Source organism: Bartonella tribocorum (genome assembly GCF_002777915.1).
GTDB classification, from domain to species: Bacteria; Pseudomonadota; Alphaproteobacteria; order Rhizobiales; family Rhizobiaceae; genus Bartonella; species Bartonella tribocorum_A.
On the sequence record NZ_NJGE01000005.1, the window covers coordinates 1 to 57,671 of the forward strand.

Consider the following 57,671-nt stretch of genomic DNA (forward strand, 5'->3'; position numbering starts at 1 on the left):
TTTTTTATATTGACTAAAAATACATAATGAAATATATCAAATCTTGATAAAGTAAGTTATATGTACATACTGTATATTTACTTGCATATATAATTAAAAATATTTGAGGTAAAGTTATGGTGAAAATATTTAAAAATTATGTCTTGAGCGTTTTTATAGCGAGCACTTTTTTTCTTTCACAAACCATAAATGTTAATGCAAACTATTTGAAAAATGATGCTCCAAAAGATGAATTTTCTGTTCCCCTAATGGAACAAGTAAAAAATGCGAAATCTGATGTAGTTTCTACAACTGCTTTCTATATTCCATCTGTAAATTATAAAACAGAAAATGGAACAAACTTTGAAGGAAAAGTTGAAAAAGTTCTTGCACCCATGACTATAGGAATGGGATTATTATTCGCTGGATATGCATTAAATTTTATAGGGTCGATCATAAGTTGGATAAGAGACATCGTGTCGATGTTCAAATAACTAAATATAGTACAAAATTCTAGAACAATGGCTTCATTATGTATCAATTACACTGTAAAACATTACATAATGAAGCTAATCCTACTACAAAATATAAATGATGTAGTTTAAATCCAAATGTCCAAACTATAAATTTACACATATATATTGAATAGTATAAAGTATTTGAGGTAAATTATGATTAAATCGTTTAAAAATTATATGTTAAGTATTGTGATTATGTCTGCCTTTTCTCTTTCTCAGGTTATAAGTGTACATGCAAACTATTTGCAAAATAGTGCTCATCGTGAAAGTATTTTTGTTTCTGTAATAAAACAGAAACAACAGGGCGCTGCTCATCTCGTTTCTCTCTATATACAAAATCTAAATTGTGATGTAGAAAATGAAACAACCATTGAGGGAAAATTTGAAAAGGTTGCTGAATTCGTTAGAATAGGAAATTTTGGTATTGGGACGGTAATTGGATATACATCAAGTGTGGTAGGCATGTTTTTAGGATGGATAATAAGCAAAATAATATCGCATATTAAATCTCATTAAAATTAAAATTTCATCAGAATAAGATCTTCTCGTATGAAACATCATACTATGAATATATTCTGTGCTTATCCATAGTTGATGATAAAAAACGTATGAATTATCACATTAAAAATGAAAAAAAGCTTTAAATGCTTCTGTTTTTCTCAATGTGTACTAATTCTACCAATGCATCTATTCAATTCAGATTAAAATAAAAGTAAAATTATGGATGATAAACTATGATTAAAGGATTGAAAACCTATGTATTAAATATTTTTATAGCGGTTGCTTTTTTACTTTCGCAAGTTATAAATGTTCATGCTAATCAATCCCCCAATAATGTTCAATGGGAAACTATTTCTTTCATGGAACAAGGAAAGAAAAAAGCTGTCAATATGGCTGCTCTTTATATATCAAATTTAACTTATGGAGCAAAAAGTGAATCTGCTATTGAAGGAAAAGTTGAGAAAGTGTTTGAACCGATTACTCTAGGCGTTTTTTCTGCAGCAGGAGCTTTGGGTTTTGGATTCTTAACCGGCTCTATTATGGCTATATTTAGTGGGATAATCGGATGGGCAATCGGAAAAATTAAAGGCAAATAATTCAAAAACACGCAGTATTTTTTCTATTTAAAATAGGAATAGTTTACAGCCTGCTACTTCATCATTTGGCAGGCTGTTTTGTGCTTGCTATGGATAAGCTTTAGGTTAGCATACTGTACAGCACAAATGTAATACTTAATTCGTATACAAAATGATAAGTTAAGCTAAACAAAGATTATCGAAAATATAGATCTGCGCACGAAATGCCATAAAATTACCTTGTAAATTTTCCAGTGTAAATATTAAGATGTATCGTTTCAACATTCATTTTAGCAAATTTAATTGTTACAAAGTATAAGCGTATAAAATAACTCTAAACAATTGCACTTTACAGAAAAGTTTTTCAATAAATACCATTCTATCTATTTGATTTCATTTTCAGGAAGATGCATAAGTGCAAATATGCTGTAAGTTTAGGTAAATGAATTAAGAGAGAGAAATTTTTTAACCGTAACAGATTTTCTGCGAACATTGTTTATATCTTAAAAATAAAAATTCTTAAGACCATTTCTTTTATTATTGAGTCATAAAGAAGAAAATAAGCTTCTGTCCATTTAATAATTTAAATATTATGAAAAACATGAAATAAATAACCTCATCAATTTGCCAGAAATAAAAAAAGGATAAAACTTATGGAATACATCAGCACGAGAGGGCAATCTCCTGCTTTAAGCTTTACAGAAACGATCATGACAGGACTGGCAAGTGATGGTGGACTTTATCTTCCAGATAAATTTCCACAATTATCATTTGATGCGTTACGCGCACTTCGTGGTCAATCCTATACAAAAATTGCTAAAACACTTCTTTGGCCCTTTGTGAATAACGAGATCGAGTATACAGCTTTTGAAAATATGATTGCTAAATCTTATGCAACCTTCCACCATCCCGCAGTCTGTCCGTTACGACAAACTGGAACAAATGAATTTATCCTTGAACTCTTTCATGGGCCTACTTTAGCTTTTAAAGATGTCGCAATGCAGTTTCTTTCTCGACTGATGGATTGTGTTTTGACTAAAAAAAATAGATGTGCAACGATTATTGCTGCAACATCGGGTGATACAGGAGGAGCTGCGATACAAGCTTTTGCAGGAAAAGAGCACTCAGATATTTTTATTTTATTTCCTAAAGGACGTGTATCACCTGTTCAACAACGGCAAATGACAACCAATCAAAGTACAAATGTTCATGCCATTGCCATTGAAGGAAATTTTGATGATTGCCAAGCTCTTGTCAAAGCAATGTTTAATGATCATCATTTTCGTCAAAAAAGATCCCTTTCAGGTGTTAATTCTATAAATTGGGCGCGTATTATGGCGCAAATTGTTTACTATTTTTCATCTGCACTTTCTTTGGGTGCTCCTGATAGAGCTGTTTCATTTACTGTTCCTACTGGAAATTTCGGTGATATTTTTGCAGGTTATGTCGCTGCTCGTATGGGATTACCCATTGCTCAACTGGTTATTGCAACAAACGATAACGACATCCTTGCACGTACATTGACCAGCGGTACTTACGAAACACAACCAATTGTCCATACAACATCACCTTCTATGGATATTCAAGTCTCTTCTAATTTTGAACGTTTACTCTTTGAAAGTGGTAATCGTGATCCAGTGTGGATTCGTAATGCAATGGAAAACTTGAAAAAAACGGGATCTTTCACTCTTGATAAAAAGCAACTTAAAAATATTCGTTCCCTCTTTTCCGCTGGAAAAAGTAATATGACTGAAACAGCACAAACAATTGATCATGTCTATAAAGAAAGTGGCCATCTTATTGATCCACATACAGCCGTCGCCCTTAAAGTAGCGCGCGAAAATAAAAAACCGCATATTCCAATGGTCATCCTTGCCACGGCTCATCCTGCTAAATTTCCTGATACAATTAAAAATGCTTGTGGACTTCACGCCCCATGGCCGTCTCATCTCAATGATATCATGGAAGGTGAAGAACACTTCATAAGTCTTGCTAATGATGAAAAAATAGTAAAAGATTATATTTCTTTAAAATCGCGTGCATCTTATTAAAGTTAGCTGCATTAATTTAAATCAAGGATATTTTAATACCCTTAAAATGAGGTATTTAGCTTGTTTAATGGAGTCGTAAATACATGGATGTAGATGTCTGTCGCCTTAGTAACGGTTTGACTATCGCCACACATACAATGCAACAGATTGATAGTGTCGCACTTGGAATATGGGTTAAAGTGGGCTCACGCAATGAAACCTTCTCACAACATGGTATTGCCCATCTGCTTGAACATATGGCTTTTAAAGGAACCGAAAACCGTACCGCTTTTCAAATTGCAACCGATATTGAAGATGCTGGCGGTGAAATTAATGCCACAACCAGTATTGAAACAACAGCTTACTTTGCACGTGTCCTTAAAAGCGATATCCCACTTGCTATCGACATTCTAGCCGATATTTTAATGCATTCAAAATTTGATGAAGCTGAACTAGAACGAGAAAAACAAGTCATTTTTCAAGAAATTGGCGCCGCCCATGACACGCCTGATGATATTGTTTTTGATCACTTTACAGAAACAGCCTTTCGTCATCAATCCCTTGGTCGTTCTATTTTAGGAACAGCTAAAACTATTCAATCATTTACATCTGCTGATCTTCATGATTTCATCAATAAACAATATAGTGCAGATCGTATGATTGTTGTTGCAGCAGGAGCTGTAAAACACGAAAGCTTTCTAAAAGAAGTTGAAAGTCGTCTTGGTACTTTTCGCTCCCATTCAACTGCCTCTCTTGCTAATCTTGCAAATTATGTCGGCGGCGATTTTCGTGAATATCGCGATTTAATGGATACACAAGTTGTTCTAGGGTTTGAAGGGCGTGCTTATCACGCGCGTGATTTTTATGCGACCCAAATTCTTTCAATCATTTTGGGTGGGGGAATGTCTTCACGTCTTTTTCAAGAAATAAGAGAAAAACGTGGATTATGCTATTCTATTTATGCTTTTCATTGGGGGTTTTCAGATACTGGGCTTTTTGGTGTTCATGCCGCTACTGGTCAAGAAGGGCTCAAAGAACTTCTGCCTGTGATTCTTGATGAACTTTCCAAGGCAAGTAAAAACATTCATGCCAATGAACTCCAGCGCGCACAAACGCAATATCGTGCTAATCTCATAATGTCACAGGAAAATCCTTCTAGCCAAGCACATCTCATTGCACGCCAAATACTTCTTTACGGTCGCCCCATTCCAATATCAGAAACAATTGAACGCCTCAATCTCATCACACCTACAAGATTAACTGATTTAGCTCATCGTCTTTTTAAAAGTTCCACGCCAACACTTACTGCTGTCGGACCTGTAGGACCCCTCATGAATTTTGATGATTTAACGTCAACTCTTTCATATAAGCTAAAGTAAAAAATTGCTTTTTAAAAGGAATATTACAATGGGCTTTGCATATAGTTTATCATAAAATTTACCACGCAAACTCTTCTCATTAAATAAGTTTTGGAAATATTGGGCAAAGAAGTCTACAAAACTATCCAATTCCTCCTTCATGTGATAGAGACTCTAATGAGTAAAGTTATATCCATGAAATTTAGAAATTTATGATATAATTTTTCTGTTTTAAAATATAAAATCCCATCCGCTTCAAGTTTCATTGAAGCAAATGGGTATATGGTCTATTTATATATAAAGTCACATAACTTAAGAGGAAGTGATCACAATTTATTCTGTAAATAAGTTATAAAAGGTGAACGTTTTTTCTCAAAAATCTAAATGGAAATTAAGCATCCTAAAATATTGAGAGTGGGACATTGTGAAGAGTTTGCGTAAAATAATTAACATCATTTTCATTATCATCGTTAGTTCTTTTGTCCATCTTACATCAGCACATGCTATTGAGCCTGTTAAAATTTCTTCTCAAGATGCTGCACTTGACCTCTCAAAAGCAATTGAAATTCACCATACAAACAATTCTATTTTTCAAACAAGTACAGCGCCGGGACCAGATGGTATTGTGTGGCGTATTGAAGTACAGGCAAAAAGTGAAAGATTTTCCGGAAACTGGGCAGTTTTTTCTCTTGCAAATCCAACAGATGAACAAGTCGATCGTCTTATCGTTGCCCCCCATTACCGCATGGCGCGTTCTGGATTTTTTTGGCCAGACCTTGGATCAGGACGAATTCAATCTATAACACCAAGTGAAGGTTTTTCTCTTGATCGTCAACCTAGTACGAACTCTGATATCTTTCATATTACCCTCAATCCCGGTGCTGTTGTTACATTTGTGGCCGAACTTAACTCAAAAAATCTACCGCAAATCTATTTATGGAAACCTGAAGCTTATAAGGACGCTATTAATTCTTATACGCTTTATCATGGTATTCTTCTCGGGATATCAGGCCTCTTAGCACTTTTGTTAACCGTTCTCTTCGTTGTCCGTGGGACAGGGCTGTTTCCTGCAACAGCCGCTGTCGCTTGGGCTGTACTTTTTTATATTGGTATTGACTTCAACTTTTTAAATAAATTTTTTGCAGTTACACTCACAACACAACCAATCTGGCGCGCTGGTACAGAAGTAGCACTTGCCGCAACACTTTTTATTTTTCTTTTTACCTACCTCAATCTTAATCGCTGGCATTATCATTTTAGTTATGGTGCTATCGTTTGGATTATTGCCTTTTGCAGTTTAGGAGCTTTTGCTATTTATGATCCAATCAGGGCAGCAGGAATTGCCCGTCTATCATTTGGTCTTACTGCTGTTCTAGGTATACTGTTTATCATCTATTTTTCAATCCGAAGTTATGACCGCGCCATTATGCTTATCCCAACATGGTTGCTTATTAGCTTTTGGTGTGTAGGAGCGTATGCCTGCATAGAAGGACATTTAAATAATGATATTATCCAGCCAGCATTAGCGGGAGGATTAGTGCTCATTGTTCTTCTTATTAGCTTTACAGTTCTGCAACAAACTTTTTCTCATGACGCTTTCCATGAAGGAATATTTTCTGACCTTGAACAACAAGTCCTCGCAGCAAAAGGAGCTGGAAATATTATTTGGGATTGGAATATTGAGCGTGATCGTATTGTCGTTCATCCAAATATGAAAACCCTTTTTGGTACTGAAATCCATAACCTCAATGGGACTATGCGCAACTGGATTTCAGCTTTGCACTATGATGATCGTGAACGCTTTCAAGCCGTATTGGATATCATTCTTAAAAATAAAAAAGGGCGTATTGATCAAATTTTTCGTCTTTCTTCTGGAGGAGGCTATTATCATTGGTTTTCTCTTCGTGCACGTCCAGCTATGCAAAAAGATGGGAAAATCACACGTGTCATTGGAACCATTGTCAATATTACTAACCATAAAAAATCTGAAGAACGCTTATTGCATGATGCAATCCACGACAGCTTAACGGGCCTTCCTAACCAACAAATTTTCTTTGATAGGCTACAAAATTATACCTCTTTGGCAAAAGCAAATATCAAAATTAGACCGACCGTCTTTATGATTGATTTTGACAATTTTCGCCAAATTAATCGCAAATTAGGCATAGCCGTTGGGGATACTGTATTGCTTATAATCGCCCGACGTTTAAATCGCCTTATTAATTTTCAAGATACCTTATCGCGCCTTTCAGCAGACCGTTTTGCAATCATTTTACTCAGTGAGACTGAACCACAAAAAATTGCAGCATTTGCGGATCATTTGCATAAAACAATTTCAGCACCTATTTCACTTTCGGAAAACAAAATAATCCTTTCAACGTCTATCGGATTGGTTACATGGAGTGAAAACCGGTCAACAGCTAAAGATATTTTTAATGATAGTGAATTGGCGATGATTCGTGCAAAACAAATGGGGGGAAACCATATTGAACCTTTTCGTCCTAATTTTCGCACTTTGGGTCTCGAACAGAATACTCTGGAAAAAGACATCCATTATGCCATCAAACGTCATGAGATGAAAATCCTCTACCATCCTATTCTTAATTTATCAGACGGGCATATTATTGGTTTTGAAACAATTGTAGAATGGCATCATCCAACTTATGGAAAATTAAATGTCTCTGATTTCATAAAGATCGCAGAAAACGAACAAATCGTTATGGATTTGTCACAATTTATCATCGATAATGCTATTGTCGATCTTATAAATGTAGAAGAAAAATTTTTCCAACAGTCTTTCTTTATTTCAATTAATTTACCAAGCGTAGAGATGATTCACCCTCGTTTTATTAGTCAATTGCGTGCTGTTCTACTTCGCCATCCACTCAACAAAGGGCGCTTGATGATTGAGATATCTGAATTTGTTCTAAGAAACAATCCTGAACAATCAGCCCACTTTCTCGAACAAATTAAAACACTTGGAATGAGCCTCGCACTCGATAATTTTGGAACAGGTTATTCGTCACTGACTTATCTCGTGCGTTATCCATTTGATATGGTTAAACTTGATCGTTCACTTATCTCAATCGACTCTCCTAAGAAAAAGCTCGTTCTCAAGTCTATCATTAATATGGCAACAGATCTTAACTTGCAAATTATCGCAGAAGGTGTTGAAAATGAAAAAGAAGCAATCTTCCTCCGTCAAGAAGGCTGTAAATATGTTCAAAGCACACTTGTGACAAAACCAATTGCCATAGAAGAATTAATCACTCTCGTTCAAAGCCATTTCCCTTACAAGCCAAGATATTGATTTAATAATGATAATTTAGCGTTATCCAACGTGAATTAAAATTCTAAATACCATTTGCTTGTACATCACAGTAGAGAAAGCCCTGATGGAGAAAAAACGATTTTAAAAGGAGGGAAATGCCTTTTCACGAATCGTCTTAAGTGCTAAGAGCTGTCGCAATATTGGGGGTTGGAAAGCATAACAATGGTGCTAAGCTTGTTATTTTACAAGCATAAAGATCGCAACTTACTGAATTTACCATGATACCACCCACAAGCGCTTTTGCAAAATAGGCTTGGACGCACTGAGGAATATTTCTTTAAAATAAAAACATAAAGGATATAATAACGTGTAAAGTTAAAAAGCTCAGAAAAAACTCTATGCATGTCCCATTTCAGAAGCAAGATAGGTTGGATCAATCCCCATACGTGTTAAACTTTTATCATATTTGCAACTTAAATCACTTTCAAAAAGAAAACTAGGTGATGTCGGACTGATTAACCAACCATTTGTAGAAATTTCTGCCTCTAGTTGACCCGCTTTCCACCCAGCATAACCTAACGCTACCAGTGCATGTTGCGGGCCTTGTTCACAACTAATCGCTTTTAATATATCAATTGTCGCAGTAAAGCAGACCTTATCTGCAATAAAAACAGTTTCTTCACAAGCATAATCATCTGAATGAAGAACAAACCCACGCGAAGGATCAACAGGACCACCATAGCGAACTGGAAACTGTTTTATTGGTTCAGAAAGACATTTTTTTTGTCCACTGTCTATTACTCCAAGGTGAAGCAAAAGTTCTGGAAAGTCAATATGATGCAATTGATTGAGAATAATGCCCATCGCACCAGCATCAGAATGCGCGCAAATATAAATAACAGAACGAATAAAGCGTCTGTCATTCATCCCAGGCATCGCTATGATTAACTGTCCACCCAAAAAGCCATTACACTGCGTCATTAATCTGTTATTCTCCATAATTTACATGATAAAAGTTTGTCCATTTAGTACACTAGGAAAATAAAACTCCAATGAAAAAAAGTTACATATCTACAAATTTACAAAATATCGCAACTTTCTTTTATAAAAGGCTTTTCGTTACTTTAAGCTTAACACTCATAGTTTTAGAATTACTTGACATTTCTGTAAATGCTCAAACAAAACAAAAACTCCGGCTTTTCTCAACCTCTTGGTATGAATCAGAGGGTGGCCGTATCCGATTAGCAATCACTGAACCTTCTTTTTCTGGAGTAAGAGAAGGCTTTATTGAAATTATGCTTAAACCAGGATGGAAAACGTACTGGCGTAATCCAGGTAATTCAGGGATGGCACCCTTTTTTAATTTCAACCAACAGATCTCTTATGAAATATTTTATCCTACTCCACAGCTTTTTGAAATAGAAAATGATTGGTCATTAGGCTATAAAGATAAAGTGATATTGCCCTTTAATCTATCTTCTTCAAGACAAAATTTAAGCGGTACTTTCACTCTTGGATTATGCCATAAAATCTGCCTTCCATTGACTGTTAACTTTGATTTTTCACCATCTTCTCTTAAAAACAAATCTCTTCCTGCTTCCTTGTTAAAAAACGCCCAAGATTCTTTGCCGCGTATGACGCAAAATGACCTAAAAATAAGCGCTGAAAATAATAAGAACACCCTCCTTATAAAAATACAAAATAACAACAAAACCACGCCTTACGCTCTCTTTTTAGATGGAGGAGAAATGCAAATTGGAGCAGCAAAAAAAATCAGTGATAATGTAGAATATACACTCTTTAGCGCTCCACTCTATTTCGTACCAGAGGAAACCAACCAAAAAATTTTTTATACAATTTCTTTTAAAGATCACGCCTTAAGTGGAACATTTATATTCCATACACAGTCATCCCCTCTTGCTATCCCATGATAAAAGAGTAAAGTTTCTCAAACAGCAATTATGTTGGAAAACACCCATTTTCGCGATATTCAGCAATTGCTTTGCGTGCAAGAGCATCAGCGCGCTCATTCTCTGGATGGCCCGCATGGCCTTTTACCCAATGCCATCTGACTGTATGACAAGAACAAGCATTCTCAAGAGCTTGCCATAGCTCCATATTTTTCACAGGACTTTTTGAGGCAGTGCGCCAATTATTTTTTTTCCAACCTTCAATCCACTTAGATATACCATTACGCACATAAACTGAATCTGTATAAAGATCGACCAAACAAGGCTCTTTAAGCGCCTTTAATGCACAAATTGCCGCCATGAGTTCCATTTGATTGTTTGTTGTATGCGCATTACCGCCATAAAGCTCACGTTCATGACCATTCCAGCGTAAAAGCGCTCCCCAGCCTCCAACTCCAGGATTTCCTGAGCAAGCACCATCTGTATAAATTTCAACGACTTTCTGTTGAATTGCCATAAAATTTAAAAACCTAATTCACTAAGCGAATTTACCTTACTGAAAAAACAAAGCTTGTGCCAATATTCCCATGGATCTTTCTTAATAACAAAGCTATTAGGCGGTGTATTAAACCAATCATAAAGACGTGTGAGTAAAAAACGCAAAGATGCACCACGAGTCAATAAAACAATCTTGTCCAATTCTAAAGGAATCAATGGTCTTATTTTTTGATAATTTTCCAGTAACTTACGTGCTTTGATAAGATTATAGGAATGATCAAGCTCAAAGCACCAAGCATTTAAACAAATCGCTAAATCATAAGAAAAAAAGTCATTACAAGCAAAGTAGAAATCTATCATACCAGAGAGACGATGATTCACAAAAAAGACGTTATCATTAAATAAATCCGCATGAATAATACCTGTTGGCAAATTGAACGGCCAATTTTCCTGTAAAAAAGCCAATTCCGACTCAATTTTTTGTCCAAATTCTTTTAACAAAGCGTCTTCTGTGATTTGGCAACGTTGCCACAATACCTGCCAGTCCATAATAGAAAGGGTATTTTTACGACTGAGTGTAAAATCCTGTCCTGCTAAATGCAATTGTGCTAACCCCATCCCTACTTCGCCACAATGACCTATATCGGGCCGCCGGATCCACTCTCCTTCCAAAAAGGTAATAATAGCAGCAGGGCGTCCTGCTAGTTCACCGATCATCAGTCCATCATTTTGAATAACGGGTTGAGGACAAGGAATTCCACGCTGTCCTAAATGCTGCATCAAGCGACAAAAAAAAGGTAAATCATCTTTTGAAATACGCTTTTCATAAAGTGTTAAAATAAACCGTCCTTGTGTTGTCTCCAACATAAAATTAGAATTTTCAATCCCCTCCTCTATCCCTTGATAAGACAAAAGAGACCCTATTGCATAACGTGTTAAAAACGCTTTTAAATCATTTGGATGAATATCTGTATAAACGGCCATTACTCTGCTTTCGTTGTAAACATATCTGTATTCTGATTTTCATTTTTTGCATTATTTGCTTGACCATTCACAAATGCCATATCTTGAGATGTTAAAATGACGTCACGTAATTCGCGACTCACTAAAAATCTTTCCGTTTCCACCACTGTTTCAGCCAACTCTATAGTCACATTATAACGCGCACGAAACGCTGAAATAATTTCATCAATAATAATTTCAGGCGCCGAAGCCCCTGCTGAAAGACTAACAACAGAAAGAGCTTTTAGGTTTTCAAAATTAATTTCATCAGCGCGCTGAACCAAAATAGCTCGCCCCGCACCAGACTTTTCTGCAACCTCTACCAAACGTCGAGAATTAGAAGAATTTGGCGCTCCAACAATCAAAAACAAATCACTCCCCTTTGCTGCTGCCTTAACGGCTTCTTGTCGATTCGTTGTAGCATAGCAAATTGATTCAGCCGCTGGAGCTGCTAATGTAGGAAAACGTTGTTGTAATACATCGATAATTCCTGCAGTATCTTCAACAGAAAGCGTTGTTTGTGTAACAAATCCTAATTTATCTGGATCACTTGGTTGATAATGCAAAGCATCTTCTATCGTTTCAATAAGTGTTACAGCCCCATCTTCAAGCTGTCCCATAGTCCCTATAACCTCAGGATGACCAGCATGACCGATTAATATAACATGGCGACCGTGACGTTGATGCCGTATCGCTTGTTTATGAACTTTCGAAACCAAAGGACATGTTGCATCGAGATAAAATAAATTATAACGCTGTGCCTTTTCTGAAACAGATTTTGGAACACCATGGGCAGAAAAAATAACCGGCTGATTGCGATGCTCTTCTGGAATCTCATCAAGTTCTTCAACAAACACAGCGCCCCTTTGCTGTAATCCCTCAACCACGTAGCGGTTGTGTACAATTTCATGACGAACATATATGGGCGCACTATATTTTTTTAATGCAAGCAGAACAATCTGGATAGCACGATCAACCCCTGCACAAAATCCACGTGGACCACAAAGACGTATCGTTAAAGGGGGAAGTCCCAACATAAATCATCCTTAATTTCTATCGCTTTAGTCTCATATTCAAAAAAATGATCACTACGTATGAATAAGCAATGTAAAAAAAACGCGCAATATCATCTTTTGCCTAAGAACACACTCTATAGCGTCTTCTTACAGCATTTTCTTTTTGTTTTTTCATTTTATCTGCCTAAAGGTCGATAAAATGCCAAACAAGAGCTTCAATCAAAAGAGCTCCAAAGACAGCTGCCAAATAAAGTAACGAAAAGAAAAATGTTTTTTTGGCCATCAAAATAGTTTCATCATGTGTATTAGCTTTCCACAAACGATAGGCAAAATAAATAAAAATAATGCCTAAAATTGTCGAAAAGATACCATAAAAAACTCCACCAAGACCAGTAAAGCAAGGAGCGGTAGCGCATAGTACCATCAAAATAGTATAAAATAAGATCTGTTTTTTTGTTGAGTATTCACCTCGCACATTAGGCATCATAGGGATGCCTGCAGCCTCATAATCAAGAGATGAAAAGAGAGAAAGAGCCCAAAAATGAGGGGGCGTCCACATAAAAATGATTAAAAATAATAAAAAACTATCAAAACTTACCGTCCCAGTTGTGACAGCCCATCCAATCATTGGTGGAAAAGCCCCAGAAGCACCACCAATAACAATATTTTGTGGTGTGATACGCTTTAACCAAATTGTATAGATAACGACATAAAAGAAAATTGTAAATGCAAGAAAAAATGCCGCAAACCAATTAATGAAGCACCCCATAACCAAAACTGAAAGTATAGAAAGAGCCATGCCAAAAACAAATGCCTTTTGGGTGCTAATTTTACCCATAGGAATGGGGCGCTTTTTGGTCCGTTCCATCACAGCATCAATGTCAGCATCATACCACATATTCAATGCTCCCGCACCGCCACCACCAACAGCAATACATATAATTGCTAAAAAACCATACCACGGATTGATGGGAACAGGAGACACCATTAAACCAACCAGTGCCGTAAAAACCACAAGTGACATAACACGCGGCTTCAATAATGTGATATAATCACCGATACTGGATTTTGGTGGCGTTGATTTACCATTCGCAACCGATAACTCTTCTGAAACAGACATTCCACTCAAAACCCTTTTCCATTTCTGTTATTCAAAAACAAATATTTTTTGGCAAATATTGCAAATATTATTGGGCAAATATTATCTAGCGTATGAGAATGCCCCATTAAGACCACTCATATTTTTGAGAAAATATGGCTTTACCTTTCTTGTACGCATTCCGTAAAAATAGGTATAAATATTTGCAACAAAAATACATTTTTTCAATCAACATTTTCTCTTACAGTACAAATTTATCATAAAAATGTATCCTACCAAACATCATAAAGCCATGCTGAAAATTTATCTCCTATAAAATGCTCTTTCTTCTCATTTTCCTTTATTTCTTGCACAGGGGCGAATATATTTGGTAATTATTGGTTTTGTGTTATAGTTTTTATATGGGGGAATTCGTTTTTTATGCAAATCTATGCAAGGTTGTGTGTGTATTGAATCGGATAGGATTTTCTGTGGTACTTTATAAATTACTCAAAAAAGCTTTTTTTATTGGTGCTGTTCTTCACACACTTCATAGTAGCTTTATCAGTTGCGCTTTTGCACAAACACCCTATGCGCAAAATGTTCCTGCTCCACAAGCCTATGGCGCATGGACAAAAGTTTGTGCTCTACCACCAGGAACACCTAATATGCAGTGTGAAGTTGTACAAAACGTTCATACACAAGGGCGTCATGATATTACCTTGCGCGTTACATTTTATAAACTTCCTCAAAAGCAAGGTGCTTTAATGCGTGTTTTTGTTCCGATTCGCGTTGAATTACGTCCTGGCGTTGGAATTAAAATTGACGGTAAAAATATGGGCAGAATGGAATATCGTCGTTGTCTTGGGGATAATTGTGTTGCTGAAGCTTTTCTTAAAGAAGATATATTACAACTTTTTTTAAAGGGAAAAATAGCAACATATTTTATCTTTACAACCCCTGAGCAAGGAATTGGAGGTCTCGTTGACCTGCATGGCCTTAGCGATGCCTATGCAACTTTACCCACATGAATGAAATCAACATACATTGGACGATTAAAATCTCATCGTATATTTTAAGAGCTCCTTAAGTTAGATCGATAAAAATATTCTAAGCCCCCAATAAAAATAGGATAATTCTTATGAAATCGCTGATTGATCATTTTGATATTGCTTCCTCTCAAGTGCAATCACTTGTACAGGAAACGTTGCATCATGCTGATGATGGAGAGCTTTACCTCGAGTATACAGAAAGCGAAACGCTTTTATTTGATAATGGACAACTTAAAAACGGCTCTTTCCATCAAGATATGGGGTTTGGTCTGCGTGTTGTTGCTGGAGAAGCGACTGGATATGCACATTCTAGTGAATTATCAGCGGCTGCACTCAAACGTGCTTGTGAAGCAGCTAAAGCTGTTACCTATAACAACAATCATGCCGGACCTTATAGCATAGCCCCTCAACAAACAAATAAGAGACTTTATCAACCGCATAACCCCCTTTATGCTCCGTCATTTGAAGAGAAAAGTGCTCTTTTGCAAAAAATTGATGCTTATTTACGGGAAAAAAATGATAAATTACATCAAGTGACCGTTTCTCTTTCTGGCTCACTACAGCATGTCGAAATTTTACGTGCAGATGGATATTTGGTTCGTGATATTCGCCCCCTTGTACGGCTTTCTATATCTGTGGTTGCAGCTGAAGGAAATCGACGTGAAAATGGTTTTTATGGATGTGGGGGGCGGCAAGTATTTGACCAATTTATTTGTGAAGACAATTGGAAACAAGCTGCGGATGAAGCCTTACGTATGGCTTTAACAAATTTAGAAGCAGAAGCAGCACCTGCAGGGACATTTGATGTTGTCTTAGCCAATGGATGGCCTGGCGTTATGCTCCATGAAGCCGTAGGTCATGGTTTAGAAGGTGACTTCAACCGCAAAAAGACATCTGCTTTTTCTGGACTTTTAGGACAACAAGTTGCGGCAAAAGGTGTTACAGTTGTTGATGATGGAACAATTCCTCATTGCCGCGGCTCTCTGACTATCGATGATGAGGGAACCCCTTCAGGATATAACGTTCTCATTGAAGATGGAAAACTCGTTGGTTTTATGCAAGATAGGCTTAATGGACGGCTTATGGGGAGTAAATCAACTGGAAATGGACGACGTGAGTCTTATGCTTGTGCCCCAATGCCAAGAATGACCAATACCATCATGCTAGGAGGAGATAAAACACCTGAAGAAATCCTTTCTTCCCTTAAAAGTGGTATTTATGCTGTTTCATTTGGTGGAGGGCAAGTTGATATTACTTCTGGAAAATTTGTCTTTGAATGCACTGAAGCATACCGCGTAGAAAATGGTAAAATTGCGGCCCCAATAAAAGGTGCAACTCTTATTGGAAATGGGCCTGATGCTATGAAACGTATCACAATGATTGGAAATGATAGCAAACTGGATAATGGTATTGGTATGTGCGGAAAAGCAGGACAAAATGTTCCTGTTGGTGTTGGGCAACCTCATCTGCGAATCAATAATATGACAATCGGCGGAACTGCGCTTATAAAAGAGTAAGCTTGCTCATTTCTTCTCAATATTGCCCCTACCGTCTATTAAAACAATTTATGAGGAAGAATCTTTTGATGGAATGAATGCATTGGTTTACAAAGATAACCTAAGCGTTATTCAACTTGAATGAGAACTCTGAATACCGTAAGATTTCCTTATTTTAAATCTGTGTATGTTGAAGCAATAAAAAGCATTGGTTTATACACTACAAGCGGAGAAGAGCCATTGGAGTGAAACTGTACAAAAAAGGCATGCCTCTCATCAACCGTCTCAAATGCCAAAAGCTGTCACGACATTGGGAGATGGCAAATAACGGTAATGCCGGTTTGTTCAATTATGCCCTCAAACATACCGTTTTCGTAATACGTTAAGTCTTTTGTGTGGGGTAACGCTGTCTTTTTATGTTTCATAAAAAGTTTAAAATAAAAACACTGTCTACATTCAGTACTCTTAATTCAATGAGAAAAAGGTTATTATTGTCGATAAATTTTGGAAAGATTTTTATAATAATACTTAAGTAAATTTTTTTAAAAAATCTTCATGGCATTAAAAAATTTTCAGGCTAAAGCTTCCAGCCCTTCTTCTTTTTATTTTTGCTCAAAACAGCAACAACTTCAACATGGGGTGACCATAAAAATTGATCAATGGGTGTGATTTCTTCTATTGTATACCCCCCTGCAACAAGAAGAGATAAATCACGTGCAAATGTGACAGGATTACACGAAATTGCCACAACACGTGATACTGTTGCCTTCGCTAGTTCACGGACTTGTTCCTCTGCACCAGCACGAGGAGGATCAAAAACAATACTCTCAAAACACTCAAGTTCCTTTACAGAAAGTGGATGACGGAAAAGATCGCGTTTTTCACAAGTAACTGTTTTTAAACCAGTTGCAAAACGTGCTGCTGAATTTAGATTTCTTATTGCACCCTCATCATTTTCTACCGCATGAACATTCATCTTTTTTGCCATACGCAAGGTAAATGTCCCTACCCCTGAAAACAAGTCAAGAGCATTCTTTGCTTTTTTTAAATGAGTCAAAATAATATTGCCCATTATATTTTCAGCTTCGCAGGTTGCTTGAAGAAAACCACCAGAAAGGAATTCAACGCCGACATCACCAAAGTAAATCATTGGTTTTTCTCGTTCAATCAAAATTTCACCGTCAACCGATAAACGTGTAATCCCATATGAAAGAGCTGCACTGATCATTTTCTGACGAAGTGATTCATGGTGCACTGTACAACCACTTAAAGCAACATCTAAACCATTTTCAATGCGTGTTATCGTAACATGAAACCGTTTGACAGAGCCACTTAGAAAAGCACAGAGCTCTCTGATATTATGCAACTGAGAAATAAGTTCTGGATGGCTTACGGGACATTCCTCAAGAGCGACAATTTCATGCGAAAGATAACGGTTAAAACCAACTTTTTGACCTTGTGGAGTCATGGATGCTGTTAGTGTCACCCGCCGTCGGCTATAGGGTTGACATTCTATTAAAGGTGCAACAACACTATTCAGTCCATACTTTTTCAGTGCATCAATAACCAATTGTCGTTTCCATACGCGATAAGCATCAGCACGCCAATGTTGAAGCGTACAGCCTCCACATTCTCCAAAATGCTGACAAAGCGCATCAACGCGTTCTGATGATTTTTCTTTTAATGCTATATATGTTGCATATTTTCCATGAACAATAATTTCAACACATTCTCCTGGCAAAGTAAAAGGAACATAAACAAAGCCGTGCCTCGTCTTAGCCGTGCCATAACCATTTTCTCCAATATGCTCGATGATGACAGTATCACTCACTGTTGTTTTTCTCCGAATAGTAAATATTCCACATTGCCATCACCTCCTGTAATAGGGGAAGGAAGTAAACCTTTTGCACGCCATCCTGTTTGCGTATTGAGCCAGTCAAAAAGTCCTTCAGCGGTTTCTTTAGCTCTTGATAAATCTAATATTCCTCCCTTACCAAGGTGTTTACGGCCAACCTCAAACTGAGGCTTTACCAGTAAAACAGCTTGGGTGCCCTTTTTGGCTAAAGACAAAATCTGAGGCAATGCAAGTTTGAGAGAAATAAAGCTAACATCTGAAACAATAAGATCAATTTCCCGCCCGCCTAAATGTTCCTGTTGAAAGTCTCTAACATTCAAGCCTTCTAATAAGGTTATAGCACGGTTGCCCAATAAACGTTTATCAAATTGATGATGCCCAACATCAACAGCAATGACATGCGTTGCTCCGCGCTCTAAAAGAACTTGTGTGAAACCACCTGTTGATGCCCCCACATCAATAGCTGTCACTTTATCCGTTATAATCGGAAATGCATCAAGGGCAGCAATCAATTTTAATGCTGCCCGTGAAACATAATTCTGCGCTGGATCACAAACAACAATCTCTGCATTATCAGAAATGATTTGCCCCGCTTTACAAACGATTTCACCATTAACTTTGACAGTTTGGCGCATGACAGCATCACGTGCACGAGAACGTGTCGTAAAAAAGTTTTTTTCAACTAAAAGAATATCGAGCCTTTTTCTGGAAGCCATCTCATACTCGAATTTTCTATTCCATTCGAATCTTGCGTCCCAAAACCATTAACACCGTATTGACAATACCTATAGCATCAAGCCCAATCGTTGAGAGAACTTTTTCTGGCGGACCATGATTCAAATATTCATCAGGAAGTTTTAGTGTACGAACTTTCAAACCATGCTCTAAGAGCCCTTCTTGTGCTAAAAATTGTAATAAATGCGCTCCAAATCCACCGATTGCACCTTCTTCAATTGTTACCAATACTTCATGCTCACGTGCTAAACGACACATTAAATCCTTATCCAAAGGTTTTGCAAACCGTGCATCTGCAACCGTCGTCGATAATCCTTCAGCTCCCAACATATCAGCAGCTCGCAACACTTCTGACATCCGTGTTCCAAAACAAACCAGAGCGACCCTATTTCCTTCACGCAGAATACGTCCTTTTCCAATTTCTAATATCTCACCACGTTGCGGTAAATCTATACCAATACCTTCACCACGTGGATAACGAAAAGAAATGGGGCCCTGATCATAAGCTGCAGCGGTACGAACCATATGCATTAGCTCAAGTTCATCTGAAGGCGCCATAACAACAAACTCAGGAAGCGTGGCCAAAAAAACAATATCAAAACTACCAGCGTGCGTTGCACCATCTGCCCCCACAAAACCTGCGCGATCAATGGCAAAACGGACCGGTAATTTTTGAATTGATACATCATGAATAATTTGATCATAAGCACGCTGTAAAAAAGTAGAATAAATTGCAACAAAAGGCTTATACCCTTCACAAGCAAGTCCTGCCGCAAAAGTTACGGCATGTTGCTCAGCAATCCCAACATCAAACATCTTTTCAGGAAATTTTTCTGCAAAAGCATCAAGTCCTGTCCCTGTTGGCATCGCTGCCGTTATGCCAACAATCTTATCATCATGGCAGGCTTCTTCTATTAAAGATTTAGAAAATACCTTAGTATAGGGTAAAATATTACTTGATGCCTTAACCTGTCTTCCTGTCATGACATCAAAACGATTAACACCATGATATTTATCAGATGAGGCTTCTGCAGGTGGATATCCCTTTCCCTTATGGGTTACAACATGCACCAAAACAGGACCATTAGGGTATTCTCGAACATTTTTTAAAACAGGCAATAAATGCCCAAAATTGTGCCCATCTATGGGTCCAACGTAATAAAAGCCAAGCTCATCAAATAACGTTCCCCCAACCAAAAGGCCACGCGCAAATTCCTCTGAACGACGTGCCTTATCCAAAAAAAACTTTGGCAATTTTTCGCTCAACATCTTTACGCGTTCACGCAAATGACGATAAGAAGGACGAGACACTAATCGTGCAAGATGCGCACTCATAGCACCTGTAGGCGGTGCGATAGACATATCATTATCATTCAGAACAACAATCAAGCGTGCATCTAACGCACCAGCATTATTCATTGCTTCATAAGCCATGCCCGCAGACATTGCACCATCACCAATGACAGCAATAATATTGCGTCTTGTCTCTGCTTTCAAAGCACTTGCCACCGCCATGCCAAGCCCCGCAGAAATAGAAGTCGATGAATGACCCGCTCCAAATGGATCATACACACTTTCTAAACGTTTCGTAAAACCTGATAGCCCTCCCTCTTGACGTAATGTGCGAATTTTTTCTCTACGCCCCGTTAAAATTTTGTGCGGATAGGTTTGATGACCAACGTCCCAGATAATCCTATCCTCTGGTGTATTAAAAATATAATGTAATGCAACTGTAAGCTCTACAACACCAAGTCCCGCACCAAGGTGCCCCCCTGTTACAGAAACCGCATCAATTGTTTCGGTCCGCAACTCATCAGCCAACTGTACCAGATCAGACTCAGGTAATGCCCGCAAATCTTGCGGAAAACAAACACGGTCAAGCAATGGTGTTAAGACCTGAGACAAAAAATTTCCTTCCTATTATCTTAACTCAAGAGAAAACAACGATAAAAAATATATCTTCTCTCCTCGTTTATTGAGAGTTTTACACCTTTTTTACTGAAAAATGCTTTTCTCTCTTTGAGATGATTGATATCTTTCCCATTTCTAACTTATTTTATAAAAAAGAAATCAATAAAATTTGCTTTTTATAAACTAAGATTATTGCATTTCTTAGAGTCCTACAATAAATATCCCAAAATATTTAATATTATTGAGCATCAAGTGGTTCTACGCCTTCTGGAGAACCTTCCTGTGAGAGCTGAATTTTTTCAACTTTGGCTTCAGCAACCTTCAAGAGTTTTTCACAGTGTTTTTTAAGCGCTTCACCACGTTCATAAATATCAATGGATTGTTCCAAAGGCACATCGCCACGTTCCAAGTTTTCAACAATAACTTCAAGCTGCTTAAGTGCTTGCTCAAAGCTTAAAGTCGTAATATCCCCCTCTTGCATCTCTTTTTTCATATGAACCTCAAAAAATATCTGTTCTAGATATACGAATTCCAAAACTTTCTAAACCGACAGAATGATGCTCTTTAGAAGCATAAACAATAACAGAACCTATTCCTAAATATTTTAAAATTTGCGATCCTAAACCAATTTTTCGCCATTCTTCTTCACGCTCAATCGCCTGCACGTGGTTTTCTAAAACATCTTTTGCCATGTCTTGAATGTCCATAGTTGATTGTATAACAGATCCTTCACGCAAATAAACAAATACGCCCCGTTTTTCTTTTTCCATCATACGCTGCATCATCACCATGATATCTGAAGATTGACAAAAAACGTCATTTATAATGTTTTCATGATGGAAATACACAGGAATATCCTCACCCTCACGGATATCACCAAAAATAATCGCAATATGCTGAACAGCTTCCCAGGGGAGTTGATAACTTTGAATAATAGCCGGACCTACAGGTGTTTCAATCGGCATTTCTCCAACATGCTTGATCAATATTTCTTTACGCTGGCGGTAAGCAATTAAATCCGCAACCGTTATGATATGCAACCGATGTTCTTGTGCAAATTTTGTAATCTGATCGCCATGTTTAACGCTTCCATCATCATTGACTAACTCACCGATAACACCAACCGGTGGTAAACCAGCTAATTTACATAAATCAACAGCGGCTTCCGTGTGACCTGAACGCATGAGAACCCCCCCTTCATGCGCAATCAGAGGGAACACATGCCCTGGACGAACAAAATCATCCGCACTCGCATTTGAATTCGCAAGATTACGCACTGCTAATGTACGATCATGCGCTGAAATCCCTGTTGTTATGCCGTGTTTAAAATCAACAGTAATAGTAAATTGCGTCCCATGTGCAGAATTATTATCTCGTACCATAGGAGCAAGATTAAATCGTTGTGCTTCTTTTTTGGGCATAGGTGTACACACAATACCTGTTGTGTGACGAAGAATAAATGCCATCTTTTCTTCTGTACAATGCGCTGCAGCAACCGTTAAATCACCTTCATTTTCACGGTCATTATCATCTGTCACCACAACAATTTCACCGCATTCAAAAGCTTTAAGCGCAGAAACAATTTTTTCTTCATTATACGCCATTATTCACCTTCTCAATCACCCAACTTGACCGCGATGTCTTAAATAATGGTCAGCAATAGCACAAGCAACCATCGCTTCACCAACAGGAACGGCGCGAATCCCAACACATGGATCATGGCGTCCCTTCGTTATCACGTCTACATCATGACCATCAACATCAATGGAGCGACGAGGCGTTAAAATGGATGAAGTAGGCTTTACAGCAAAACGTGCAACAATTGGCTGTCCACTCGATATTCCCCCTAAAATACCACCCGCATGATTGGATAAAAAAGTTGGTTTTCCATCGTTTCCCATCCGCATTTCATCGGCATTTTCTTCTCCCCTCAGGCAGGCTGCCGCAAAACCATCACCAATTTCAACCCCTTTTACCGCATTAATTGACATAAGGAATGATGCAATATCTTGATCAAGTTTTGCGTAAATAGGGGCCCCTAAACCTGCCGGAACATTTTCTGCAACGATCTCAACAACCGCACCAACAGATGTACCATCTTTACGGATTTTACTGATATAATCACTAAAAATCTGCACCATCTCTGCATCAGCTGTAAAAAAAGGATTATTCTCAACCTCTGACCAATCCCAACGATCACGATTAATATGATGGGGCCCAATCGCTACCACGGCTCCTCGTACAATCAAATTAGGAACAACTTTACGCGCAAGAGCCCCTGCCGCAACACGCGCTGCTGTCTCGCGCGCTGAAGCACGCCCTCCCCCTCGAAAATCACGAATGCCATATTTAACATCATAAGTATAATCTGCATGACCAGGACGATATTGATGAGTAATTTCTCCATAATCTTGAGAGCGTTGATCTGTATTTCGAATCAACAGAGAAATTGGTGTGCCTGTTGTAACGAATGTTGTCCCATCTGCCTGAGCAATCGTTCCTGAAAGGATTTCTACTTGATCTTGTTCTCGGCGTTGTGTTGTATATTTAGATTGTCCGGGTCTACGCTTATCAAGATAAGCTTGAATTTCTGCAAGAGTAAAAATAATTCCAGGTGGACAACCATCAATGACACAACCAAGAGCAGCACCATGACTTTCACCCCATGTTGTTACACGAAACAAGTGACCAAATGTATTATGCGACATGAAAAAAGATCCATTTCTCTGTCAAATATATGCAATGACAACGCATGTTGAGCTCTACACAAAACAGCTCTTTATTCCAAAATATTCTTGACCGCTTTAAGTTTGGTCAAATCACCGCTGTCCAATACGATCTCTATAAACCAAACTTATTCTTTAACAACGGAAATATCTGGTGCATCAACGGCTTTCATACCGATGATATTATAACCTGAATCGACATGATGAACTTCACCGGTAACAGAACGAGACAAATCCGAAAGAAAATAAAGAGCAGAATCACCTACCTCTTCAATTGATACCGTACGACGTAAGGGAGCATTATATTCATTCCATTTTAGAATATAACGGAAATCACCAATACCTGAAGCCGCTAACGTTTTAATTGGTCCAGCCGATATCGCATTAACACGAATATTTTGGGGGCCTAAATCTACCGCTAAATATTTCACGCTCGCCTCAAGAGCTGCTTTGGCAACCCCCATTACATTATAGTTAGGAACAACCTTTTCCGCACCATAATAGGTTAGTGTTAAGATTGAACCACCGTCTAACATCAACTTTTCTGCGCGCTTTGTTAGCGCTGTTAGGGAATAAACCGAAATATTCATGGTCATCATAAAATTTGATTCGCTGATATCAATATAACGACCGCTTAATTCATCTTTATCAGAAAAACCAATAGCATGAACTAAAAAATCAAGTTTGCCCCATTTCTTCTCTATGGCTCGAAAAACTGAATCAATAGAGGAACTGTCAGAAACATCACAATGTCCACAAACAAAACCCTTTAATTCTTCAGCCAAAGGCTCAACACGCTTTTTCATTGCTTCACCCTGATAGGTAAAAGCAAGCTCTGCTCCTGCAGCACTTGCTGCTTTAGCAATTCCCCAAGCGATGGAGCGATTATTAGCCAACCCTAAAATTAAACCACGCTTACCATACAATAAACCATTACCCTTAGCCATCAGCACTGCCCCATTGTTACTTAAAATTAATATTATTCATCTGCCTATGACACAGGTCAACTTTTTCTTCAAGTAATTGGTTTAAAATCAAACAAAAACTACGCTTTGTATGTATAAAAAATTTTAAAAATTAATCTTTTTGCGTTTGCAAAAACTGTTCTAGCGCAGCGTTGTTTCCTTCCGGTAACATAACACGAACATGCACATAAAGATCATCTCTTGTACCATTTTTTAAACGAAGCCCTTTTCCTTTCAACCGCAAAACGCGATCAGAACTTGACCAAGCAGGAATCGTTAAAACCACATGTCCTTCCAACGTCTCAACCTCTTCTTTTGCACCCAAAACAGCATCTTTAAGAGAAACGGGCAAATCAAGATGAAGCGCCCTTCCTTCAACCCGAAAACGAGGATGTTTTTGAATCTGAATGGTGATCAACGCATCACCTGCTTGCCCATGAGAAACTTCTTCTCCCTGACCTTTTAAACGAATAGTTTGCCCATCTTCAATATAATCAGGAAGTTTAATTTTTAACTTTTTTCCATGAGGGAAAACAGCTTCCACCTTTTCTGCGCCAACCATCTGCTCTAACGTTATGGTAAGGTTAGCGCGAATATGGGCTCCTTGTTGAGGGCGATTATAATGCGTGGAATTTGAAAAGCTACTGCCTCGCCCAAATAGATCACGAAAAATATCACTCGCATCAAAACTTGGCCCCCCTGAAGAGGAAAAATCAAATCCTTTCGCTCTTCCTGAAAAGGGATTTTGTTTATTGCCAAAATTTTCACCAGCACCATAGGCTTGATAAAGCGGTTTGCCTTCCATATCAATTTCACCGCGGTCAAATTGTGCTTTTTTATCTTTATCACCTATAATCTCATAAGCTTGATTAATTTCAGCAAACTTTTCTTTAGCCTTTGCATCATCTTTATTGTGATCTGGATGATACTTCTTTGCTAATCTTCTAAATGCTGATTTAATCTCTTGCGATTTTGCGGTACGTGCCACACCCAAAATCGTGTAGGGATCACGCATATTACCCTCTTTTCAATTTTTGCGTTTTCAAAATATCAACGGATACGTTGTTCAATATTCCTCATAACTTTATCAGTCCATTCTAAATGAATAATTTCTTTTTATCTTTATATGTCTATCAAGAAATTAAAATACCAGATAAAATAAGATATTTATTTAATATAGCTCATTGTCGTCTATGCTAAAGACAAAAATAGTGAAACTACAGAATACTCATTTTAAAATATATGAAAGCATTGGCTTTTTGAAAATAAGAAAAAATGGTACTTTACCTCTTGATGAAAAAGTAAATGGAAAAATGTCCATACTCTCTGACATTTGGAAACACTATGAGCGATAAAATACCAACAGACGATCATTTTATGCAAATGCAAAAACCTTTTGAACTTTTTGCAAAGTGGCTTGAAGAGGCAACGATAAGTGAAATCAATGATCCGAATGCCATGGCACTTGCAACAGTTGACGAAACAGGCCTTCCTAATGTTCGTATGGTTCTCCTCAAAGACTATAGTCCTCAAGGCTTCGTCTTCTATACCAATTATGAAAGTTGTAAAGGGCAAGAAATTTTAAAATCAATGAAAGCATCCTTAGGGTTTCATTGGAAATCGCTCCGTCGTCAGGTCAGAATAAGAGGAATTGTTGAAAAAGTCAGTCCCCAAGAAGCCGATGCCTATTTCCAATCACGCCCCCGTGGGAGTCGAATTGGTGCATGGGCATCTAAACAATCTCAACCATTAGAAAATCGTTTTGTACTCGAAAAAGCAATTGCGCAATATACTGCGCGTTATGCTCTAGGCAATATTCCACGACCACCTTATTGGTCTGGTTTTCGTGTTAACCCCCTTTCTATCGAATTCTGGTGTGATCGCCCATTTCGTTTACATGATCGTCTGCTTTTTACACGCGATTGCGTTGAAAATAACAATTGGAAAAGACAAAAACTCTACCCCTAATTTTTCACATTTCATCGTTATAAAGTTTTTTCTAACGACCAAACGATTATTTTCTATTTGAAAAATTCTAAAAAGAGATGATTTATTTCACTTAAAGAAAGATTTTATTTTTACGATAAAAGTTGGTTGATAATATTCTCTATCGCTGGAAGATTGGTTCGCGACAAGCTTATTGAAGAAAAAATACTGTATTCAGCAAAAATTATGATTCTACTTTTCTGATAAAAGAAACAGGGATATTCAAATAAATTCTAGAATAATAAGATCGTCGTATATATTTTGATTCTGATGAATAAAGGTAAAGAGCACTTTCAATTAAAAAGTTGTTCATTTCTCTTAAAGTCTATTTTTATTTCAATAAAATTTGAAAAAATCGTTCTTTCCAATCAGAAAGATCTGGAACAAAACTAATCATGAAATACAAAAAAATTGAAAAGAATCATAAACTTTAAAATCAATGAAAATATCTTTGAGTTTTTATTCCTCTGCCCATCATCACAAAACATATAACTTTATCTAACGTGTTGTTAAACTGTAGGATAAAATATCATCCATAGACCACCACAAACTAAACCAGCAAAAATAACAAAACCAATAAACGAATTAGATTTGAAAAGCCTGAGGCATTGTGCACTGTCATCTATATCAATGACTTTAATTTGAATAAACATATGGATGCTTGCCACAAAAATTCCCAAAAAACTCAATGGAGGAACTTTAGCCAAATAAAATGCTAAACTAACAAATACGATAAAACCACCATACAGAAATACTAAAGCACGCTTAGTTCCTTTACCAAAGAGAAGCGCTGTAGAACCAATACCAACAGTAACATCATCCTCTTTATCTTGATGTGCGTAAATTGTATCGTATCCTATGGTCCACAAAATTGATCCTACATAAAGTAAAATTGGTGCCCAGCTTAAACTTCCAAACACAACAGCCCACCCCATTAAAGCTCCCCAATTAAATGCAATGCCTAAAAAAAACTGCGGCCAATAGGTTACACGTTTCATAAAAGGATAAAGCGCAACGGCTATCAATGACGAAATGCCTAGAAAAAAACTAAACCTATTAAATTGTGATAAAACGGCTAAACCAACCAAACATTGCACAAGTATAAAAATTTTTGCTTGAAACCGACTCACATGACCTGTTGGTAATGGGCGAGAACGTGTCCTCTCTACCTGAGAATCGATTTTATGGTCAATAAGATCATTCCAAGTACATCCTGCCCCTCGCATAGCGATAGATCCCAGAAAAAAAAGAAAAAGATACCAGCTCCAATGAAGAAGCATTGATAAAAGAGATTCATAATGCATGTCATAAGAGAGAAAAGCCATTGTTGTTGACCAAAAACAAGGCCACATCAACAATTGCCATCCGATAGGCCGATCCCAACGCGCTAATTGCGCATAAAACCATAAAGAACAGGGAAGGAAATTATAGACCCATTGTTTGGAAGATGCATCCATAACCCGTCCTTGGCTATCATGAGACTGAACATGAGGAATATTCTTATTTTTTTTCATCAAATGATTTACCTTTAGTCTTGCGATAGAGACGTTTCATTCTTATGAGAAGAAGATGAAATTAATCATCTTTTATGAGAGGAGCAAGCAATGAATATTCTTCTTATTGGCTCAGGTGGACGAGAACATGCTTTAGCGTGGAAAATAGCAGCATCACCACTGCTTAAAAAGTTATATTGCGCTCCTGGAAATCCTGCAACAACAGAATTTGGTGAAAATATTAATTTAGACATTAATGACCACCCCCTTGTTATTGCTTTTTGTAAAGCACATTCTATTGATCTTGTGATTGTAGGGCCAGAAGCACCATTGGTTGCTGGTATAACTGACTCTCTTAATAGCGCCAATATCTGTGTATTTGGTCCTACTCAAAAAGCTGCTCAACTAGAAGGTTCAAAAGCTTTTACAAAAGATCTATGTCGTAAGAATAACATTCCTACAGGAAGTTACCAATGCTTTAATGATGCGGCTAAAGCAAAAGCTTACATTCATCAACAAGGTGTTCCCATTGTCATTAAAGCAGATGGCTTAGCAGCTGGTAAAGGTGTCGTGGTTGCAACAACGATAGAAGAAGCATTTAACGCAGTCGATGCCTGCTTCAAAAGTGCCTTTGGAGATGCAGGAAACAAAATTGTTGTAGAATCTTTTCTTGAAGGTGAAGAAGCAAGCTTCTTCTGTCTTTGTGATGGTAAAATTGCCCTTCCCTTTGGATCTGCTCAAGATCATAAGCGTGTGGGGGATGGGGATACGGGAGCAAACACCGGTGGTATGGGGGCTTATTCACCAGCGCCCATCATGACCGAAGAAATGGTGAATCGTACCCTTAAAGAAATTGTTGAACCCACTTTAAGAAGTATGCACGAAATGGGTGCACCCTTTAAAGGCATTCTCTTCGTCGGATTGATGATAACGCAAAAAGGGCCCGAACTCATTGAATTTAACGTACGATTCGGTGATCCTGAATGCCAAGTTTTGATGACGCGCCTCAAAGATGATATTCTGCCGATATTTCTTGCTGCAGCTCAAGGAAAGCTTGAAAATAAACCTCTTCAGTGGTCTGAAAAAACTGCTCTCACCGTTGTTATGGCTGCTAATGGTTATCCAGGTTCTCCCCAAAAAGGAACTGTTATTCGTAACGTTGATAAAGTAAATACACTTCCCGATGTGAAAGTTTTTCAAGCTGGTACCGCATTGCGCAATGGAGAACTTATTGCAAATGGTGGACGTGTTCTCAATATAACAGCAACAGGAAAAACGATTACGAGCGCACAAAAACGTGCTTATGAAGCTGTTGATTGTATTGATTGGCCAGAAGGCTTTGTTCGTCGTGATATCGGATGGCGAGCTATCGCGCGAGAAAACTAAATTTTTTGGTATTTTTTTACGATTTGATTCTTTTACCTAAAGGCATAATGCGTGAATTTTCTTATTATTTTGTGTTGACTATAACTTTGGGAAAAAACAAAATCGTTGTATCCAACGCTCAATGTTACCGATAACCCTTGTTATCTAGAAAACTTATCAGAGAATTTTTGCTCTTTTTGAGTACTCTTCATCCGCACGAGCATCCCCTCTTTGTAACATGCAAGAAAATGATTCATTATCTTTATAAATCAATAACTCTCTTTGTATAAAAGAAGGTGAAAAAATACTCCCTGCCATCTGCGCGTATTTTAACAATGTAGAAAACACAAAATTATATCATCAACAAAAAAGCATTTAATATAGTCGATTCCTGCTGCCAATATGTGCTGTCAAAAAACTCCTATTTACAATCCTTGACTTCCTCTTTTCCTTAAAGAATGAAGAATTCTGCTAGATCAGGTTTAAATAGTTAGCTTTATCATTGGATGGCTTCCTCTTGAGTTTTCGCTTGGGTTTACCTCACGTGCTTCACTGGTGTAAAGCTCGAAAAACAAACTGAAGAATATTCACCACGTCCTCTAAAAACACTTCATGTATGAATCTTGCACGCCTCACACCATCGCTCTAAATAACGGTGCTTGACGGCCAAGCAAGATTAATGCCCATGAATGTTACTGAAGTGTAATTCGATTCGCAATTACCAAACGCAAACCTAACGGACTTCTATAACGAAGTAAAAAACGTTTTTGTTTAGAATGCGACGTTGTATAAAAAAATCGATGTAAATCAGAACGATCCTTTACAACGACAATGCGATTATCTTCATTAATCATAAGCATGGGAAGGTCATAAGTATCCGCCCATAACCGCCAATCTAGAAGAACATTATTCAAATCTCTGGAAACCAAAAGCGGAATACAAGATTCCTCATTTGCATGAAGTAACTCTAATGCAACAGCTCTTTCACCTGAGCGTGTTTTTACGGTACGTGCCGCAATTCCTTTAAAATGATAAGGGGGTACTAAATGCGATAAGCTTGAAGGCTTATCCGTTTTAAAAAAAACACCGCGCTCATTTAACGAACAAATGATCTTATTGCCCGTTTTGGATGAAAAATATGTCGTCGTTTGTGGCAAATGGCACGGATCTAACCGAAATTCAAGCACCGCTTTTGCCTGATTAAAGCATTGATTAGCCATATACAGCGTCCCAATTTATCTTAAGTAACATACACCTTTTAGCAGCTTTTCCTCATTGGATTATTAAAAGTTTGAATAAAAAACAACTGGTTTCTTTTTTGGTTATTAAAACCTAAACAAAAATAGAGCAACATTCTTGAATTATAATACTTTTCTAGGATTCATGATTCCTAAAGGATCGAGTGTCTTTTTAATTCCTCGCATAATATCTAATGCGACAGGTGATTTAAGAGAGCGAAGTTCTTCCCGCTTCAGTTGACCAATTCCATGCTCAGCAGAAAATGTACCTTGATAGTCCATCACTAACCTATGAATGCGATGATTCATTTTTGACCATAACTGCAAGAATGCCGTCGTATCAGCGCCTATCGGTTGTGTAACATTATAATGCAAATTTCCATCCCCCATATGTCCAAAACAAACCACTCGTGCCCCTGGAGCAATATCTTCAACAATAAGTGCTGCCTCAGCAATAAAATCAGGAATGGAGGCAAGTGGTACTGCAATATCGTGCTTAATAGATCCTCCTACCACCTTTTGGGCCGCTGATATACTTTCTCGCAATTGCCAAAAAAAATCTTGCTGTTTTAAAGATTGCGCAACAATTGCATCTTCTATCACTGAACTCTCTAAGGCTTTTTCTAAAATAATATTCAACACGGATGACGCCTCATCATTGTCTTGCAATGATGAAATGTTCATTAATACGTACCATTCATGTTTCTGTTGGAGGGGGAGCTTCTCACACATTTTATAATCCAAAGCCATTTGAAAACTGAGATTTCCCATGAGTTCAAAACCCGTCACCATTCCTCCTCCATATTCTTGAGCCAGAGATAAAAACTCAAGAGCCTTTGCTGGACTATGTAACCCTACCAAAGCAATTGCTTTTGCTTTTATTTTGGGAAAAATCTTCAAAACGGCTGCAGTTATAATGCCTAATGTGCCTTCTGCACCAATAAAAAGATTTTTCAAATCGTAACCGCTATTGTCTTTTTTAACAAAGCGCAAATCATCCAAAATACGGCCATCTGGCAAAACAACTTCCAAACCAAGACAAAGATCACGCATATTGCCATAGGCTAAAACAGCAGTCCCTCCAGCATTTGATGAAAGATTTCCCCCTATTTGACAAGAACCTTCAGATGCCAAAGAAAGAGGGAAAAAACGGCCTGATTCATCCACTTTTTTTTGTAAATTCTGTAAAATAACACCAGCTTCTACAACAACAAAATTCCCCTCAAGATTCATCGCTCTAATCTTATTTAATCGCTCCATGGATAAAAGAACGCTCTCTCCTCTTTCATCTGGTTGTTGCCCCCCCACGAGCCCTGTATTTCCACCCTGAGGTACAATTGGTGTGCGTGTTTGGCTTGCTAACTGCATAATCAATGAGATTTCTTGCGGTGAAGATGGACGTAAAAGTAAGGGTGTTTTACCGTGAAAAAGCCCTCGCTCTTCAATCAAATACGGTGCAATCAACGCCTGATCTGTGATAGCATGTTTGGCACCAACAATTTCTCTAAACCTCTCAATTAATTCCTGCTCCATGTTCATTTCTCCCTTGGAGCTGCTGCCCTTATAAGACGATCATTGATAGCCTCCCCTAATCCATATGATGGAATAGGTTCCACGGCAATACATCTCACTTTAAATGAATCCAATTCTTTCATATATTGAAATAAATGAGAAGCGGCCTCTTCCAACTTTCCTTCCTTGCTAAGGTTTAAAATAAAAACGGCATTTTCAGCCCCCATAACGCGCTCTGGACCAAATGCTAAAAGCGCTTCACCATTTTCCACCTTTTCTACATTCAAACGAATCGCAGCATTGGGCGCATAATGTGACTTTAACATTCCTGGAGCTTCAATCGCCGCCCTTTGATCTATCCGTTTTAAAGGCTTCCCCACAACTTCTTCAATTTTATCAGCAGCAAGCCCTCCTGGACGCAAAAGATAAATATTTTCACCACAAATCTTAATAATCGTTGATTCAAGCCCTATTTTAGCTGGTCCTCCGTCCAATATCAAAGGAACAGATTCCCCCAAAGATGCAAAAACAGCCTCAGCCGAAGTAGGACTAAGACACCCCGATAGATTTGCACTAGGCGCAGCAAGTGGACGACCCAAACATTGTACAATTTCCGCAAAACGACTGTCTGGAAAACGAATAGCCAATGTATTCAAACCGGCCGTTGTTAAAGGATGGATATGATGCTTTTCCTTTAAAGGTAAAACCAATGTCAAAGGACCAGGCCAAAATACTTCCATTAATTGACGCGAAAGAAAATCAATTTCAACATAGCGCTCCGCCATTTCGATACCGTTGACATGCGCAATAAGAGGATTAAATTGCGGACGCTTTTTTGTAGAAAAAATAGAAGAGATCGCCCTTCCATTGGTTGCATCACCCGCTAATCCATAAACAGTTTCCGTTGGTAACGCTACCAACCTGCCTTGTTTAAGAAGCGCTATTGCTTCTTTTATCGAAACGCTATTGAGTGATCGAACCGTCATAACACATCATTCCTATAACGCCCTTTGAGTGGCGCAAAACTATAACGATGTACTCTTACAATTGGACCATATTTATCAAGAGCCCTACGATGGGCAAGCGTTGCATACCCTACATGCTTCTCTAAACCATACCCTTTATAAACTTGTCCAGCACACTCCATCATCCGGTCACGCGTTACTTTCGCAATAATAGAAGCGGCTGCAATTGAAACAGAACGCTGATCACCCTTAATCAATGCCATTGCCGGACAAGACAACTCAGAGGGGATATCACGTCCATCAACAAGTACATAGTGCGCTGGAACAGCTAATCCTATAACACAGCGACGCATTGCCTCCAAAGTTGCTTTTCTAATATTAGATTGATCAATTGTACGGGCGCAAAGACTAGCGACTGAAACCGCTAATGCACTTTGCAAGATTTCATGATAAAGTTTAGTCCGTTGAGGAAAAGAAAGCTTTTTGGAATCATTTACCCCATCAGGAATATGATCTTTATCCAAGATAACCGCTGCCGTTACCACAGGTCCAGCCAGAGGTCCTCGTCCTACTTCATCAACCCCTGCTACATGAAAAAAACCCTGTTTCTGCAAATCTAATTCGCACGAAAAATCTGGTTGAAGTGGCAAATTAAACCTCTTTGAACAATCACAAATACAACAAACATCCATCCATTTCTGCAACCTGCTTATTTTTTGCAAATGTTACAGTTTTAAATAACTCTTCAAACATTGCGTGAATTCTTGCACGAAAGATAGAAATAAAATGTGAAATTAAAGACTATCCTAGCGTCCATTTTCTTTTCTAAAAACTTGTTTTAGCATTATTTATTTTATCTAAAAAACAAAAAAAGATTTCTTTAGTTTTCCTCTTCATTACGTATAATGGAATCATGATAAAATGAAAGCTATTTATTTCTCAAATAGTTCCTAAAGTCATGATCGATTTTACAAACCAATTTGGGTGCATTGATTTGATAAAAAGCGCAGCCTGTTGCGCTGCTTGTTGATTTTTGAAAATGCCAAAACAAGTTGCCCCCGTTCCAGACATACGAGAAAAAAGAGAGCCACATTCATCCAATATAGATAACACTTGTAATAATTGAGGTGCCATTTTTAATGCTGGGGAAAAAAGATCATTTCTCGTTTCTTGTAAAGCTTCAACCAATGAATCAACGCTCTTTAAAGCGATGGGATCAATTTTTAAAGAAGGATGATGGCGCTTGTCTAACGCTTTAAAAACAGCTTGTGTTGAAATCTCTTGTCCATGATTAACCAATACTATCGCAAGAGAACAAGCCTCTTTTAGTCGTGTAATTTCTTGGCCAATTCCTTTAACCAAAAGTGGCTGCTGATATTCTAATGCAAAAAGACACATGGGAACATCAGCACCAAGAGCTAAACTCATTTTTGCTAATTTTTCGCAAGAACAATTAAGATTCCATTGTTGACGCAATATGCTGATAACCCCTGCAGCATCACCTGAGCCCCCCCCAATGCCTGAAGCAATAGGGAGTGTTTTTACAAGTCGAAAAAAAGCAGGTTGAGCACTTTCAGGGAAAGTCTTATGCATAAAATCTCGTGCCCGAAGAACCAAATTATCTGAATGAGATATAAGTTCTTTTGCAAATGGTCCCGTTAAAACAAACTGGTCACTTTCACAAAACGCATAGTGTAGACAATCACCGCTAAGACTAAAATAAACCAAACTTTCTATCAAATGATAACCATCAGCACGTTGTCCTACAACATGCAGAGCTAAATTCAATTTAATGGGTGTAAACACATAAAACATGTCTTTGGAATGAAATTTGTACATCCGCTATCATATGACGTAATATTCACTTTCATAGGGTTCTTTTACAATAATCCCCCTTTTATCCATACTTTTAGAACCAACCCTATAATAACTCGAAATATTCTTCATTTTGTTCTAAACAAACATAAATCTTACGAAGAACTCTCATATAAAAAATAGATGACACGTTCTCATTCGTATCATTTCAAGCCTTTTTTCTTCTAACATCTATTTTTTAGATAAAATCCCCTCTTGCTTGAATGATCCCCGTCTATCACAAACCGTAACGTTGCCAAAGTGCCCGCTCTTCTGCTGCCATCAATGCACTATCAACAGCTGTATAAACTGTATGAGCAGTCACTCCTGAAGGCGTTTTAAATCCTAAAAAACTTTTTGGAGGTGCAATAAGTCGAAGTTTTGCATCACTACCAAAGCGCTCCTTAATAACAGAACGGATATCATTCAACCCGTCAATCAGACCAAGTTCAACGCTTTTTTTTCCACTCCAAAACATTCCTGTAAAGAGATTCGAATCATTTGATAATTTTGTCGCACGCCGTTCTTTAACCAAATCAATAAAAGTTTGATGCACTTCAAGTTGGAGAGATTTCAAATGGTCAATATCCGCCTTTTTTTCAGGCTGAAATGGATCGAGTGTAACCTTGTTCTTTCCTGCTGTGTAAACGCGCCGCTCTACACCAATTTTCTTCAAAAGTTCAGGAAAACCAAAAGAAGCTGAAACCACCCCTATGGAACCAACAATCGAAGAAGGATCCGCAAAAATTTCATCCCCTGCACAAGCAATCATATAACCACCAGATGCTGCGATATCTTCAATAAATACAAGAACCTTTTTATTTTTTTCTTCTGCTAAATCGCGGATACGCTTGAAAATAAAACGCGATTGTACAGGTGACCCCCCAGGAGAATTAAGAACAATTGCAACAGCCGGTGCTTTTTTGTGCGCAAAAGCCTTCTCCAAAAGATTGGCACATCTACTGAGGGAAAGCGTACGCGATAGAGACGATGAATCCATAATTGCCCCTTTAAGCCGAACAACAGGAATTTCAAGTTTATTGGAAGAAAAACGGCGTGAAATAAAATTTTTTACAACATCCATCAAAATAAAATCTCCTTAATTTAAGAACAATTAAATAAGTAAGGACAAAAAATAGGAAAAACGCGATAGCATCCAAAAACGCCAATCAATCCCCACATGACAACCAGAAATATAATTTCACCCAAAGCTAAGCCTCCTAATAATAAAGTCTAGACTTTAAATAATAAACTGAAAAACACAAGAGATCATTACAAAAGTTCCCACAAGCTTATATATCCATTATTGATTGCATCAATCCGTGGTGAAAAAATATGGTTATTCCCTTCATGTATAACCAATCCCGGTAAAATAGATAAAGCTGCTCTACTCCCCCGTTTTGCATAAAATAAAAGACGAATTGCCGGAGTTGTTGCACGTGCATGAATGGGAATGATACAGATACCACCAAAACGGCCTTTTAAAGCATGCAAGATATCCGTTAGTGATTGTGGACGCGCAATGAGCCCTAAATACCCTCCTGGCTTAACGATGGCTGCCGCACTGCGTAACCAGTTATCAAACATCGCTTCAGGCATAACGTGTGCTTCAGATTTTTGTTTATCAGGTGTCTTACGATCAGTAGAATTATTAAAAGGTGGATTCATAATGGCAAAATCAAAGCTATTATCGATCAAACCCGCTGTTATACGAGCATTCCCTTTGAGGGTAACATCTGCTTCTAGCAAACAAATCCGGCCAGTAAATTGTTTATTTTGCTTTAGCATAAGTGTTTTTTGTGCATAAGATACCATAAAAGATGAGCGTTCAACCAATGTAACATGAACTTGCGGACAACGCGAAGCGACAGCCAACCCTGCTGCTCCAGCCCCTGCCCCTAAATCAACAATCTTGCCTTTTAAATTAGTGGGAACCAAACTGGCTAATAACATAGCATCCATTCCAGAACGATGACCATGTTTATGGGGTTGAACCAAATAAAATTTCCCGCGATGAAAACTGTCTATTGTTTCATCTTTATGATTCGATATTTTATCCATTTAAAAGCCTAATGTTCACTATAAACTGAACTTTTTTATTAATGACTACTTAAATAAAGCTGTTGCCAATTGTTCCTTTATCCCCCATAGAAACAATATTATACAAGCTTTTAAAATATACTCTTGTACATATCATTCCAAGCTTATACTTCAAAGCGCCATCAAAAGCTTGAGTCAAAACAAAACCCCCTTTATGCTAGTCAATAAAATAAAATTTATATGTGTCCATTGCAATATTCTAGGAGTCAACATATTGAGTGCCGTTATCAAACCACAACAAATAAGAAATAATCAAATTTCTCTTCAATCTCTTTTCGATCTTACGCAACAAGACATGGAGCGCGTCAATCAATTTATCCTCTCTATGGCAAAATCAGAAGTTGAGATGATTCCTGAAATTTCCAATTATCTTATTTCATCAGGAGGAAAACGGTTACGCCCAATGATCACATTAGCTGCGGCTCATATGTTTGGTTATCAAAGTGACGGGCATATAAAACTCGCAACAGCCGTTGAATTTATGCACACGGCAACCTTGTTACACGATGATGTGATTGATGAAAGTGATTTACGACGCGGAAAATCTACGGCACGAATGATTTGGGGAAATCAAGCAAGCGTCCTTGTTGGAGATTTCCTGTTAGGACAAGCTTTTAAAATGATGGTTGATGTTGGCTCTATAGAAGCACTCTCTGTCCTAGCAAACGCTGCTGCAATTATTGCTGAAGGAGAAGTTATGCAACTTTCTGCCGCAAAAAATATCAAAACCAGCCCTTCAGACTATCTCAAAATCATCAATGCAAAAACAGCAGCACTTTTTTCAGCAGCGGCTGAAGTAGGCCCCATTGTTGCTGGTTGTGGAAATAAAGAGCGTTCTGCATTACGTGAATATGGAACATCTTTAGGATTAGCTTTCCAATTGATCGATGATGCGCTTGACTATAGTGGTAATGCTCAAAATTTGGGGAAAAATATAGGGGACGATTTTAGGGAAGGAAAGATCACAATGCCTGTTATTCTCGCATATGAGCGGGGGAATATGGGGGAAAAAGCTTTCTGGAAACAAGCACTTGAAGAGGGCAATAACAATAATGAAGCTTTCGTACACGCACAACACTTAATGGAGAGATATAATAGTATCACAGATACCATAGAACAAGCACGCATCTATGGAAAACATGCAATTGATGCTCTTATTCCCATGAATGAAAATCCTGCTTATAATGCTCTGGTTGAGACTGTTGAATTTTGCATTGCACGCGTAAACTGATCCTTTGCAAGAATCGCAGTATTTTTCCAAAAAGTAATGATATATGATTTATAAAAGACACAATTGATTGATTATATTGAAAAGGATTAGCTCCATGTGCTCTGCAACGATATCCCGACTTTTTACCCTCTTTATCGTGGGTATCATGCTGATGCCATCTCCTACCTACAGTAAAATAATAAGTACAGCGACTCATACAAGCTCATTTACAGGTGCCTATTTAGCTGGAAGGGTTGCAAATCACGAAAATAAAACAGATCTTGCTATCAATTATTTTAAACAGGCACTCATTTATCAACCTGATAACATTGAAACACAAAAAGAGCTCCTTGAAGCTATGCTCTTGGTTGGAGACTTTAAAGAAGCTGTGCAACAAGCCAAAAAGCTTAAAGAGAAAAATGTTATAACTCCCTTTGTTTCCTTAACATTGTCAATAGAAAGTCTCATCAAAAGAGATTATAAAAATGCCAAGCTTCTTCTGCAATTAAAAGAACCTCCGGCAGCCAATAACCCAATACCTGAACTCATCGGAGCTTGGATTACATTTGGATCTGGACAAAAATCTCAAGCAATTTCTGAACTTAAGAAGCTCAAAGGTCCTGTCTGGTATGAGCTTTTTATATCTTATCATCTAGCGCTTATGAGCGACCTTGCAGAACGACCACAGGATGCAAAAAAATATTTTATTAAAGCACTGAGTAATAAACAAGGAACTCTTATCGCCCCTAATACCTATGAACGTATTATTACAGCCTATGCCTCATTCCAATTACGCCATAATATGCGCAACCAAGCTCTTCAGACAATCCAGCATGGCGAACAAATGTTGTCAGGTCGAGAAGTGCTTAAAAACTTTCGAGAAAAAATTGAAAAAAATTCTTTCTTAGAGAGGTTGATTAAAACACCTCAACAAGGAGCAGCTGAGGTGTTGTATAATTTTGGAACAACCCTCAACCACAAAAACTCAGGGCGCATTGCACGTATTTTCAAGCAATTATCTTTCGCCTTATATCCCCAAAATGACGCAACACTGTTTCAGCTAGCACACATTTCTGCTAAATTGGACGATCCCCATCAAGCAATGAAACTTTATCGCGCTTTATCCCCTCAATCTCCTTATTATAAAGATGGACAACTTCATCTTGCATTCCTTCTTGCCAATAACAACAATTACAAAGAAGCAATAAAATTACTCACATTATTAAATAAAAAATTTCCCAATGATCGTAACATTTTGATAACGCTTGTTGCCTTTTATATGCAGGATCATCAATTTCTTGAAGCGACTAAAACTTTAGACCATGCTATTGCCCAGATAAAAAACTTTCAGCAGGACGATTGGAAACTTTTTTATCAACGTGGTATTGCTTTTGAACGTCTAAAACAGTGGACAAAAGCAGAAATTGACTTGCGAAAATCGCTTGAATTTTTCCCAAACCAACCGCAGGTTCTGAATTATTTAGCCTATTCCCTTGTAGAACGAGGTGAGAAGCTTGAAGAATCGCTCCATATGCTGCAAAAAGCTTCTGCTTTGCAAGCTCACAACAGTCATATTCTCGATTCTTTAGGATGGGCTTATTATAAACTAAAAGAATACAACAAAGCAGTCCAAATATTGGAAAATGCTGTCAGATTACAACCTGAAGACCCAACACTGAATGATCATTTAGGGGATGCCTATTGGAAAGTTGGACGTAAACGTGAAGCAATATTTCAATGGAACCACGCAATTGACGGAAAACCAGAAAATTCTAAACAAATTCAAAAAAAATTGAAATTTGGTTTGCAATAAACAATGCTTAACCGTAAACCACATAAAATAATAAACAAAGGGACTAAAATTTCTTTGGTCGCTGTCTGTGTCGTTCGATATTTTTCGATATTTAAAGAGTATAAAGCGTGAAACTACCTGAGTATCTTAACCCCAAACGTTCTTTTCAAGGACTAATCTTAACTTTGCAAAATTATTGGGCCCACTATGGATGTGCGATTTTGCAACCTTACGATATGGAAGTCGGAGCTGGAACTTTTCATCCAGCAACAACGCTACGCTCTCTAGGTCCACGGCCTTGGAAAGTTGCCTATGTCCAACCCTCTCGGCGTCCAACAGATGGCCGATATGGTAAGAATCCAAATCGTTTACAACATTATTATCAATTTCAAGTGCTTCTCAAACCTTCTCCGCCCAATCTACAAGAACTTTATATAAAGTCGCTACAAGCTATCGGGCTTGATACAAGACTGCATGATATTCGTTTTGTTGAAGATGACTGGGAAAGCCCAACCCTTGGCGCTTGGGGACTTGGATGGGAATGTTGGTGCGATGGAATGGAAATCTCTCAATTCACTTATTTTCAACAAGTTTGCGGCATTGAGTGTGCTCCTGTTTCAGGAGAGCTCACATATGGTCTTGAGCGTCTAGCGATGTATATCCAAGGGGTTGATAATGTCTATGATCTTAACTTTAATGGCTTGGAGGATGAAAACAAGATAAGTTATAGAGATATTTTTCTACAGGCAGAACAGGAATATTCGTATTATAATTTCGAATTTGCTGATACAAAATTGCTCCACCAGCATTTTATTGATGCCGAACGCGAATGCAACGCACTTCTTGATGCTGGAAAACCCAATAAAGAAAAAACATTCCATCACTGTGTTTTTCCTGCCTATGACCAATGTATTAAAGCGAGCCATATCTTTAATCTTTTGCAAGCACGTGGCGTTATTTCTGTAACTGAACGACAAAATTATATTCTTCGCGTTCGTGATCTCGCGCGCCGTTGTGGGGAAGCCTTCTTACTCACAGAAGCTGGACAAATATATACTGGAGAAGCCTAATGTCTGATCTTCTTCTTGAACTTTTCAGTGAAGAAATCCCTGCACGTATGCAACGAAAAGCTGCTGCTGACCTTAAAAAAGCTGTTACAGATCAACTTGTGAATGCTGGATTGACCTATAAAGCTGCTCGTGAATATTGGACACCACGTCGACTAACATTGGATATACGCGGACTTTCTATCCGCTCAAAAGATATCCATGAGGAACGAAAAGGACCCAGTACAAAATCTCCACAGCATGCCATTGATGGTTTTCTACGTGCAACGGGTCTCAACGATATTTCTGAAGCACATATTAGACATGATGATAAAAAAGGTGATTTTTATATTGCTAAAATTGTAAAAAAAGGCCGTGCTGCAGAAGAAATTATTGCCGATATTTTACCAGATATTATCCGCAACTTTCCGTGGACAAAATCTATGCGTTGGGGAAAAGATTCAGCAAAAAGTGGTGCTCTAAAGTGGATTCGACCTTTACAAAATATTCTTTGCATCTTCGGACCAGAAATTGGTGAAACACATGTTGTTCCGTTTACAATTGGTTCTCTTGAAAGTAACAATCTCACTTATGGTCATCGTTTCTTAAGTGACGGAAAACCATTTCAAGTGCGCCGCTTTGATGATTATGTAACGCAACTTGAAACCCATAAAGTCATTCTGGATGCTGAAAGACGAAAGAATATTATTTTAGCGGATGCCCAAAATCTTTGCTTTGCAAACGGTTTAGAACTTGTTCAAGATGATGCACTCCTAGAAGAGGTCGCTGGTCTTGTTGAATGGCCTGTTACCCTTATGGGTGATTTTGAAAAATCATTCCTTGATATTCCTCCAGAAATTATTCGCTTGACCATTCGAGCCAATCAAAAATGTTTTGTCACTCGCAAACAAGGAGAAAAAGTAAAACTTTCTCATCATTTTATTCTTGTTTCTAATATTCTTGCAAATGATGAAGGCAAAGAAATTTCGAAAGGAAATAGTAAGGTTGTCCGTGCCCGTCTTTCTGATGCACTCTATTTTTGGCAAACAGATCAGCGTGATTTGCCCGATATTCAGCAATTGGAAGCTTCTATAAAAAAATTTGATCTTGATATAAAGAAACCTCTCGATCAAAGAATGGCGCGACTTGATCATTTGAATGTAACTTTTCACGCTAAATTAGGCACGCAAGGTGCAAGAGTAGAACGCATCGCTACACTCGCACAAAAAATTGCACCTTTAATGCAAGCAGATCCTTTCTTAGCAAAACGTGCAGCAATCCTTGCAAAAGCTGATTTGCAAACAGAAATTGTCGGAGAGTTTCCTGAACTACAAGGGGTTATGGGGCAAAAATACGCCCTTCTTCAAGGGGAAGATCCTCGCGTAGCTGTAGCAATTGAAGAGCATTATAAACCTCAAGGTCCAACGGATCGCCTTCCGCAAGAACCACTTGCTATAACCATTATGCTTGCTGACAAAATTGACATGCTGGTTGGCTTTTGGCTCATTAATGAAAAACCAACCGGATCGAAAGATCCCTATGCGTTAAGACGAGCAGCCTTAGGAATTATTAGACTTGTGCTTTCGCGAGACTGGAAAATCAATCTTATGCCACTGTTTCAGTTGGCAACAAATCTTTTCGTAGAACAAAAAAATAAATATGAAACCTCTCAAAGAGAAAATCCACAATTGCAGAATCCTCTTCTAGAAAACACAGAGGTTATTTTATCAGATCTGTTATTCTTTTTTCATGACCGTTTAAAAATTCATCTAAAAGAGGAAGGAGCTCGCTACGATGCCCTTGAAGCCGTTTTAAACAAAGATTCTGATGATTTTTTATTGGTTGCACGTCATGTCGAATCTCTTATCGCTTTTATCAATACCTGTGATGGAATGAGCTTTGTAGCCTCGGTGAAACGTACGGCCAATATTCTTGAAAACGAATGTCAAAAAAATCCAACAATAGCGAATGAAATTAATCCTGAGCTCTTTATTGAGAAAGAAGAACAGCAGCTCTATCATGCAATCTGTGAAGTAGAAAAAAAGGTTCTTGCGCCCATTAATGCAACAAATTTATCATTTTCATTCGGTATTCTAGCGCCACTTGGAAAATTGATTGATCTATTTTTTGAAAAGGTATTGGTGAACGATAAAAATCTCGATGTTCGTGCTAACCGCCTTGCTCTTCTCAAACGCACTCACACGATTACACAAACAGTTGCAGACTTTTCAAAACTTGTCCTTTAAAATTAAAATGTCCTATTAACTGATAAAAATAATAAAGATAACTTTTTTATGGCTTTTATTGATGAATATTTCAAGACATTATAAGGAGCTCTACCGTGAGATTTGATCTAACTTTAAATGTCGTCAATGACACTTTAATATCGTAAGTTTTTCTCACCACAACTCTCCTCTCTCTTATTACAACAATTAAAAGCAGTCCTCTGAATACCACAAATCGAGTTAGTGAGTGAACATATTGAGGAAAAGAGTAAAGGCGCTCCTCATGAACGGTGCCAAGTGCTATTGTAAAATTAGAAGAATTGGCCAAGTAATATAGGCTCTATCGATCTGAACTTTTATTAGACAGAAAGATGGTCACGCTCTGTAGATTTTATATACTTTACAGGGAAGTGCTATTTTTCACAGATGTCGTCGTAAAATGAAAAATTATTGATTTATAATGACCAACTTATCGCTTTCCCGTATTCAATGAGAATATAGAATAAAAATCTCTGACTTTAAATTCTCTTATCATGAATAATAACCGTCTTCAGATGATGGCGATAGATAAGAGAAATTAACATACAGATAAAAAGATTTCTTGAAAAATGAGCACTGTGTTTTCTATAAAACCGCTAAACATAAAAGCAGTTGCTCAATACAAAAATCGTCACAATATCTTAACTGAGACCCCAGTAACAGTGCCCACCTATTTCTTCATAAAATAAAGACAATGACACGCCTCATTACAATCTTCATGAATAAAATCAAAAAACGAATCTAAGCCAGATAATACGGCTCTCTAAACTCAATGCATAACCAATTAGCATCACAACGTAATAGATTAAAACCTTCAATATTGAAAAAAATTATGCACCTAAAGAAGCAGTTTTTTATCTCTAAAATGCCATTAATTAAGATGTGTTTTCATTTTGCTCAATGATTCTCTCGAAAGAGCTTCTTTAACGAGTTCATCTGCCCCATTAGAATCTAATTCCTTTGCAATAAGAATACGTGCCGTAGAAATTGCCAAATCGATCGCCGATGAAGAAACCATGCGTATTGCATCCGCTTCTGCCTGAGCGATTTTTTGCTCTGCCAATTTATTGCGATTTTTTACATATTCTTCTGCTTTTGTACGCGCCTCAGCAATCACAGATTCAACCTCATGCTTTGCTGCTGCAATAATTTCTTGCGCATCTTTTTCCGCTTCCGCGTGTTTGCGTTGATATTCAGCTAATATCTCCTGTGCCTCTTCACGGAGACGCAGAGCCTCATCCAACTCATCCTTGATACGCTTTGCGCGTGCATCAAGATGGTGTATAATCTTCTGTGGAATTTGGAAATAGACTAAAAGAGCCAAAAAAAGAACTAATCCAACAAAAGCCCAAAAGGTATCACTCATCTTTGTCTTCCTCAATAATCCGCAGTCTTAACAACTGAACGAACAACCTCTCTGCTGATATCAACATCAATCAATTTTTTCACAACCTCAAGAGCGACTTCTTCAGCGATAGAGCCAACACTTTGCATCGCTTTATCCCGAATTTTTGCTATCTGTTTTTCAGCATCTGCAAGTTTTTTCTCTAAACGCTCTTCAATTTCCTTCCGTTCAAGCTCAGCCTTTTCTTTTAATTTTTCACCCGCTGCTTGTGCTATCGTATGCGCTTTCAAACGTGCTTCTGCTAATTCCCGCTCATAAGTTTCAACAACAGCGTCTGCTTCCTGCTTCATGCGCATTGCTTGATCTAAATCAGATGCAATTCGATCTCGACGTGTTTCAATAACACCACCAATACGCGGCGCAATCACACGAGAGATAAACAGATAAAAAAGTCCGAAAGAAATTGCCAACCAGAAAAAATGCGAACTAAAATGAACAAAATCAAAAGGTGGAAACACACGATTTACATGCTCTGCCACTTTCTTGATATGTTCTATCGACGTTTCAGTGTTCTGTGCATAAGCGCTGGAAACAAACATCTTCTTTCATCCTTTAAATAGCTTAAGCCCTCTATAAGCGATGATAACTAACGAACATTTATACCCGCTTATACCTTTTATACACTCGGATTTTCCTGCCAAATAACGATAAAGTCATCGCCCTCAAATTTATCAACGAATTTCTTAATTGAGAGCTAAAAGGGTAAATCTTTCCTCATAGCGAGAACAAACATACCCTTTTGATGATGATTAAACCCCAAAAAGAAGTAATAAAGCAATGAGCAATGAAAAAATACCCAAAGCTTCTGTCACAGCAAAACCAAAGACGAGACGTCCAAACTGGCTATCTGCTGCTGATGGATTACGTAATGCACCAGAAAGATAGCTCCCAAAAATATTACCAAGCCCTAAAGCTGTTCCAGCCATACCAAAGCAAGCAAGACCAGCACCAATATATTTTGCTGCAAGCACTATTTCCATATTATTCTCCTTTAAAGCGAAATTGCACTATTCGACGGGAAACCGCCAATTCTATTAATGTCCTGGATGAATTGCATCATTAAGATACATACACGTTAAAACTGTAAAGACGTAAGCCTGAAGAAATGCAACCAAAAACTCAAGAGCTGTAATTGCCACAGTCATCATAAGAGGCAAAACCGAACCACCAATGCCTACGATTCCTGCCCCAATCATCGAAACAACAAATCCTGCAAACACTTTGAGCGTAATATGACCAGCAAGCATATTCGCAAAAAGACGAAGAGAAAGACTGATGGGGCGGGAGAGAAAAGAAATAATCTCAATCATTGTCACGAGAGGCAAAACTACGACAGGAACCCCACTGGGAACGAACAGTTTCAAAAAACGGACCCCATGCTTATAAAAGCCATAACCAACCACCGTTAAAATAACCACCATTGCCAACGAAAACGTGATCATGATCTGAGAGGTCACCGTATAAAAATAGGGGAAAAGACCAATAAAGTTAGCAACCAAAATAAAAGTAAACAGAGAAAAAACTAAAGGGAAAAACTGCATTCCCTGCACACCAGACGATTCCCGCAGAGTCGACGCTACAAATTCATAGGCCATTTCTGAAAGAGACTGCATCCGCGTTGGAACTAATCCACGACTTGATGATGAAATAAAGAGAAAAACGGAGGTTATAACAACCGTAACGACTGTAAATAATGATACATTTGTAAATGATAAATCCATATTTCCTATGGAAATCTTAATCAGCCGTGAAACCTCAAACTGATGAATAGGATCTGGAGCGTGCCCTGTCACTTTAACCTCATTTATCGGACCTCTCATGGTCCCCTTTATTTTGTTCATCTTGGCGCAATACGCCTTTTTGCCCTAATTGACTGGAGGAAACATATCCCACAGACCGAAGAATACTCAATACACCAGCAGCAAATCCAAGAAAGAGAAAGAACACCAATCCCCACGGCCATGAACCTGCTAACTTATCAAACCCCACTCCCAAAATAATACCAACGATAACACTTGCTAGAAACTCACTGGAAAGCTTAATTGCATCCGCCATCCTTCCTTGTGACTTTTTCCGCCTATCCTTATGCTCCTGCCTTCTTAACGCTTGTTTGCGCCCTAAAGCTACGCTTAAGTTCTTACTACGACATTCCAAATCCTCTGAATGAAAACATTCCCTTTGCTTTTTCTCTTCAGACTCTTTGCGGCTTACAACGGGTTCTTCGCCCATCGCCATCATTGGCTCCTTCATCAAAAAGCAAAGTAAAAATACATCTCATAAAACCGTGTGCATCATATTGTTCCGGAATTTATTCGTCAAGACACTAAAAGAAATCTATCACAAATTATCGTATAAATTTTATCGCTCAAATAACGTATTTTTCAATTCGCATGCTGTGTTAAAAAGATATTTCTTAAAATCCCTAAACCGATTTCACAACATCACCCCCAAATACATAAAAACTTCCGTGAATAATATAAAACTCTTAAGTTCACCATCTTTATGCTTATGAAGAGATAAGCTGGCACCATTATACACTTTATTAACTCCAATATTGTAACAGCTCTCGTCTTGAAAAAAGCATAAAAGGTATCTCCTTTCTTCAAGCGTTTTTACTCACACATTAAACCTGCTTATGATGGCAAGGACATTATTTTAATTAATTCAATATGAACATGTTTGAAATATTAAAGAATCTTACGATTTTCGATGTTCTTGATTCAATATAAAAAAAGATAATGTATAATTTTTCGTCTTAAAATAAGAACTCTGATAAGATACTCTTGTATATTTATAGTGAAGTAATCAAAACTGTTTTTGTATATCACAAAAAGGGGTGCTATGTGCTTAAAGATGATTGAAAAAATTGCTTTTTATGAAAAAGAAGAAATTTGCTTGTTCAAGTTATCATTTCATTTCCAATATTTAGAACGCTATAAATCATGAAAAGGTTTATTTTTAAGGTTCTGTAGATTTCATTCACTTTAAACTAAAAAGGTATCATTTCTTTTGAGAGCGTGTTGCAAAAGGATTATCAGAAGCTCGTAACGATAGACGCACTGGTACACCAGACATATCAAATGATTCACGTAATCCATTGACAAGATAACGCAAATACGACTGAGGCATGACTTTAGGACGCGAGCAAGAAATCATAAATCCAGGAGGACGTGTTTTCACCTGTGTGATATATTTAACCTTAAGGCGACGCCCTGAAACCGCAGGTGGTGGATGATGTGCCACAACAGTTTCAAGCCATTGGTTCAATTTAGACGTAGAAACGCGACGATTCCATACACGGTGCATAGTCGTGATATTTTCCATGAGTTTATCAATTCCTTGACCATATTGTCCCGATAAAGGAATAGCTCTCAAACCACGCACTTGTGGAAGAAATCGTGCACATTTTTCATGCAAATCAATCAATGTGACCTGACTATTTTCAATAAGGTCCCATTTATTGAAAGCAATAACTGGAACACGCCCTTCACGAATCACAAGATCAGCAATTTGTAAATCCTGCTTTTCAAAAGGCATCGTTGCATCAAAAACAATGACCACCACTTCTGCAAAACGAATGGCACGCAAAGTATCTGCAACAGATAGCTTTTCTAATTTTTCTTGAATTTTTGATTTTCGACGTAAACCTGCTGTATCAAAAAGTTTAATATGGCGACCACGCCATTCCCAATCGACAGAAATAGAATCGCGTGTTAATCCTGCTTCTGGTCCTGTTAACAACCGGTCTTGCTTCAACATACTATTGATAAGAGTGGATTTCCCTGTATTGGGACGCCCCGCAATGGCAATCCGAATAGGCTTACTTTCATCGTAAATAAGCCCCTCTTCTTCCAAATTGTTTACATCATCACCAGCGGTTGCAGGTTGTATCGCTATATCTTCTTCTTTGTTGTTACTAAAAGCGCGCTCTGCCCCAACAGCGTCTATAATGGCATCCCGAAGATCACTAAGTCCCAAACCATGTTCAGCCGATATTGGGCACGGCTCTCCCAAACCTAATGACCACGCCTCATACTCTCCCCCTGTTGCCACTTTTGACTCAGACTTATTAGCAACGAGTACAATTGGTTTTCCTGATTTGCGAACCAGTGAAGCAAAATTTAAATCACTGGGTGTTATTCCACTCTTTGCATCAAATACGAATAAAATAAGATCTGCCTCATCAATCGCAGCTTTTGTCTGAGAACGCATACGCCCCTCAAGGGTATGATCTCCTGCTTCTTCCAACCCAGCCGTATCAATCACATCAAAACGTAGATCTTGAAGTTTTGCCGCATGAATACGCCGATCACGTGTTACACCGGGTTTATCATCAACCAAAGCCAACTTTTTCCCAACCAAACGATTAAAAAGTGTTGATTTCCCAACATTGGGACGACCAACGATAGCAATGGTGAGGCTCATCGATTTATTCCTTATTTGCCTTGCCTTCAGCTTGCATAAGCTCAAGCATCATTCGAGCCCTACCTGTTACGTTTGATCCTAGCGCACCTTCTGCAGAAATTTTCTGAAAATAGTCAACGGCCTCATCAATCTTCTCCGCTTTATAGGCAGCTAAGCCCAAAGCCTCTCGTGCAGACATACGCATAGGATCAATATCACTTGCCATGTCTTTGACGCGCTTTTTGACATCATCCAAGGTTCCTGTATCAACTAAAATATAGGCTGCTCGAATTTTTGCAACTTTCCGCAAAATTTGGGGCGCTTTCTCATCCGCTGCAACAGAATCAAAGATCTCCACCGACTTGATAAGATCACCTTGCTCCATGAGTAGAGACGCCTCCCGCAAACGGGCGAGAAAAGGATATCCTCCAAAATGAGAGTCTTTAACATTCCCCAATTGCTTTATCGCCTTATCAAAATGACGTGTATCCGCAAGATCAAGACTCTTTACAAATGCATCACCAACATAGCTGGCTTTCTTTATTTGCGCATGATGATAAATTTGATAAATAATTATCATAAGAATGAAAAGAAGAGCGGCCCCAATCATTGAAAAGCCATAACGTCTCCAAAAAGCAAGCGCCTTTTCCTGACGAAACTCTGCATTAACTTCAGCAATAAAACTATCATACGACATATAACATACCTTGTAAAAAAATTTACTTTCTACACTTTTACGCATAAATGAACAAAGATGGTAGCCCTCATTTACGAAAAATCTTTAAGCCTCTCTGTTTATTCATTTCAAAGCAACATGTATCCTAATCGATGTGGCTTTTGCAACTGGAACGATTAAAAACGATGCAAATATCCTTTTTCTTGACATAACAATTTTTATATAACTTGAATTTATAAAAAAGATCACGATCTTAATATCATGTATGCTTGTTAAAACCATTCTTTCCTCATGAATGTATACCAAAGACAATCTTTTAAAGCCCTTAAAAACAACAGGGTCCTTATCTTCAGTTGTAGAATGGCATTAAACATGCAAACTCTTTACAAAAAACGACAGCTAAACTTCTCTTTCCCCACAGGCTTTAAGTAAATTTTTTTAGACAAAGTATATCCCTTCAACTTAATCTTCATAAGATTAACAACCTTTTGTAATCAATACTTAAAGCTTCTAAAAATATCCTATTGTAATGGCCAAACCCACATAAGCATGGGAACAGCAACAATAACGATCAATACCGCCAATGGAGCCCCCAAACGTGGATAATCACTAAAACGATATCCTCCCGGCGCCATCACAAGCATATTGCTTTGATGTCCAATAGGTGTAAGGAATTCACAACCCGCACCAATTGCAACGGCCATCAAAAAAGCTTCAGGCTTATAATGAAGAGAATGAGCAAAACTTGACGCGATGGGTGCAACCATCATAACCGTTGCTGCATTATTCAAAAATGGCGTGACCAACATGGCTGTCACCAACATCAGTGCTAAAGCACCAGATGGCGGGAAAAATATTGCCAGTTGGCTCAGCCATTGACCAATGAGATCCGTACATCCCGTTCTCTCTAACGCTTCACTCACTGGAATAAGAGCGGCTAAGAGGACTAATATCGGGCCATCTAATGCCTGATACAAATCACGCGCGGGCAAAACACGAAAGATAACCATTGCAGCGGCAGCAGAAAAGAAAGAAAAAGCCACTGGAACAATATGAAAAGCTGTAAAAATAATGGCTACAAATAAAATGGCTAAAGATACAAAACCATGTCGTAAATTTCCAAACACAATATTTCGTTTTGCTAGAGGCAAACATTTCAATTCCCTTAGTAAATTTGGAATAACCGCATCCTGTCCTTGTAAAACAATCACATCTCCAAGATGAAAAATAATATCTTTAAGTCTTCCCCGTACCCTTTCATGTTGACGACTTAACGCAAGCAAATTAACGTTATAGTGATCAAATAGGGAAAACTCTTTCGCACTAATGCCAATAAGAGGCGAGTTATGCGTAATGACTGCTTCAATAATATCAATGTCACTGTCCTTGTCCCCTGTAGCAAGCGTTTTCTCCTTAGAAAACTCTAAACGAGCAGAATTCATCACACTATCTATTCCTGTATGCGATCCTTCTAGCAAAACAATATCGTTTTCAGACAAAACAAAATCTGGTAGTGGCGAAATAGATACTTTGTTTCTAATGATTTGAATCACCATAACATCACCGCTTGATGGCTTAACTAAATCAACGATACTTTTCCCCACAATCGGTGAATTTATGGGAATATGTACTTCTGCAACATAATTACGAATATCAATGGCATCATCAAATGATCCACCCGAACGCACACGCACAGGCAAAAGCCAATAAAAAAAGACCAAATATAAAACACCAACTGTCGCAATAACCGCACCAACTGGTGTAAAATCAAACATGGTAAAAGGTGTTCCTGCTAAACGCTCTTGCATCGCTGAAATAACAACATTGGGAGATGTTCCTATCTGTGTCATAAGCCCCCCCAACAAAGAACCAAAAGCCATGGGCATCAAAAAGACAGAAGGAGAAACCTGAGAACGACGAGCAAATTGAAAAGCGATCGGAAGCATAATTGCCAAAGCACCAATATTTTTAACAAACATTGATAACACGACAACAGAAAGAACCAAAAAAGCTAATTGAAGGCGTACAGATTTCACATCTGGCCATATCCGCTGAATAATGAATTCCATTATACCAGAGCGTGATACAGCTGTACTGACAACAAATACACTTCCCACGATAATAACAATATCATTACTAAAACCGCTAAAAGCCTCCTTTGGACTGACAAGACCAAGAACACACGCTATTAATAATGTACAAATAGCGACAAGATCATAACGAAATCGATCCCAAATAAAAATAACCATCATGAGACCAATGATCGAAAAGGCCATTATTTGATTTTCTGTCATAACACTCACCTCTCCCCATCAAATTATCACGAACAAAAACATATCTTTATATGTTTTAAATATTCCTATAAACAGCAGCAAGATAAAAGCAGACATAAGAATATTTTATGATAATTTAAAGTGATAAAAAATGTGATGCGCATAAATTTACCTTTCCTTCATTATGCATGTTTTTCTATAATGTGTTGTATCCAAAGAAAATCAATAAAAGTTGATAAAGCGATATTGCAAAAAAGATGAGAATAACTCTAATATAAAGGGGAAATGACTGTTGAAACTGGTACACGCTATATTTTAACCTTTGTCGTTGCTTAAAAGAGTTTATCTTCACTCTCAATTCAAAGAGTGATAAAAATGGAAGAAAAAAGAATGGTCAAGCTTAATAGTGGGTATCAAAGTCACCTAAAATATTGGCTCACTTGCATTATTGGATTTATTGCTATCCTAGCAATTATAGCTGTTGGTGGATTTTATATCGCAAAACCCTATCTTGACAGTTTTGTCAAACAAGAGATAGCCCGTCGTGCCATAAAAGCAGAAACAGCTGAAGTCAGTATTCTAGGTAAAGTTAATTTGAAGAATGTTACACTCCCCGTGTCAGCTGGTACATCACTTAAAATTGGTGCCATTTCTGCCCGTCCTCCTCTTTCTTTTATTCCTGGAGCTTTTACATTTTATAATGTGGATTTAAAGCATAACAACATTCATGTAAGAATCCCCCAAATTTCTCTTAAAAGTGTATCCTTAAAAGACAAAGATAGAACAATTACATCACGTCTTTTACAATCAATGATGCGTATTGAACTTGCTTCAATGAGTGCTCCCAATATACAACTTTCTATAGAAAATAAAAATAAACAAGCAGAAACAGTTGAAGTCAAGAATTTTCAGCTTTTTGATTTTAAAAAAGGGCATATTCGTTCCGTTAGTATCAAAAATATGGATCTCAAAACGGTTGCTGTCAATGGTGATAAACAGATGCAGCTGATGGCTAAAAGTGATACAATAAAAGCTCAAGATATCGACATCAATTATGCCTATTCTATAATTTTCGGAAAAAATAATGCTCTCAGTCAAGGAAAAACCGTTACTGGCCCTATTTCTCTGAACAATATAAGTATCGATATCTTTGAAGAAGCAGAAAAAAATAGCTCTTTCTCTCTCGCCCAATTTAAAACATCCGGTCTAAAGATGAAACCGCTTGAACAAACGCCTGAAAAATTGGTCAAAGCTTATCTTAATGCAAGAAAAGAGAAGAATAAAGCCGCAGAAAAAATAGCACAAAATGGTCTCCTTCTCAACATACTGCTCGCCATTACCTCAGCAGATGCCAAAATTGATAATGTCACCGTTGATATTCCATCATTGAAAGCAACTCTCGAATCATTCCAATTTAAACCAAGCTTGTGGAAATACCCTATCCCCAAAAAACTTTTTCTTTCTTTCAATAACCTTTCGGTTTTACCCAAAAAAATGAATGAAAAAGACTTAGAACTCTTTAAACAGATGGGGTTTGAACAAATCGATTTTTCAGGAAAGCTTGATATTTCTTACGATGAAAAAAAACGCATGCTCTTTCTTGATACAATGTCTTTCAATATGAAAGATGTTGGATCTGGGAATATATCGGCTAAGGTTATTGATGTTGATGAAAAGCTTTTTTCTGGTCAACAAAATGTCATGATTGTTGCTTCTCAAAATCTTGGCATCAATGAAATTGATATACGATATGGAGATGCAGGTTTCATTGATAAGCTTTTTTCTTATCTTGCGAAAAACCTTAATGACAACCAACATGATCTTAAAAAAGAGCTCTATGACGATTTCTATTTAATGATGACGCAAACCCCCAAAATACTGCTCAAAAATCATGACGAAGCAGAAAAAATTTCAAAATCTCTAGGTGAATTTGCTAAAAATCCCAAAACATTGATCGTTAAAATTAAAGCAAAAGATAATAAAGGGCTCACAATGGTTGATCTCGAATCCGCTCTACAAAATGATCTATCCAAGGTGTTAAGCAAAGTAGACCTCGCTATTAAAAATGAAGCATTACCTTAAACATTTTGGGCTTTCAACATGATGATCTTGTCTATAAATCAAGAACTTTATTCCTCTTTTTGCTTTTATATGATACAGAAAACATCATTATAGTGTCACTTACACAGAAAATATAGAATCATAAAATTGTCGATAGTTGGAGTTGTTCATGTCTGATTTATCTTCAAATCGCTTGCCTAATCGCGCTTCTCGTCTCACCAATCAAGCGCTTTCTGCTATCGAGCGTTTTCTCCATATTGAAGCTCTTAGTGGCATTATCCTTTTATTAGCTGCTGCTTCTGCACTCATTTTTGCCAATTCTCAATATTCTGCTGTCTATGAATCTTTTTGGCATACACCTCTTGGTTTTAATTTGGGTCATTTTACGCTTTCATGGGATTTACATTTCTGGGTTAATGATGCTCTGATGACTATTTTCTTTCTCGTCGCAGGAATGGAAATTCGACGTGAAATTCATGAAGGTGCTCTTGCTGATTTTAAACAAGCAATTTTACCAATTGTTGCTGCAATAGGGGGCGTTTGTGCCCCTGCGATTATTTATTTCATCTTCAACTTTAACGAGGGACATATCCATGGTTGGGCTGTGCCAACAGCAACAGATATTGCCTTTGCTCTTGGTATTCTGGCGCTTCTTGGAAAAAAAATTCCTTCTAATCTTCATGTCATTCTTCTCTCATTAGCGATTATTGATGATATTATCGCTGTTCTTATTATTGCTTTTTTCTACTCAACAAACATTGATCCTAGTGGTCTATTGATTGCAGGGGGAGGTATTGCTCTGGTACTCTTTTTTCAATGGATCGGGTTTGCATCAGCATGGCTTTACATTTTACCTGGTGCAATCATCTGGTGGGGGTTGATGGTAACAGGCGTTCATCCCTCACTTGCTGGTGTAATCTTAGGTATGATGACGCCCGTTTTTCCTACACGCACTCTTGTAGCGCCACTCACCATGCTTAGCAACGCTATGCAAATTCTCCAAGAAAAAAACACAAAAACAGATCTCCATCATATTTCAACTGCATTGAAAAAAATGCGTAAAGGGCAAAGGGCCATGATTGCTCCCGTAACACGTGTTCAAAAAGCATTACATCCGTGGGTTGCGTACGGTATCATGCCCATTTTTGCCTTTGCAAATGCTGGTGTTAGTTTTGCAAACTTTGACCTTTCTTCTGGCAAATCATTCTTAATTGTTCTTGGTGTTGTCATTGGTCTTTTCGTTGGTAAGCCCCTTGGCATTATCACTGCCAGTTATTTAGCCGTGAAATCAGGACTATGCCGCCTTCCTCCTCAAATGACATGGGCCGGCATTTTACTCATTGGATTCTTAGCAGGAATTGGCTTTACAATGTCTATCTTTGTTTCAATGCTTGCTTTTAAGGATATTATCCTTCTTGATGCTGCCAAAATTGGGGTGCTTTGTGGTTCTGGTTTATCTGCTCTTATCGGTCTTGGATATGGATTTATTTATATTAAGCGCAACAAAGAAATTTCTCATAGTTCCAAATAAAACCAAACAATCATTTGCTTTGTTGGGCTGATCTTTTAACATAACCAAGATTTTACCGACAGTCCTTGAAATGGGAATACTGTTTATTAAGGTATTTTTATCTTATGTTCTTTCTGGTTAAAGAAACAATTTGAAAATCCCCATAAAGACGTTAAGAACTGTTTTTTTCCTCATTTATCAGAGATAAGAATATTAAACCTCAAAAAGAGTTGCTATTATTGCCTCCGTCTTTAGCTTATTCCTCTACTCAAATATATTTGTGCATATCTCTACGGGTCGTTCTTATTCGTCATATGAGTATCTCAAGAGAATGAAAATATCATTATCACAAAAGACAATTGATAATCTTTTTGAAGAGCTCTCTTCTTCCAAACTTTTCAAAACAATCCGTTGCAGTTTAATGATCACCTGTCGTTTTATTAAAATACTAAGATATATAATATTTTTCCAAAATTCTTAAATTATTGTGATCAGACCTTTAAAACTCTCGATGTAAAATCTAAACTAAGTCATAAAAGAGAATAGAGCATAGATAAATTTTTCAATAATATTCATAAATGGGTGTATTTTATTCATAGTCAAAACAAGCCTTGTCGATATAGTATCGTATTTGATTATGAATTGAAGAAATAGAGGCGGTTYCATCAATGACAATAAATCGTTCGTCTATTTCTGATAAAAGTTGATAGACTTCATAAACTTTTTCAATAAATGAGAGTTTTTCTTCGTATTTTAAAACTGGACCATCCCTTTTTTGCAATCGTTCGATAATAGCAGCAGGCGGCAAATGAAGATAAAATGTGATATGAGGTCTTGGAATAGATTGATTCAATTTAATCACACTTTCAAGAGAGAGTCCTCGAGCGTAGAAATAGGCAAGACTAGAATAAACATATCGATCGCTAATTAATAAATTTTGCGATGAAGTTAAAGAGGGCTCGATAATTTCAAGCGTATGTTTTCGTCTATCTGTCGCGGCAAAAAGCGCTAAAAGCAATGGATCAATTGATTTTCCACTCTCTAAATAATCTCTAACCTCTTGATTATTTCTATACCAATGACTGGGTTGAAAAGTTTGTATGATATGTTTTTCTTGTGAATAATGGCGAGAAATCTCTTGTACTTGAGTGGTCTTTCCACTCCCATCAAATCTGCATAGAGCAACAAAAGAACCAGCATATTGCTTCGAAGACCACATGGAATTATAAATATCTTTCTTAAGATACACTTTCTCTCCATTCATATAATTTACGTCATTTTACATCTAAAATCTTCTTGTCTAGAAATAAGGCACTTTATCTCTTGAAATCAGAGGTATGATATCAAGAACATTCTCCCCTTCAGCGTGAGAGCTTGAAATTTTTATAAATTATTTACTGCTAGGATAACATTTTTAATTTTTAGCCAACTAAAAAGCAAATTCTGTAAGCTCTATGATGTTGACTCTGAAGTATAAATCCCCCTTTCATAACAGATACATGGTGCGTTCTTCTACTCTTCCAAAACACCTGTTGTAAACAATTCTCCTTCCTCTTTATCTTATCACTAAACAATTTTATGTTGTTTCTTAAATAGTTTTCATTCCTAATGCCAATCGTATTTTTATATGCAAGAAAACAGTCTTTTGCTTCATCATAAGAAAATCTTCAATGAAAAAATTTCACTGTATTAACTATTCTTATTTACATTAATAAGTGCGCGTTATGCTTATAAAGCAAATCACTCATACATATTAAAACTTTATGTTCTTGAAATTGAGCATTTAAAAATACTTAACTCTTATCCAATCCATAAACAGCATGTAATGTTCTCACCGCAAGTTCAGTATAAGCGCTATCAATCAAAACAGAAATCTTTATCTCGGAAGTGGTGATTGCTTGAATATTAATCCCCTTTTCAGCCAAAGCCTTAAAAGCTGTCGCCGCAACACCTGCATGGCTACGCATTCCAATGCCAATCACAGATATTTTGGCAAGATCACTTTCAAATTGGAGCACATCAAATCCAATTTCTTTGCGAT

At 37.6% G+C, this 57,671-nt stretch carries 48 protein-coding genes and 1 pseudogene (1 of these 49 running past the window's edge); 17 read left to right on the plus strand and 32 right to left on the minus strand.

Features of this window, described 5'->3' with window-relative positions:
• Positions 1–116 precede the first annotated feature (116 nt).
• The 6 genes from CER18_RS03040 to CER18_RS03065 all read left to right on the plus strand — a co-directional run bounded on the left by CER18_RS03040 (position 117) and on the right by CER18_RS03065 (position 8,271).
• Positions 117–473 (plus strand): hypothetical protein, encoded by a 357-nt coding sequence (locus tag CER18_RS03040; protein WP_100128631.1) that lies wholly within the window; start codon positions 117–119, stop codon positions 471–473.
• A 177-nt stretch (positions 474–650) separates the two neighbouring features.
• A complete protein-coding gene (locus tag CER18_RS03045; RefSeq protein WP_100128632.1) occupies positions 651–1,013 on the plus strand; it encodes a hypothetical protein in 363 nt (120 codons plus the stop codon).
• 218 nt (positions 1,014–1,231) lie between these two features.
• On the plus strand, positions 1,232–1,594 hold the full coding sequence (locus tag CER18_RS03050) for a hypothetical protein (RefSeq protein ID WP_100128633.1): 363 nt from the start codon (positions 1,232–1,234) through the stop codon (positions 1,592–1,594).
• 632 nt (positions 1,595–2,226) lie between these two features.
• Complete coding sequence (gene thrC / locus CER18_RS03055) at positions 2,227–3,624, plus strand: threonine synthase (RefSeq protein ID WP_100128634.1); 1,398 nt, start codon at positions 2,227–2,229, stop codon at positions 3,622–3,624.
• A gap of 83 nt (positions 3,625–3,707) precedes the next feature.
• Positions 3,708–4,982, plus strand: a complete 1,275-nt coding sequence (locus CER18_RS03060; protein WP_100128635.1) for a M16 family metallopeptidase — start codon at positions 3,708–3,710, stop codon at positions 4,980–4,982.
• Between the two features lie 403 nt (positions 4,983–5,385).
• Positions 5,386–8,271 (plus strand): EAL domain-containing protein, encoded by a 2,886-nt coding sequence (locus tag CER18_RS03065; protein WP_100128636.1) that lies wholly within the window; start codon positions 5,386–5,388, stop codon positions 8,269–8,271.
• 357 nt (positions 8,272–8,628) lie between these two features.
• On the opposite strand, the gene CER18_RS03070 is transcribed toward CER18_RS03065, so the two are convergent.
• Complete coding sequence (locus tag CER18_RS03070) at positions 8,629–9,213, minus strand: YqgE/AlgH family protein (RefSeq protein ID WP_100128637.1); 585 nt, start codon at positions 9,211–9,213, stop codon at positions 8,629–8,631.
• Between the two features lie 71 nt (positions 9,214–9,284).
• Between CER18_RS03070 and CER18_RS03075 the strand changes: the two genes are divergently transcribed.
• Positions 9,285–10,163: a protein-disulfide reductase DsbD domain-containing protein gene (locus CER18_RS03075; RefSeq protein WP_100128638.1), complete on the plus strand. Its 879-nt coding sequence runs from the start codon at positions 9,285–9,287 to the stop codon at positions 10,161–10,163.
• Positions 10,164–10,191: 28 nt separating this feature from the next.
• On the opposite strand, the gene rnhA is transcribed toward CER18_RS03075, so the two are convergent.
• The 4 genes from rnhA to CER18_RS03095 form a co-directional block, all read right to left on the minus strand.
• Positions 10,192–10,659, minus strand: coding sequence for a ribonuclease HI (gene rnhA, locus CER18_RS03080; protein ID WP_100128639.1), 468 nt, complete (start codon positions 10,657–10,659; stop codon positions 10,192–10,194).
• 5 nt (positions 10,660–10,664) lie between these two features.
• Positions 10,665–11,624: a homoserine kinase gene (locus tag CER18_RS03085; RefSeq protein WP_100128640.1), complete on the minus strand. Its 960-nt coding sequence runs from the start codon at positions 11,622–11,624 to the stop codon at positions 10,665–10,667.
• Positions 11,624–12,679: a 4-hydroxy-3-methylbut-2-enyl diphosphate reductase gene (ispH, locus tag CER18_RS03090; RefSeq protein WP_100128641.1), complete on the minus strand. Its 1,056-nt coding sequence runs from the start codon at positions 12,677–12,679 to the stop codon at positions 11,624–11,626. The genes CER18_RS03085 and ispH overlap by 1 nt, the downstream gene beginning before the upstream one ends.
• A gap of 163 nt (positions 12,680–12,842) precedes the next feature.
• Positions 12,843–13,778, minus strand: coding sequence for a heme o synthase (locus CER18_RS03095; RefSeq protein ID WP_100128642.1), 936 nt, complete (start codon positions 13,776–13,778; stop codon positions 12,843–12,845).
• Between the two features lie 449 nt (positions 13,779–14,227).
• Between CER18_RS03095 and CER18_RS03100 the strand changes: the two genes are divergently transcribed.
• Both CER18_RS03100 and tldD read left to right on the plus strand, forming a co-directional pair.
• Positions 14,228–14,767 carry an invasion associated locus B family protein gene (locus tag CER18_RS03100; RefSeq protein WP_100128643.1) on the plus strand — a complete coding sequence of 180 codons (540 nt, stop codon included), beginning with the start codon at positions 14,228–14,230 and terminating at the stop codon, positions 14,765–14,767.
• 110 nt (positions 14,768–14,877) lie between these two features.
• Complete coding sequence (gene tldD, locus CER18_RS03105) at positions 14,878–16,305, plus strand: metalloprotease TldD (RefSeq protein WP_100128644.1); 1,428 nt, start codon at positions 14,878–14,880, stop codon at positions 16,303–16,305.
• Between the two features lie 556 nt (positions 16,306–16,861).
• On the opposite strand, the gene CER18_RS03110 is transcribed toward tldD, so the two are convergent.
• From CER18_RS03110 to CER18_RS03145, 8 genes are all read right to left on the minus strand, one after another.
• Positions 16,862–18,115, minus strand: a complete 1,254-nt coding sequence (locus CER18_RS03110; RefSeq protein ID WP_100128645.1) for a class I SAM-dependent RNA methyltransferase — start codon at positions 18,113–18,115, stop codon at positions 16,862–16,864.
• Positions 18,112–18,855: a TlyA family RNA methyltransferase gene (locus tag CER18_RS03115; RefSeq protein WP_100128646.1), complete on the minus strand. Its 744-nt coding sequence runs from the start codon at positions 18,853–18,855 to the stop codon at positions 18,112–18,114. Before CER18_RS03115 ends, CER18_RS03110 begins: the two co-directional genes overlap by 4 nt.
• Before the next feature lie 16 nt (positions 18,856–18,871).
• Positions 18,872–20,779, minus strand: a complete 1,908-nt coding sequence (gene dxs / locus CER18_RS03120) for a 1-deoxy-D-xylulose-5-phosphate synthase (RefSeq protein WP_100128647.1) — start codon at positions 20,777–20,779, stop codon at positions 18,872–18,874.
• A 244-nt stretch (positions 20,780–21,023) separates the two neighbouring features.
• Positions 21,024–21,278, minus strand: a complete 255-nt coding sequence (locus tag CER18_RS03125) for an exodeoxyribonuclease VII small subunit (RefSeq protein WP_100128648.1) — start codon at positions 21,276–21,278, stop codon at positions 21,024–21,026.
• A gap of 7 nt (positions 21,279–21,285) precedes the next feature.
• On the minus strand, positions 21,286–22,389 hold the full coding sequence (gene ribB / locus CER18_RS03130) for a 3,4-dihydroxy-2-butanone-4-phosphate synthase (RefSeq protein ID WP_100128649.1): 1,104 nt from the start codon (positions 22,387–22,389) through the stop codon (positions 21,286–21,288).
• Between the two features lie 15 nt (positions 22,390–22,404).
• Positions 22,405–23,493, minus strand: coding sequence for a chorismate synthase (gene aroC, locus CER18_RS03135; RefSeq protein ID WP_100128650.1), 1,089 nt, complete (start codon positions 23,491–23,493; stop codon positions 22,405–22,407).
• Positions 23,494–23,639: 146 nt separating this feature from the next.
• Complete coding sequence (gene fabI / locus CER18_RS03140) at positions 23,640–24,458, minus strand: enoyl-ACP reductase FabI (RefSeq protein ID WP_100128651.1); 819 nt, start codon at positions 24,456–24,458, stop codon at positions 23,640–23,642.
• 130 nt (positions 24,459–24,588) lie between these two features.
• Positions 24,589–25,491 (minus strand): DnaJ C-terminal domain-containing protein, encoded by a 903-nt coding sequence (locus CER18_RS03145; protein ID WP_100128652.1) that lies wholly within the window; start codon positions 25,489–25,491, stop codon positions 24,589–24,591.
• A 329-nt stretch (positions 25,492–25,820) separates the two neighbouring features.
• Between CER18_RS03145 and pdxH the strand changes: the two genes are divergently transcribed.
• Positions 25,821–26,444 (plus strand): pyridoxamine 5'-phosphate oxidase, encoded by a 624-nt coding sequence (gene pdxH / locus CER18_RS03150; protein ID WP_100128653.1) that lies wholly within the window; start codon positions 25,821–25,823, stop codon positions 26,442–26,444.
• A gap of 527 nt (positions 26,445–26,971) precedes the next feature.
• Here the strand turns inward: pdxH and ubiA are convergent.
• Positions 26,972–27,976, minus strand: coding sequence for a 4-hydroxybenzoate octaprenyltransferase (ubiA, locus tag CER18_RS03155; RefSeq protein WP_100128654.1), 1,005 nt, complete (start codon positions 27,974–27,976; stop codon positions 26,972–26,974).
• A 90-nt stretch (positions 27,977–28,066) separates the two neighbouring features.
• Between ubiA and purD the strand changes: the two genes are divergently transcribed.
• On the plus strand, positions 28,067–29,341 hold the full coding sequence (purD, locus tag CER18_RS03160) for a phosphoribosylamine--glycine ligase (protein ID WP_100128655.1): 1,275 nt from the start codon (positions 28,067–28,069) through the stop codon (positions 29,339–29,341).
• Positions 29,342–30,012: 671 nt separating this feature from the next.
• Here purD and CER18_RS03165 read toward each other — a convergent pair.
• The 8 genes and pseudogenes from CER18_RS03165 to CER18_RS10675 all read right to left on the minus strand — a co-directional run bounded on the left by CER18_RS03165 (position 30,013) and on the right by CER18_RS10675 (position 37,128).
• Positions 30,013–30,540 carry a DUF6101 family protein gene (locus tag CER18_RS03165; protein WP_100128656.1) on the minus strand — a complete coding sequence of 176 codons (528 nt, stop codon included), beginning with the start codon at positions 30,538–30,540 and terminating at the stop codon, positions 30,013–30,015.
• A gap of 141 nt (positions 30,541–30,681) precedes the next feature.
• A complete protein-coding gene (locus tag CER18_RS03170; RefSeq protein WP_100128657.1) occupies positions 30,682–32,091 on the minus strand; it encodes an FAD-binding oxidoreductase in 1,410 nt (469 codons plus the stop codon).
• A 2-nt stretch (positions 32,092–32,093) separates the two neighbouring features.
• Positions 32,094–33,056: an L-threonylcarbamoyladenylate synthase gene (locus CER18_RS03175; protein WP_100128658.1), complete on the minus strand. Its 963-nt coding sequence runs from the start codon at positions 33,054–33,056 to the stop codon at positions 32,094–32,096.
• Positions 33,053–33,727 (minus strand): ribonuclease HII, encoded by a 675-nt coding sequence (locus CER18_RS03180; RefSeq protein WP_100128659.1) that lies wholly within the window; start codon positions 33,725–33,727, stop codon positions 33,053–33,055. The genes CER18_RS03175 and CER18_RS03180 overlap by 4 nt, the downstream gene beginning before the upstream one ends.
• 247 nt (positions 33,728–33,974) lie before the next feature.
• Positions 33,975–34,884 (minus strand): annotated as a pseudogene (locus CER18_RS03185) (4-(cytidine 5'-diphospho)-2-C-methyl-D-erythritol kinase).
• Between the two features lie 243 nt (positions 34,885–35,127).
• On the minus strand, positions 35,128–35,973 hold the full coding sequence (locus tag CER18_RS03190) for a S49 family peptidase (RefSeq protein WP_100128661.1): 846 nt from the start codon (positions 35,971–35,973) through the stop codon (positions 35,128–35,130).
• A 188-nt stretch (positions 35,974–36,161) separates the two neighbouring features.
• Positions 36,162–36,950 carry a tRNA1(Val) (adenine(37)-N6)-methyltransferase gene (locus tag CER18_RS03195; RefSeq protein WP_100128662.1) on the minus strand — a complete coding sequence of 263 codons (789 nt, stop codon included), beginning with the start codon at positions 36,948–36,950 and terminating at the stop codon, positions 36,162–36,164.
• Between the two features lie 49 nt (positions 36,951–36,999).
• The gene (locus tag CER18_RS10675; RefSeq protein WP_280951563.1) at positions 37,000–37,128 is read right to left on the minus strand and encodes a hypothetical protein; all 129 of its coding nucleotides are present in this window, start codon (positions 37,126–37,128) and stop codon (positions 37,000–37,002) included.
• A gap of 15 nt (positions 37,129–37,143) precedes the next feature.
• Here CER18_RS10675 and CER18_RS03200 point away from each other — a divergent pair, with 15 nt between their 5' ends.
• From CER18_RS03200 to glyS, 4 genes are all read left to right on the plus strand, one after another.
• Positions 37,144–38,220: a polyprenyl synthetase family protein gene (locus tag CER18_RS03200; RefSeq protein WP_100128663.1), complete on the plus strand. Its 1,077-nt coding sequence runs from the start codon at positions 37,144–37,146 to the stop codon at positions 38,218–38,220.
• 94 nt (positions 38,221–38,314) lie between these two features.
• Entirely contained in the window at positions 38,315–40,012 is a 1,698-nt protein-coding gene (locus CER18_RS03205; protein ID WP_100128664.1) for a tetratricopeptide repeat protein, read from the plus strand.
• Between the two features lie 107 nt (positions 40,013–40,119).
• Entirely contained in the window at positions 40,120–41,061 is a 942-nt protein-coding gene (locus CER18_RS03210) for a glycine--tRNA ligase subunit alpha (protein ID WP_100128665.1), read from the plus strand.
• Positions 41,061–43,283, plus strand: a complete 2,223-nt coding sequence (glyS, locus tag CER18_RS03215) for a glycine--tRNA ligase subunit beta (protein ID WP_100128666.1) — start codon at positions 41,061–41,063, stop codon at positions 43,281–43,283. The genes CER18_RS03210 and glyS overlap by 1 nt, the downstream gene beginning before the upstream one ends.
• An 889-nt stretch (positions 43,284–44,172) precedes the next feature.
• Here glyS and CER18_RS03220 read toward each other — a convergent pair.
• The 8 genes from CER18_RS03220 to CER18_RS03255 form a co-directional block, all read right to left on the minus strand.
• Positions 44,173–44,667: a F0F1 ATP synthase subunit B gene (locus CER18_RS03220; RefSeq protein ID WP_100128667.1), complete on the minus strand. Its 495-nt coding sequence runs from the start codon at positions 44,665–44,667 to the stop codon at positions 44,173–44,175.
• Between the two features lie 11 nt (positions 44,668–44,678).
• On the minus strand, positions 44,679–45,245 hold the full coding sequence (locus tag CER18_RS03225; protein ID WP_100128668.1) for a F0F1 ATP synthase subunit B: 567 nt from the start codon (positions 45,243–45,245) through the stop codon (positions 44,679–44,681).
• A 210-nt stretch (positions 45,246–45,455) separates the two neighbouring features.
• Positions 45,456–45,686: a F0F1 ATP synthase subunit C gene (locus CER18_RS03230; protein WP_012231167.1), complete on the minus strand. Its 231-nt coding sequence runs from the start codon at positions 45,684–45,686 to the stop codon at positions 45,456–45,458.
• 54 nt (positions 45,687–45,740) lie between these two features.
• A complete protein-coding gene (locus CER18_RS03235; protein ID WP_100128718.1) occupies positions 45,741–46,499 on the minus strand; it encodes a F0F1 ATP synthase subunit A in 759 nt (252 codons plus the stop codon).
• A 7-nt stretch (positions 46,500–46,506) separates the two neighbouring features.
• Positions 46,507–46,941 carry an AtpZ/AtpI family protein gene (locus CER18_RS03240; protein ID WP_100128669.1) on the minus strand — a complete coding sequence of 145 codons (435 nt, stop codon included), beginning with the start codon at positions 46,939–46,941 and terminating at the stop codon, positions 46,507–46,509.
• A 765-nt stretch (positions 46,942–47,706) separates the two neighbouring features.
• Entirely contained in the window at positions 47,707–49,131 is a 1,425-nt protein-coding gene (gene der / locus CER18_RS03245; RefSeq protein WP_100128670.1) for a ribosome biogenesis GTPase Der, read from the minus strand.
• A 4-nt stretch (positions 49,132–49,135) separates the two neighbouring features.
• Positions 49,136–49,807, minus strand: a complete 672-nt coding sequence (locus tag CER18_RS03250) for a tetratricopeptide repeat protein (RefSeq protein ID WP_100128719.1) — start codon at positions 49,805–49,807, stop codon at positions 49,136–49,138.
• Between the two features lie 500 nt (positions 49,808–50,307).
• Entirely contained in the window at positions 50,308–52,080 is a 1,773-nt protein-coding gene (locus CER18_RS03255; RefSeq protein ID WP_100128671.1) for an SLC13 family permease, read from the minus strand.
• Between the two features lie 354 nt (positions 52,081–52,434).
• On the opposite strand from CER18_RS03255, the gene CER18_RS03260 reads away from it, so the two are divergent.
• Entirely contained in the window at positions 52,435–54,141 is a 1,707-nt protein-coding gene (locus tag CER18_RS03260; protein WP_100128672.1) for a hypothetical protein, read from the plus strand.
• Between the two features lie 148 nt (positions 54,142–54,289).
• The gene (gene nhaA, locus CER18_RS03265; RefSeq protein WP_100128673.1) at positions 54,290–55,651 is read left to right on the plus strand and encodes a Na+/H+ antiporter NhaA; all 1,362 of its coding nucleotides are present in this window, start codon (positions 54,290–54,292) and stop codon (positions 55,649–55,651) included.
• 568 nt (positions 55,652–56,219) lie between these two features.
• Here the strand turns inward: nhaA and tmk are convergent.
• Together tmk and CER18_RS03275 are read right to left on the minus strand one after the other, a co-directional pair.
• Positions 56,220–56,879, minus strand: coding sequence for a dTMP kinase (gene tmk, locus CER18_RS03270; protein ID WP_143242706.1), 660 nt, complete (start codon positions 56,877–56,879; stop codon positions 56,220–56,222).
• Between the two features lie 544 nt (positions 56,880–57,423).
• Positions 57,424–57,671 carry the final stretch of an aspartate kinase gene (locus tag CER18_RS03275; protein ID WP_100128675.1) on the minus strand. 1,009 nt of this gene lie beyond the right edge of the window, so only the last 248 of its 1,257 coding nucleotides appear in the window; the start codon falls outside the window, past its right edge — the gene reads right to left on this strand; it ends in the stop codon at positions 57,424–57,426.

What these genes read in the sequence shown, in the direction of transcription:
- CER18_RS03040 (WP_100128631.1), top strand. Translation starts at nt 117, where the DNA reads ATGGTGAAAATATTTAAAAATTATGTCTTGAGCGTTTTTATAGCGAGC.
- CER18_RS03045 (WP_100128632.1), top strand. Translation starts at nt 651, where the DNA reads ATGATTAAATCGTTTAAAAATTATATGTTAAGTATTGTGATTATGTCT.
- CER18_RS03050 (WP_100128633.1), top strand. Translation starts at nt 1,232, where the DNA reads ATGATTAAAGGATTGAAAACCTATGTATTAAATATTTTTATAGCGGTT.
- thrC (WP_100128634.1), top strand. Translation starts at nt 2,227, where the DNA reads ATGGAATACATCAGCACGAGAGGGCAATCTCCTGCTTTAAGCTTTACA.
- CER18_RS03060 (WP_100128635.1), top strand. Translation starts at nt 3,708, where the DNA reads ATGGATGTAGATGTCTGTCGCCTTAGTAACGGTTTGACTATCGCCACA.
- CER18_RS03070 (WP_100128637.1), bottom strand. Translation starts at nt 9,213, where the DNA reads ATGACGCAGTGTAATGGCTTTTTGGGTGGACAGTTAATCATAGCGATG.
- CER18_RS03075 (WP_100128638.1), top strand. Translation starts at nt 9,285, where the DNA reads ATGAAAAAAAGTTACATATCTACAAATTTACAAAATATCGCAACTTTC.
- rnhA (WP_100128639.1), bottom strand. Translation starts at nt 10,659, where the DNA reads ATGGCAATTCAACAGAAAGTCGTTGAAATTTATACAGATGGTGCTTGC.
- CER18_RS03085 (WP_100128640.1), bottom strand. Translation starts at nt 11,624, where the DNA reads ATGGCCGTTTATACAGATATTCATCCAAATGATTTAAAAGCGTTTTTA.
- ispH (WP_100128641.1), bottom strand. Translation starts at nt 12,679, where the DNA reads ATGTTGGGACTTCCCCCTTTAACGATACGTCTTTGTGGTCCACGTGGA.
- CER18_RS03095 (WP_100128642.1), bottom strand. Translation starts at nt 13,778, where the DNA reads ATGTCTGTTTCAGAAGAGTTATCGGTTGCGAATGGTAAATCAACGCCA.
- tldD (WP_100128644.1), top strand. Translation starts at nt 14,878, where the DNA reads ATGAAATCGCTGATTGATCATTTTGATATTGCTTCCTCTCAAGTGCAA.
- CER18_RS03115 (WP_100128646.1), bottom strand. Translation starts at nt 18,855, where the DNA reads ATGGCTTCCAGAAAAAGGCTCGATATTCTTTTAGTTGAAAAAAACTTT.
- CER18_RS03125 (WP_100128648.1), bottom strand. Translation starts at nt 21,278, where the DNA reads ATGAAAAAAGAGATGCAAGAGGGGGATATTACGACTTTAAGCTTTGAG.
- ribB (WP_100128649.1), bottom strand. Translation starts at nt 22,389, where the DNA reads ATGGCGTATAATGAAGAAAAAATTGTTTCTGCGCTTAAAGCTTTTGAA.
- aroC (WP_100128650.1), bottom strand. Translation starts at nt 23,493, where the DNA reads ATGTCGCATAATACATTTGGTCACTTGTTTCGTGTAACAACATGGGGT.
- fabI (WP_100128651.1), bottom strand. Translation starts at nt 24,458, where the DNA reads ATGGCTAAGGGTAATGGTTTATTGTATGGTAAGCGTGGTTTAATTTTA.
- CER18_RS03145 (WP_100128652.1), bottom strand. Translation starts at nt 25,491, where the DNA reads ATGCGTGATCCCTACACGATTTTGGGTGTGGCACGTACCGCAAAATCG.
- pdxH (WP_100128653.1), top strand. Translation starts at nt 25,821, where the DNA reads ATGAGCGATAAAATACCAACAGACGATCATTTTATGCAAATGCAAAAA.
- ubiA (WP_100128654.1), bottom strand. Translation starts at nt 27,976, where the DNA reads ATGAAAAAAAATAAGAATATTCCTCATGTTCAGTCTCATGATAGCCAA.
- purD (WP_100128655.1), top strand. Translation starts at nt 28,067, where the DNA reads ATGAATATTCTTCTTATTGGCTCAGGTGGACGAGAACATGCTTTAGCG.
- CER18_RS03165 (WP_100128656.1), bottom strand. Translation starts at nt 30,540, where the DNA reads ATGGCTAATCAATGCTTTAATCAGGCAAAAGCGGTGCTTGAATTTCGG.
- CER18_RS03170 (WP_100128657.1), bottom strand. Translation starts at nt 32,091, where the DNA reads ATGGAGCAGGAATTAATTGAGAGGTTTAGAGAAATTGTTGGTGCCAAA.
- CER18_RS03175 (WP_100128658.1), bottom strand. Translation starts at nt 33,056, where the DNA reads ATGACGGTTCGATCACTCAATAGCGTTTCGATAAAAGAAGCAATAGCG.
- CER18_RS03180 (WP_100128659.1), bottom strand. Translation starts at nt 33,727, where the DNA reads ATGGATGTTTGTTGTATTTGTGATTGTTCAAAGAGGTTTAATTTGCCA.
- CER18_RS03190 (WP_100128661.1), bottom strand. Translation starts at nt 35,973, where the DNA reads ATGGATGTTGTAAAAAATTTTATTTCACGCCGTTTTTCTTCCAATAAA.
- CER18_RS03195 (WP_100128662.1), bottom strand. Translation starts at nt 36,950, where the DNA reads ATGGATAAAATATCGAATCATAAAGATGAAACAATAGACAGTTTTCAT.
- CER18_RS03200 (WP_100128663.1), top strand. Translation starts at nt 37,144, where the DNA reads ATGCTAGTCAATAAAATAAAATTTATATGTGTCCATTGCAATATTCTA.
- CER18_RS03205 (WP_100128664.1), top strand. Translation starts at nt 38,315, where the DNA reads ATGTGCTCTGCAACGATATCCCGACTTTTTACCCTCTTTATCGTGGGT.
- glyS (WP_100128666.1), top strand. Translation starts at nt 41,061, where the DNA reads ATGTCTGATCTTCTTCTTGAACTTTTCAGTGAAGAAATCCCTGCACGT.
- CER18_RS03220 (WP_100128667.1), bottom strand. Translation starts at nt 44,667, where the DNA reads ATGAGTGATACCTTTTGGGCTTTTGTTGGATTAGTTCTTTTTTTGGCT.
- CER18_RS03225 (WP_100128668.1), bottom strand. Translation starts at nt 45,245, where the DNA reads ATGTTTGTTTCCAGCGCTTATGCACAGAACACTGAAACGTCGATAGAA.
- CER18_RS03230 (WP_012231167.1), bottom strand. Translation starts at nt 45,686, where the DNA reads ATGGAAATAGTGCTTGCAGCAAAATATATTGGTGCTGGTCTTGCTTGC.
- CER18_RS03240 (WP_100128669.1), bottom strand. Translation starts at nt 46,941, where the DNA reads ATGGCGATGGGCGAAGAACCCGTTGTAAGCCGCAAAGAGTCTGAAGAG.
- der (WP_100128670.1), bottom strand. Translation starts at nt 49,131, where the DNA reads ATGAGCCTCACCATTGCTATCGTTGGTCGTCCCAATGTTGGGAAATCA.
- CER18_RS03250 (WP_100128719.1), bottom strand. Translation starts at nt 49,807, where the DNA reads ATGTCGTATGATAGTTTTATTGCTGAAGTTAATGCAGAGTTTCGTCAG.
- CER18_RS03255 (WP_100128671.1), bottom strand. Translation starts at nt 52,080, where the DNA reads ATGACAGAAAATCAAATAATGGCCTTTTCGATCATTGGTCTCATGATG.
- CER18_RS03260 (WP_100128672.1), top strand. Translation starts at nt 52,435, where the DNA reads ATGGAAGAAAAAAGAATGGTCAAGCTTAATAGTGGGTATCAAAGTCAC.
- nhaA (WP_100128673.1), top strand. Translation starts at nt 54,290, where the DNA reads ATGTCTGATTTATCTTCAAATCGCTTGCCTAATCGCGCTTCTCGTCTC.